Origin of the sequence: Nostoc sp. (genome assembly GCF_035638895.1) — a bacterium.
Classification (GTDB): Bacteria; Cyanobacteriota; Cyanobacteriia; order Cyanobacteriales; family Nostocaceae; genus Nostoc.
Genome location: NZ_DASQZC010000690.1, coordinates 1 through 48,503, shown reverse-complemented (window position 1 = coordinate 48,503; position 48,503 = coordinate 1). Strand labels below are relative to the sequence as shown.

34 protein-coding genes, 3 tRNA genes and 1 pseudogene are annotated in these 48,503 nt (G+C 42.0%); 18 read left to right on the top strand and 20 right to left on the bottom strand.

Annotation, left to right across the window (positions count from 1 at the left end; translation table 11 throughout):
* Window positions 1-37: 37 nt before the first annotated feature.
* Window positions 38-2,395, bottom strand: a complete 2,358-nt coding sequence (locus VE944_RS32935; RefSeq protein ID WP_324987641.1) for a CHASE2 domain-containing serine/threonine-protein kinase — start codon at window positions 2,393-2,395, stop codon at window positions 38-40.
* A gap of 737 nt (window positions 2,396-3,132) precedes the next feature.
* Between VE944_RS32935 and VE944_RS32930 the strand changes: the two genes are divergently transcribed.
* The gene (locus tag VE944_RS32930) at window positions 3,133-3,654 is read left to right on the top strand and encodes a LabA-like NYN domain-containing protein (RefSeq protein WP_041565194.1); all 522 of its coding nucleotides are present in this window, start codon (window positions 3,133-3,135) and stop codon (window positions 3,652-3,654) included.
* Window positions 3,655-3,749: 95 nt separating this feature from the next.
* Window positions 3,750-5,354, top strand: coding sequence for a 2-isopropylmalate synthase (locus tag VE944_RS32925; protein WP_324987635.1), 1,605 nt, complete (start codon window positions 3,750-3,752; stop codon window positions 5,352-5,354).
* A 190-nt stretch (window positions 5,355-5,544) separates the two neighbouring features.
* Here the strand turns inward: VE944_RS32925 and gorA are convergent, their stop codons facing one another.
* The 5 genes from gorA to VE944_RS32900 form a co-directional block, all read right to left on the bottom strand.
* Entirely contained in the window at window positions 5,545-6,891 is a 1,347-nt protein-coding gene (gene gorA, locus VE944_RS32920) for a glutathione-disulfide reductase (RefSeq protein WP_324987632.1), read from the bottom strand.
* A gap of 426 nt (window positions 6,892-7,317) precedes the next feature.
* Window positions 7,318-7,653: a hypothetical protein gene (locus tag VE944_RS32915; RefSeq protein ID WP_324987629.1), complete on the bottom strand. Its 336-nt coding sequence runs from the start codon at window positions 7,651-7,653 to the stop codon at window positions 7,318-7,320.
* 296 nt (window positions 7,654-7,949) lie between these two features.
* Entirely contained in the window at window positions 7,950-9,551 is a 1,602-nt protein-coding gene (locus VE944_RS32910) for a TROVE domain-containing protein (protein ID WP_324987627.1), read from the bottom strand.
* A 37-nt stretch (window positions 9,552-9,588) separates the two neighbouring features.
* Window positions 9,589-9,714, bottom strand: a tRNA-OTHER gene (locus tag VE944_RS32905).
* 68 nt (window positions 9,715-9,782) lie between these two features.
* Window positions 9,783-9,897: transfer RNA gene (locus VE944_RS32900), tRNA-Arg, on the bottom strand.
* Window positions 9,898-10,495: 598 nt separating this feature from the next.
* On the opposite strand from VE944_RS32900, the gene VE944_RS32895 reads away from it, so the two are divergent.
* Window positions 10,496-11,215: a hypothetical protein gene (locus VE944_RS32895; protein WP_324987625.1), complete on the top strand. Its 720-nt coding sequence runs from the start codon at window positions 10,496-10,498 to the stop codon at window positions 11,213-11,215.
* An 18-nt stretch (window positions 11,216-11,233) separates the two neighbouring features.
* Here the strand turns inward: VE944_RS32895 and VE944_RS32890 are convergent, their stop codons facing one another.
* Window positions 11,234-12,367 (bottom strand): quinone-dependent dihydroorotate dehydrogenase, encoded by a 1,134-nt coding sequence (locus VE944_RS32890; protein WP_324987622.1) that lies wholly within the window; start codon window positions 12,365-12,367, stop codon window positions 11,234-11,236.
* 109 nt (window positions 12,368-12,476) lie between these two features.
* On the opposite strand from VE944_RS32890, the gene VE944_RS32885 reads away from it, so the two are divergent.
* The 4 genes from VE944_RS32885 to VE944_RS32870 all read left to right on the top strand — a co-directional run bounded on the left by VE944_RS32885 (window position 12,477) and on the right by VE944_RS32870 (window position 17,712).
* Window positions 12,477-12,902: a GNAT family N-acetyltransferase gene (locus VE944_RS32885; RefSeq protein WP_324987620.1), complete on the top strand. Its 426-nt coding sequence runs from the start codon at window positions 12,477-12,479 to the stop codon at window positions 12,900-12,902.
* Window positions 12,903-13,102: 200 nt separating this feature from the next.
* Window positions 13,103-16,024, top strand: a complete 2,922-nt coding sequence (locus VE944_RS32880; protein WP_324987618.1) for a GAF domain-containing protein — start codon at window positions 13,103-13,105, stop codon at window positions 16,022-16,024.
* Between the two features lie 540 nt (window positions 16,025-16,564).
* Window positions 16,565-16,759 carry a DUF2256 domain-containing protein gene (locus VE944_RS32875; RefSeq protein WP_322647104.1) on the top strand — a complete coding sequence of 65 codons (195 nt, stop codon included), beginning with the start codon at window positions 16,565-16,567 and terminating at the stop codon, window positions 16,757-16,759.
* Entirely contained in the window at window positions 16,759-17,712 is a 954-nt protein-coding gene (locus VE944_RS32870) for an isoaspartyl peptidase/L-asparaginase (protein WP_324987612.1), read from the top strand. Before VE944_RS32875 ends, VE944_RS32870 begins: the two co-directional genes overlap by 1 nt.
* Here VE944_RS32870 and VE944_RS32865 read toward each other — a convergent pair.
* From VE944_RS32865 to VE944_RS32845, 5 genes and pseudogenes are all read right to left on the bottom strand, one after another.
* A complete protein-coding gene (locus tag VE944_RS32865; RefSeq protein ID WP_324987610.1) occupies window positions 17,703-18,125 on the bottom strand; it encodes a DUF29 family protein in 423 nt (140 codons plus the stop codon). The two genes, VE944_RS32870 and VE944_RS32865, sit on opposite strands and share 10 nt — an antisense overlap.
* A gap of 179 nt (window positions 18,126-18,304) precedes the next feature.
* Window positions 18,305-18,433, bottom strand: a complete 129-nt coding sequence (locus VE944_RS32860) for a type II toxin-antitoxin system HicB family antitoxin (protein ID WP_324987608.1) — start codon at window positions 18,431-18,433, stop codon at window positions 18,305-18,307.
* 47 nt (window positions 18,434-18,480) lie between these two features.
* Window positions 18,481-19,833: a bifunctional UDP-N-acetylglucosamine diphosphorylase/glucosamine-1-phosphate N-acetyltransferase GlmU gene (glmU, locus tag VE944_RS32855; RefSeq protein WP_324987605.1), complete on the bottom strand. Its 1,353-nt coding sequence runs from the start codon at window positions 19,831-19,833 to the stop codon at window positions 18,481-18,483.
* Between the two features lie 162 nt (window positions 19,834-19,995).
* Window positions 19,996-21,231: a two-component system response regulator gene (locus VE944_RS32850; protein ID WP_324987602.1), complete on the bottom strand. Its 1,236-nt coding sequence runs from the start codon at window positions 21,229-21,231 to the stop codon at window positions 19,996-19,998.
* 611 nt (window positions 21,232-21,842) lie between these two features.
* A pseudogene (locus VE944_RS32845) lies at window positions 21,843-22,237 on the bottom strand (hypothetical protein); the annotation flags it as partial.
* Between the two features lie 146 nt (window positions 22,238-22,383).
* On the opposite strand from VE944_RS32845, the gene VE944_RS32840 reads away from it, so the two are divergent.
* A complete protein-coding gene (locus tag VE944_RS32840; RefSeq protein WP_324987600.1) occupies window positions 22,384-23,202 on the top strand; it encodes a sulfurtransferase in 819 nt (272 codons plus the stop codon).
* Window positions 23,203-23,256: 54 nt separating this feature from the next.
* Here VE944_RS32840 and VE944_RS32835 read toward each other — a convergent pair whose 3' ends face one another.
* On the bottom strand, window positions 23,257-24,744 hold the full coding sequence (locus VE944_RS32835) for a porin family protein (RefSeq protein WP_324987597.1): 1,488 nt from the start codon (window positions 24,742-24,744) through the stop codon (window positions 23,257-23,259).
* A 546-nt stretch (window positions 24,745-25,290) separates the two neighbouring features.
* Here VE944_RS32835 and VE944_RS32830 point away from each other — a divergent pair.
* The 4 genes from VE944_RS32830 to VE944_RS32815 all read left to right on the top strand — a co-directional run bounded on the left by VE944_RS32830 (window position 25,291) and on the right by VE944_RS32815 (window position 29,926).
* Entirely contained in the window at window positions 25,291-26,214 is a 924-nt protein-coding gene (locus tag VE944_RS32830; RefSeq protein WP_324987594.1) for a FecR family protein, read from the top strand.
* A gap of 339 nt (window positions 26,215-26,553) precedes the next feature.
* Entirely contained in the window at window positions 26,554-27,930 is a 1,377-nt protein-coding gene (gene gor / locus VE944_RS32825; protein WP_324987591.1) for a glutathione-disulfide reductase, read from the top strand.
* A 108-nt stretch (window positions 27,931-28,038) separates the two neighbouring features.
* Window positions 28,039-28,674, top strand: a complete 636-nt coding sequence (locus tag VE944_RS32820) for a YqiA/YcfP family alpha/beta fold hydrolase (protein ID WP_324987588.1) — start codon at window positions 28,039-28,041, stop codon at window positions 28,672-28,674.
* 106 nt (window positions 28,675-28,780) lie between these two features.
* Window positions 28,781-29,926 carry a histidinol-phosphate transaminase gene (locus tag VE944_RS32815; protein WP_324987585.1) on the top strand — a complete coding sequence of 382 codons (1,146 nt, stop codon included), beginning with the start codon at window positions 28,781-28,783 and terminating at the stop codon, window positions 29,924-29,926.
* An 8-nt stretch (window positions 29,927-29,934) separates the two neighbouring features.
* On the opposite strand, the gene VE944_RS32810 is transcribed toward VE944_RS32815, so the two are convergent.
* Both VE944_RS32810 and VE944_RS32805 read right to left on the bottom strand, forming a co-directional pair.
* The gene (locus tag VE944_RS32810) at window positions 29,935-30,486 is read right to left on the bottom strand and encodes a hypothetical protein (RefSeq protein ID WP_324987582.1); all 552 of its coding nucleotides are present in this window, start codon (window positions 30,484-30,486) and stop codon (window positions 29,935-29,937) included.
* A gap of 839 nt (window positions 30,487-31,325) precedes the next feature.
* Window positions 31,326-31,958 (bottom strand): GNAT family N-acetyltransferase, encoded by a 633-nt coding sequence (locus VE944_RS32805; RefSeq protein WP_414690183.1) that lies wholly within the window; start codon window positions 31,956-31,958, stop codon window positions 31,326-31,328.
* A 1,237-nt stretch (window positions 31,959-33,195) separates the two neighbouring features.
* On the opposite strand from VE944_RS32805, the gene VE944_RS32800 reads away from it, so the two are divergent.
* From VE944_RS32800 to VE944_RS32790, 3 genes are all read left to right on the top strand, one after another.
* Window positions 33,196-36,723, top strand: coding sequence for a response regulator (locus tag VE944_RS32800; RefSeq protein WP_324987644.1), 3,528 nt, complete (start codon window positions 33,196-33,198; stop codon window positions 36,721-36,723).
* A gap of 367 nt (window positions 36,724-37,090) precedes the next feature.
* Window positions 37,091-38,272 carry a hypothetical protein gene (locus VE944_RS32795; RefSeq protein ID WP_324987580.1) on the top strand — a complete coding sequence of 394 codons (1,182 nt, stop codon included), beginning with the start codon at window positions 37,091-37,093 and terminating at the stop codon, window positions 38,270-38,272.
* 50 nt (window positions 38,273-38,322) lie between these two features.
* Window positions 38,323-38,393 (top strand) — tRNA-Gly (locus VE944_RS32790).
* Window positions 38,394-38,908: 515 nt separating this feature from the next.
* Here VE944_RS32790 and pstB read toward each other — a convergent pair.
* The 4 genes from pstB to pstS form a co-directional block, all read right to left on the bottom strand.
* A complete protein-coding gene (gene pstB / locus VE944_RS32785) occupies window positions 38,909-39,715 on the bottom strand; it encodes a phosphate ABC transporter ATP-binding protein PstB (protein WP_324987578.1) in 807 nt (268 codons plus the stop codon).
* A gap of 60 nt (window positions 39,716-39,775) precedes the next feature.
* Window positions 39,776-40,657, bottom strand: a complete 882-nt coding sequence (gene pstA / locus VE944_RS32780) for a phosphate ABC transporter permease PstA (RefSeq protein WP_324987577.1) — start codon at window positions 40,655-40,657, stop codon at window positions 39,776-39,778.
* Between the two features lie 19 nt (window positions 40,658-40,676).
* The gene (gene pstC / locus VE944_RS32775) at window positions 40,677-41,627 is read right to left on the bottom strand and encodes a phosphate ABC transporter permease subunit PstC (RefSeq protein WP_324987575.1); all 951 of its coding nucleotides are present in this window, start codon (window positions 41,625-41,627) and stop codon (window positions 40,677-40,679) included.
* 183 nt (window positions 41,628-41,810) lie between these two features.
* Complete coding sequence (gene pstS / locus VE944_RS32770; RefSeq protein WP_324987572.1) at window positions 41,811-42,983, bottom strand: phosphate ABC transporter substrate-binding protein PstS; 1,173 nt, start codon at window positions 42,981-42,983, stop codon at window positions 41,811-41,813.
* 788 nt (window positions 42,984-43,771) lie between these two features.
* Between pstS and VE944_RS32765 the strand changes: the two genes are divergently transcribed.
* Both VE944_RS32765 and lspA read left to right on the top strand, forming a co-directional pair.
* The gene (locus VE944_RS32765; protein WP_324987571.1) at window positions 43,772-44,359 is read left to right on the top strand and encodes a biotin transporter BioY; all 588 of its coding nucleotides are present in this window, start codon (window positions 43,772-43,774) and stop codon (window positions 44,357-44,359) included.
* A 93-nt stretch (window positions 44,360-44,452) separates the two neighbouring features.
* Entirely contained in the window at window positions 44,453-44,911 is a 459-nt protein-coding gene (lspA, locus tag VE944_RS32760) for a signal peptidase II (RefSeq protein ID WP_324987569.1), read from the top strand.
* A 224-nt stretch (window positions 44,912-45,135) separates the two neighbouring features.
* On the opposite strand, the gene VE944_RS32755 is transcribed toward lspA, so the two are convergent.
* Window positions 45,136-45,756: a hypothetical protein gene (locus tag VE944_RS32755; protein ID WP_324987567.1), complete on the bottom strand. Its 621-nt coding sequence runs from the start codon at window positions 45,754-45,756 to the stop codon at window positions 45,136-45,138.
* Window positions 45,757-46,190: 434 nt separating this feature from the next.
* Between VE944_RS32755 and VE944_RS32750 the strand changes: the two genes are divergently transcribed.
* Complete coding sequence (locus tag VE944_RS32750; RefSeq protein WP_324987565.1) at window positions 46,191-48,461, top strand: transglycosylase domain-containing protein; 2,271 nt, start codon at window positions 46,191-46,193, stop codon at window positions 48,459-48,461.
* Window positions 48,462-48,503: the final 42 nt, after the last annotated feature.

Here is a 48,503-nt window from a genome sequence, read left to right as displayed (position 1 = left end):
GGGTTCTTTGATTATGGGTAATTTGGCGAACATCATATCAAGTAGTTTCTGAGGATGCTTCTGAGCAAGATTTTGTAGGAGCGCCTAAGTCATCTAAAGTATTCATTAATGAGTCATTCTGTAGCATGGGGTATATGCTTTGGAAATTTAAAACATCGTCAAAAGCTTTAAGATCCTCAAGAGCCTCTGATGCAGACTGATATCGCTGTTTGAAGTCATCCAGCACCATTTTACTGAGAATCTTAGCGAAGGAGTGACTCACCTGGGTGCGTAGTTTACCGCCGTAGGTATCGCTCCATTTTATCTCTCCATCAGCATCTCTAGGTAGCTCACGGGGCGCTATACCAGTCAGGGCTTTAATTCCAACCATGCCGACTGCATAGATATCACTACTGTAGTGTGGACGCCCAAAACATTGCTCGCTTGGTGCATAACCCTGAGTACCAATGCCAATGGTGAAGGGGGTTTGCTCTTGATGATCAAGCTGTTTTGTACTAACTTCTTTGACAGCCCCAAAGTCAATCAAGATAAGTTTACCGTCTGAATGGCGGCGGATGATATTGCTGGGTTTAATATCCCGGTGAATCACATTGTTTTTATGGACAAATGTTAATGTTTGCAATAAGTCCCTAACAATTCTGATCACTGCAATTTCCTCAATTGCTCTGCCTGATGGCAATTCTTGATTTAAAGGATGACCAATGATCTGTTCTTGTACTAAATAAAATTCTTCATCTTCTTCAAAATACGCCAAAAGTTGCGGAATTTGAGGGTGCGTTCCTAATTTTTCGAGTGTTTGCGCCTCTGAGTTAAATAAACGTCTGGCAAGTTGCAAGGCTTCTGGTTTGCTGTTGGCTGGTTTTAGTTGTTTGACAACACATTGCGGATTTCCAGGACGTTGGGTATCTTCGGCAATGTAGGTTTCACTAAATCCACCGGAACCGAGAACTTTGACAATTCTGTAGCGTCTAGCCAGGACTTTTCCTGATAAGGCTAAATCTCGTTGCTGGATTAGGTCTTGTAAGTCATCTTGTTGGCTGATAATCTCTTGGACAACGGCGGAAGTTTTATACTTCTGAAAAATATCTACTAATTGGCGTTTTTTGATGCTTTCTCTGACTAATGAGGTTCCTAAGTAGGAAAATCCAATCATAGCGATCGCAATCATTGGTACAGTAGTGGGAATTAAATGACCATGAACAAATAACCCATAACTAATTCCTGCCCAAGTAGCAGACAGGGCAAGGCTATAGAAAAATCTATTTATACTAAGCTTGCGTCTGCTAATCATCAAGGCTGTACTGCCAACTATAATTAGCACAAACAAACCTCGTAACGGTAGACTGTTAATTGCTGGGGCGATCGCTTTACCTGACATCAAAGTTGCGATCGCATTGGCGTGAATTTCCACGCCCGACATGGGTTTAGCGCTGTTGCTAGCAGCGACTGGATAATAATCATTGTGTAACTTATCTGTTGCACCAATCAGCACTATCTTGTCTTTGAAAACCTTTCCTTGCTGCAAATAGGTGTTCCAGTTTTCCGGGTCGAGTACATGCCAAAAGGGTATTTGCTCAAATGTACCCGCAGGTCCCCAAAAATGAATGCGATCGCCCTTTGGTCGGGGATAATTTACTTGTGCGGCCCTGATTGCTGCTTCATCAAAAGAGGGTAGCTTCTCAATCAAATTATCTTGAGCTAACAACTTAGAAAACTCACTCGCCAATCGATGAACTTTACCATCTGTCTCCAAGGGGAAATTAACTGAGCCAATGGACACTGACCCTATACGAAACATTTGTTGTGGGTCAATCAGTTGCATAAAAGACCCTTGGTGCGTCTGGGAATTTTCGTAGACGGCTGCTAAGGTAACTTTGCTGCCATATTTTTGCAATACTGCCTGGAGTTGGCGATCGTCAGTAGCTCCATAACTACTTGGCGTGTCAAAAACGACATCTACCGCTACAGAACGGACACCTGCTTTGATTAACTTTGTGATTATCTGAGCATAAGCAGCCCGTTTATAAGGATAAGATTTCAGTGTTTCTAAGTAGGCATATCGTTTCGGATTTGTTTTATAGTACTGTGCGGGAACTGATATTGACTGATCGTCTATTGCTAAAATTACGATGTCTTCTGGAGGCAAAATTGGGCCACGCACTTGAAAAAAGGCAGAAAGCGCCTTATTTTCCATCAATTGAACCAATTCTCCACCAGAAGCACTCAGCACTGCTGCACCCATTGCCCAACCGCCAGCGAGGAGATGACCTAAGAAAACCATCCACCTAGACTGACGAGCTGATGCTGTTGACGTTACCTTTGTCGGTTTACTTGAGTGTCTATTGGCAGCAGAGACATAGTTTTTAGTTAAGGTAGATGTAGGTTCTTCTGCCATATCGTGTTACTGATTGATTTAAGTCCAACACTTTTATTTATTCAGACCACGTTTTAGTACAAGCATATTGAAATAATACTTAAATGACAATCTTATACATTTGTAAAGTATCTTCTATTCATCAACAAACTTTTATTGACAAAGGTAGCCCCCAAGAGATTCTCACTCAGGTACTGCTTAAATTATTATTCTGTTGAGTAAGTTACAAAAGAGTGATTGTCTCACAGATCATAGCCAGATATACTTCGTCTCTGTACTTGGTTGCGGCGAGATTTTCCCCTAACCTAACCAACAAGTACCCTCTTAACTGGGGTTTTACCAGAAGCTGTCCCAAGTCCGTCTTCTGTCTTTGGTGCAATATTGGTACTCCGCATAAAGTGTGTCCTTATACTGTAAGCAAAACCTATAGATAGGCATCAAGTTATATCCTACCCTAAGCCTATACCATACCTCTTTAGGAGTAAACTTTAGTGTTATACAGTTATGAATGCTGTTACTAGTTCAATTTTATTGGTAGATTTTGATCATAGGGTGGCTCTTGCAGTGCCGGAGGTGAATAAGGTTTAGCACCCAGTATCTCAACTCCAATGTTGCAGGCGTTTTTATGCCTTGAAAGAGGTAGGATAAAAGCTACAGATGAAGAGTTAGTTTATAGATATTAGCAAACAAGGCATTTGAAAATTGCTATAATCTATTGTTCCATCTAAATTCATATATATTATTAGGTGTAAATTTGTATGGGTTCTCCAATGAATCGTCTGTCTATTTTTGTAGACGGAAACAATATGTTCTATGCTCAACAAAAAAATGGTTGGTTTTTTGACCCTCGGCGAGTTTTAGAATACTTCAAACATGAACAATCAGAAACAACATTAATTAATGCATTCTGGTACACTGGCTTAAAAGACCCACAAGATCAGAGAGGTTTTAGAGATGCTCTAATTAGTCTAGGATATACAGTTAGAACTAAAATTCTTAAAGAATATTATGATGATACCTCTGGTCGTTACTCGCAAAAAGCGAATTTAGATATTGAAATTGTTGTAGATATGTTTAATACAGTAGACCAGTATGACCGAGTAGTATTATTCAGTGGCGATGGAGATTTTGAAAGAGCAATCGAACTATTACGTTCAAAAAATACACATATTACAGTAGTATCGACAGAAGGAATGATCGCAAGAGAACTACGAAATGCTACTGACAGATATATAGATTTAAATGATATCAGAGATCAAATAGAAAAAACAGAAGGTTAGTAGTCTTAGCAATTATTTACAAAAATAAGAGTAAAAGAAAAACTAAGTTTGAAGATATTTTGATCCATAAGTAAAAATTAAACAACAAAACGCAAATGACAAATAAAACAGACCGAATCATCATTTTTGATACTACACTGCGAGATGGAGAGCAGTGTCCAGGAGCAACTCTGAATATAGACGAGAAGCTAGTTATTGCCAAGCAACTGGCGCGTCTGGGTGTGGATATAATTGAAGCAGGCTTTGCCTTTGCTAGCCCTGGAGATTTTGAAGCAGTCAGCAAGATAGCCAAAATTGTCGGGACAGAAAATGGCCCGGTAATTTGCAGTTTGGCAAGAGCGATTAAAGCAGATATTGAAGCAGCTGCAGAAGCATTAAAACCAGCAGTTAACGCCAGAATTCACACATTTATTTCCACTTCTGATATCCATTTAGAGTATCAGTTGCGGAAGTCACGGGCAGAAGTGCTAGCGATCGCAGAAGAAATGGTAGCTTATGCCAAGTCCTTTGTAACAGATGTAGAATTTTCGCCGATGGATGCGGCTCGTTCCGATCCAGAATTTCTTTACCAAGTGTTAGAGAGAGCGATCGCAGCTGGTGCAACAACAGTTAACATTCCCGATACTGTAGGTTACACAACCCCTAGCGAGTTTGGAGCAATCATTAAGGGGATTATCGAAAATGTCCCTAACATCGACCAAGCGATTATTTCCGTTCACGGTCATAATGATTTAGGTTTGGCAGTTGCTAACTTCTTAGAAGCCGTGAAAAATGGCGCACGCCAACTAGAATGTACCATCAATGGCATTGGCGAACGTGCCGGAAATGCATCATTAGAAGAATTAGTGATGGCGTTGCATGTGCGGCGGCAATATTTTAATCCCTATTTGGGAAGACCAGAAGATTCTCAAGAATCCCTAACAAATATCGACACTCGGCAAATTTACAAAACCTCACGCTTAGTTTCCAATTTGACGGGAATGTTGGTACAACCAAATAAAGCGATCGTTGGGGCGAATGCCTTTGCCCATGAGTCTGGAATTCACCAAGATGGTGTGCTAAAAAATAAGCTCACCTACGAAATTATGGATGCTCAATTGATTGGCTTAACAGACAATCAAATAGTTTTGGGCAAACATTCAGGCAGAAATGCTTTCCGCACCCGGTTAAAAGAATTGGGCTTTGAACTGTCAGATACTGAGTTAAATAAAGCATTCGTCAGATTCAAAGAAGTAGCAGACAAAAAGAAAGATATTTCTGATTGGGATTTGGAAGCGATCGTTAATGATGAAATCCAACAAGCACCCGATTTGTTCCGGGTAGAGTTGGTGCAAGTTTCCTGTGGTAGCAACGCCCGCCCCACCGCTACCGTTACCCTGCGTACCCCAGAAGGTGAAGAATTAACCGATGCTGCGATCGGTACTGGGCCAGTAGATGCAGTTTACAAAGCCATCAACCGTGTAGTAAATGTCCCCAACGAGTTGATTGAGTTTTCTGTGCAGTCAGTAACAGGTGGTATTGATGCCCTTGGAGAAGTGACGATTCGTTTACGTTATGAATCTAAAGTTTTTTCTGGTCATGCAGCGAACACAGATATCATCGTGGCATCAGCGCAAGCTTATGTAAATGCCCTCAATAGGCTGTATTCTGCGTTGCAAAGGCAAGAAAAGCCAGAGGAAGTATCTGCTGCAAAAGTCTGAGATCGTATCTCTCAAACTGCCCATAATACAAGCACCGCACCTTGTTTTTAGGATCAGCTAAATAAACTCCTTCCCGACTTTGGCGAGGAGTAAAGAACCCCACCTCGCCTGCTCTTAGGGACGGGGTGGGGTTCTTCGAGTTTAATAAGCAATCAAGCTGACATGATTTCACTCAGTTCTGCATATAATTTTAATTTAACGACAAAAATTCTTCTCCTGTCGTGGGATGAATGCCTATAGTTTCATCCAAATCTTCCTTAGTGATGCCTTTGCGAATTGCCACACCCAGACTTTGAATGATATCTGCTGCATGTTCACCCACCATGTGAGCGCCTAAAACTTGCCCAGAATCACCATTTAACACTAACTTTATAATGGTTGGCTCATCCTGTTCGATTAGCCGATACAAAAGTGGTTGGAACTGGGTGCGGTAGCATTGTACAGATTCACCAAATTTTTCCCGTGCTTTTGCCTCTGTCATTCCCACACTAGCCGCTTCTGGACGGCAAAAAACAGCAGTGGGCACATAATCATAATTTAATTTTTGCGCCTTGTTGCCAAAAACTGTATCTGCAAAGGCAATACCTTCTGCCTTAGCCACTGGAGTCAATTGCACGCGGCTGGTGCAATCACCCACAGCAAAAATACTTTCTTGGCTACTGCGGCTGTATTCATCTACTTTAATTGCACCATGTTCGCCAAGTTCAACATGGGCATTTTCTAAATCAAGATTCTTGGTATTTGGAGCGTAACCTGTGGCAACTAAGATGGTATCTGCTGTAATTATCTTTTGATTTTCACCAGTAATAGTTAACAACAAACACTCATCTGAATATTTGATTTTAGCAACGGTGCTGTTGGTGAATATCTTAATTCCGCGTTTAGTCAAACCCTGTTGTACAGCAGAGCAAATGTCATCATCAAACCCCGATAAAATCGTCCCGTCTCTTTCAATCACCGTCACTTCGCAGCCGAAAGCGTGCATCATGCTAGAAAATTCTACGCCAATGTAGCTGCCGCCAATAATTGCTAAACGTTTCGGCAGATAGGGTAGCTGAAACATCTCGCGGGATGTGATAGCGTATTCGATACCTGGGATTTTGGGCTTGAGGGGTTGCCCTCCCACAGCAATTAAAATTTTGTCTGCCGTAACTTTGCGTCCATCAATATTGATAGTATGGGTATCGATGAAAGTGGCATGTTGAGAAATTAATTCAATTCCAGCTTTTTGCAATTGCTGAAAATAAGACTGGTTAATAGTGTCAATATGCTGATGTACTGACTTAATAAATAATGTCCAGTCAAAGTATGTTTGACAGTCACTCCACCCATAATTGTGCGCTATTTGATTTTGCAGGGCGAAGTCGGCTGCGTAGACAATCAGTTTTTTTGGAACACAGCCGCGATTTACACAAGTCCCACCGACGGATTCTTGTTCAGCAACAGCGACACGTACACCGTAACTAGCTGCTTTTTTAGCTGCTGCCAATCCCCCAGGCCCAGCACCAATGACAAACAAATCGTAATCAAATGTCATAAAAATCTGTTCCTTTTTGACTTTTTGGAGAGCAGAGCTATTTCATCTCTTAGGGACTTCCAAGAAATAAATTATCCAATCTTGTGGGGTGGGCATCTTGCCCGCCTTTGACTATGGGCGGGCAAGATGCCCACCCCACAATAAATAGTTGTATATTTTTTTATTTGGAAGTCCCTTATAGTGATTCACACAAAACTTAATCTACTGTCTTTGGGTGGACAATTGGGGATGAAACCAGGCTGATATCTAGCAGATTGCCACATTAATAGCAATTACATCCAAAAGGAACAGCGTAGGCGCAGCCCGTCGTAGGCATCGCTCGATTCGTACTAAGTTATATTACATTATGTTGTCAAAGAAGCATTTTGTCTATTCTACAAGGGGTAGATGTTTACGTAGGCGTAGCCCGTCGTAGACATCGCACTTTTAGGCAGCAACTGCACTGAAGAAAAAATTCAGCCGATTCAGCCATTGATGCCAGACATGAATTAGCCTTGCACGATCAAATTCAAAAATCTCTGCTTCTTCACCTGGCAAGGCTACGACAATGAGAGCATGGTTAATTTTGCAGTTAAAGAGGCGATCGCTATAATACCGATTTATTGCACCACCATAAGCGGCTAGTTGTAAAAGTTTGTCATAAAGCTTATCAAATCTCAGTTTTGGTTCTTCGGCTGTAGTCCATTCAATTAAATACGGAATACCTTGATAACGAGCAACTAAATCAACTTTCCCGGCGTAAAGTTCTTTATAGTTAGGCACGGCTTCTTCAACAAACCAACGAAGCGATTGAGCGTTCTTCTTGAAGATTTATCCAGCTGGTGAGGAATTCTGACCTTCACCATCAACAGCGATGGCATCTTTACCTTAACCAAACGACACTTTAATAAAAATCAAACAAAGGCGGGTGCGGGGATTGAACCCGCTAATCCCCACAATGGTGGAGACGTAACCGATAACCTTAAATTCTTCGGCCCCGAAAGGCAAGTTGCGAACAAGGATAACCCCCCATGAAGTATGAAGGACAAAGTTTGTCATCCTTTACCCTTCAGCAATATCTACAATTCACCTGTAGCCAGCATCTGGATGATCCGAGGTGTACCCGGATCGAACCCTGCCAAATCCCAAGACAGCGAATCTTCAGGATCTACCAAAGTAATTTGGTAAGGGGTCAAGGTGACATACACCGCCTTAACGTCAGGATTTACTTTTTTCCGGTACTTCTTCAACGCTTGACTAGGATGCTTATACCCAGCCCAGCTTTCAGAGTCAGTCCAAAAGCAGACAACATCTGCTTTGAAGTTATTTTTAATCATCCAGTCGTAAGCTACAGATGCATCCGTTCCACCAAAGTTTTGGTTGCTAGCTTTGCGAACCGCAGAACTAAAACTATCTTTGGCGGTGATACCTAATTCCCTGAATTCGGTAGCAAAACCACGAATCATGTAGTTTTTCTCTGCTTTTGCTGTCACCAGTGCCATTGTGGTGGCAATTTCACAACAAGTTAGCCCCATATCTGCAACCAAGCTACCCATAGAACCAGAAACATCTACGGCGTGCATGAACACTTTACCTGTGGGTTGCACAACATCAAAAGACAGTTCAACCGCCTTTTCTAAAATGTCCACAATCCGAGGAACTGGGTTCCAAGTTTTCTTACTGCGTCCTAATGTTCCACCAGACTCATAAGTTTTGAGTGCTTTCAAAACATCAATCGGATGGATGCGACCTTTACGCAGATGTTCTCTGCGATTAAGGACTGCTTCCACTTGCTGCAAATTAGCGTTTTCATCAGCTCGTAATACACCCAGTTCAGTTAAAGAACCCAAGTTACGTAACATTGCACCTATTGGCATTTCCTGAAATAGCAGCTGCCAAGCAAGTTTATCCATTTTGCCCACTGGTGCAGCCATTTCGTGGGTTAAGCGTCCTTGGGAAATAGCTTCATGGGTTTGGGTAGGATTCCGCTTGAGCCACTCATACCACCAAATCTGCGCCAATGCCTCTGAGGGAATGTCTGCTGGCAATTCTTCCCAGCCTCTAACTACCCATTCAAATAGTTGACGGTGATTTTCTGTAGGCGGTTTGACATGGAACAACCGCAATGCATCTCGGTGGGAAAAGCCTTGACGCTGTTGATATTTCAACAGTTGATAAGCTAAACCCCTGACATCTTCCCTTGAGAGCCAAGTTTTACCAGCTTCCCGTACCACCTTGCCAAATCCCCGCAGAGATTTGGTGTAGTTCAACCATTCGTAGAAGTGACTACCAGTGCGAACAACTTGCGGGAAGATTTCACCAAACGCCTGTTTTGCTTCTGGTGCTTCACCCATCGACAGCAACACCAAAGCTAATATAGGCGCACTGTTATTGATGGCGCGTCCATCGCTAGCATACAAAATTTCTTCCGCTACACGACCGGGATTTTCAGCAACAGCAAGTCTTACAACTGTCACAAAATCTTCAGTTAATTCCTGTTTACCAGCGTAGTAAGTGCTTTTTGCTGTGCCAACCAAAAGACAACGCTGCAACATCTTCCAAATGCCAGCATCAAACATCCAGCCGCCGGAACGTCCCTGAACCATTTCGGCTTCCCGACCGGGGATAGGTTGATTTTGTGGTGTTGTAGTCTTCTTGTTAGTAAAAAAATTGTAATTCATCGTTTCATCTCCCGGCCTTTGCAGGCAAAAATGAAAGGTGGCAGAGCAGGATTTGAACCTGCGACATCCGGCTTAACAGGCGATAAACCTAATTCGTCGGCCTTTTCAGGCAAGGTGTGAACAAGGATGTTTTTCGGCGCTCTACCAACTGAGCTATCTGCCACATAGAAATTTTGGATTTTAGATTTTAGATTTTGGATTTTAGATTCAATCTAAAATCTAAAATTATTTTGGTGTAGCGGAGCGGGATTTGAACCCGCGACCTCTCGAACCCAATTCGATAACCCTAATTCGTCGAAGGGGTGAATAAGGATGTTTAGCGCTCTACCTCTGAGCTACCCGCCACATGAAAAGTTAGGAGTTAAGAGTTAGGAGTTAGGAGTTAAATATTTAAAACTTCTAACAGCATTGATTTTGGTGTAGTGAGGCGGGATTTGAACCCGCGAATGCTCGTTTTTATACGATAACCCTCAATACGTCGGCCCTTCCGTGCAAGGTAGGCACTCTGCTATTTCAGCTATCCGCTACTGGTGAAAGCTAACTTCCTAATAAAAGTTGACTTGTATTATTAATGTAGTATATGTATTATCTGTTGTCAAGGGTCTGCAAGCTAATTTAGAATTACTGCTTTGGAATGAGAAGTCTGAGCAGCATAAGCAAGCCGTCGGCCAGAATTTCGAGGGGATATTATTTGAGATGTAGTGCGATCGCTCTCATCAAAACCCTTTTGTTTTCGCCAGTAAAAACTTTTGCGCGTAGTTTACCGCCGTAGGCATCGCAGACCAATCTTAGATAAGTTGCAGATTCAAAAGGTTATAACACTCACTAAGGAAAGGTTTTGCCGGCAAATTTGCCACAACTTTGCCAAAAGATACAAAAAAGTGTCCTAATTTTTGCCAATATAGATAGTATTATTTCCCAAAATTCACTTGGCAAAAATCGGCATGAGTGAGAAACCCATAGAAGATAACGGCAAGGCTTTTCTCGTTCTACTTTTGCCCATCTCGTTCTTGATTATTTTCCTAGTTACCACTTGGAGATTGTTACTGGCGCTAATTGTTCTGGTAATTGGCTTCAAGCTTTGGCAGGAATATCAATGGCAGCAGTGGACTCATCGAGTTAACCCAATTTTTCATCAGTTGGTTCGGGAAAATCAAGGCAGACTTACGCCAATGGACTTGGCAATGAGGGGCAATTTTCCTGGAACGACGGCAAAACGCTACTTGGATAGTAAAGCCTCGGAATTTGGCGCTAGTATAGTGAACTCCGAAGATGCGGGGCAGTCTTATTACTTTATAACTGCCAGCATTCTCGGTAATATTCTTGATAGTAGTGAGCCTGTTAAAGAACTTCCTACTCAAGCAGTTACTAAAACTGCGCGATCGCTCCTAGCACCACCAACCCCACAGGAGGAACCAGAAACCGAATCACCACCACAGCCAACCCATGAGTCAGCTAAACGATCGCTGGAAAAACAGTTAATTTTTGGCTCTCTGATTCAATCTGAACTTGCCAAACGGCTAAATGTCTATTCCAGCACGGTTTATAAACGGCGAAACGATCCAGAGTTTCATGAATGGAGTCGCAGCAAAGACCCGGATGGTATTGCCTGGTCATACTCGGAAAAAACTAAGGAGTTTTTCCCAGTGGAGGAAGAAGGGTAAATAATTCAAATTTCGTAATTAGAATTTTTGAATTTTTGTTTGTAAACCTACAGCTTCGTTGATGGAATTTAAGCCGCTTTGTTCTAGCTTGGAAAGCAAACCTGCTAGAATCTGGCGTACCATCAGTGGGCCTTCGTAAATCCAGCCTGTATAAACCTGGATCAAACTAGCACCAGCAGTAATTTTTTCCCAAGCATCTTCAGCAGAAAAGATGCCACCAACGCCAATAATCGGGATTTGTCCTTGGGTTTGCTGCCAAATAAAACGAATTACCTCAGTGGAGCGATCGCGCAATGGTTCACCGCTAATTCCGCCAGCTTCATCCTGGGGTGATTTGCCTGTTTGGTCAATCACCTGGGTTTTGAGTCCATCACGGCTGATGGTGGTGTTAGTGGCGATAATTCCCGCTAGTTGGTAGGTTTTAGCAAGAGTTATGATGTCAGCGATCGCAACCCAATCCAAATCTGGCGCTATCTTGACAAAAATTGGCTTTTGTGTAATGTTTTCTTGTTGTAATAAATTCAAGATGGCACTGAGCATAGAAGCATCTTGGAGCGATCGCAACCCTGGTGTATTGGGAGAAGAGACATTAACAACGAAATAATCTCCCAAATCCTTCAGTAAGCGAAAACTATCGAGATAATCCTGTGCGGCTGCTTCTAAAGGAGTTACCTTAGATTTACCCAAATTTATCCCTATGGGTATTGACTGGGTTAACTTCTGCTTTTCCTGTGCTAATCGTGCCGCCATTGCTGCTGCACCGCGATTATTAAAGCCCATCCGATTGAGAGCAGCTTTGTCCAACGGCAAGCGAAACAAACGAGGAGACGGATTTCCTGGCTGTGCGTGAAAAGTTACAGTTCCTAATTCCGCAAAGCCAAAACCTAGGTTAGACCAAATGTTAGCAGCTACTCCATCCTTGTCGAAACCAGCTGCTAACCCTACAGGATTTGGAAAGTTTAGCCCAAACAAATTTTGTTCTAAGCGTGAATCGTACAGACATAAAGACTTCTTTAAGCGTTGGTTTACCCAACTAGAAGGGGTTTGCGATAGTCGGCTAAAACTGCGAATAGTCTGCTGATGTAACCACTCCGGGTCTGTTTTTACCACATTGAACAAAAGCGGACTAATTGCAAATTTATAAATATCCATTAGCTTTTATAAAGAATAACTCAGAAATCAGAAGTCAGAATTCACTCTGAAATTATGTACGAGTAGGCTATGAGTATTGGTCAAAACCTTACCCAGAATCAAAATCAGGATGATTACAGTTCAGGTAGAACAGGAAGTAACTCAGCACGATCGGATGACTCTCATGCAAATGATTCGCCAGTTCAATCAAAATTTTTTTCCGTTGTCAGAGTGGCGACCTGTAGCAGTTTTTGCACGAGATGAATCAGGCTTGATTGTTGGTGGAGTTCTGGGCGAAATCGGTTGCGATTGGCTTTATATCAGAGTCTTAGTTGTTCAAGAAGGCTTACGCGGCAAAGGAATTGGAAGAAATATCCTTAAAATTGCTGAAAAAGAAGGTCAAAAGCAAAACTGTGTAGGGGTTCATCTTGAGACATTAGACTTTCAAGCTAAGGAATTTTATGAATCTCAAGGGTACACTGTATTTGGTTTTCAAGAAAATTACCCACTTGGGCATAAAAGATACTTCATGCAAAAGTTATTTTATTTGAGTTAAACATTCAGGAGGCAGTGATTTTAAGTTGTATAGTTCAAATCGCTAGAAAGACGCAAAGATGCGGAATGCAATTTGAATGACTATTAGCTTAATTTCCTATTAACCTGTCCAGGTTCAATATTAAACACTTGTGGCAATATTACTCAGGGTGCTTTTTTGGGCATCTTATATATTACAAGTTATGTTAACCAATAAATCAGATGGGGCAGCCACAAAAACCTATAGCCGCCGAACAGCAGATCCTCTTATTGGGGCGCGTCCTCCAGAGCCTCAGAGAAGAAGATGATGTTGACGTTCTGATTGAAACCACTATTTCTTATCTTAAAGAACAGTTTGACTACAAACTGATTTGGATTGCTCTTTACGATCGCCTGAATCACATATTATTCGGCAAAGGTGGCATCACACCAGATCGTGACACGAGCTTTTTACGCCAAAGGGTTGTTCTCAGTCCTGGGGATTTATTAGAGCAAGTGGTGATTGAACAGCATCCTTTGGGCATAGCTGATTTGCAAACTGAAATCCGCGCCCCCGAATGGCGAAAAATTGCCGAAAAAGCCCACATCCAAGGAACGATTATTTTACCAATTCGCCATAAAGACCGTTGCTTAGGCGTGCTGTTATTGGGTTCTGAACGCTGGGGCTACCTACTGACAGGGGAAGCAAAAGCACGTTTGATGATGGTTTTAGGCGAACTGGGGGCAGTGCTTTATCAAAATGAGATGCATTTGCAGCAAAAGCAAACCAAGCGAACCGACGAACCATTATTAGAATTACTAGAAAATTTACGCACCCTAAGTAACCTTAATCAAAGACTTGAAGCAACGGTGCAAGCAACTCATAAATTTGTCTCTCCCAACCGGACAAATGTTTACTGGTTTGAGCGGGAAGGGCGCTATTTTTGGTGTCGGATGAGCAATCAGCTTGTCACAATTGATCGCAATTCTAGTAGTCAGCAAGCGGCGGGAATGACAGTACAGGAGTTGAGCGACTTTTATTATGCTTTGACAGTTAACCAAATTGTCTCGATTGGTGATGCACGTAGTTCTTTAAAGAGTCATTTTACGGCAAAATTGCTGCAACGGCTGAAGGTGCGATCGCTCTTGGCAGCTCCGATAATATGGCAAAAGAACTTGCTCGGTTTTTTGGCGGTAGAAAGCAATAAACCTCGAATCTGGACGGAGGCAGACAAAAATTTTGTCCAAGGTGCTGCTGGCTTAATTTCTCTGGTTGCAACTACTGAAAGCATGGAAAGCACTATCAAACAGATTCAAGAGGATGCTCAACTAACTAGCCAAGTTGCTCAAGGTATCTATAGCGAACATGACCTCAACGAAACTTTACACAGCTGTGCTAAAAAAGTTTTAGCTCGATTAGCTGCCACCCGCTTTATGCTGTTGCAGTATGATCCTCAACAGAATAATTATCAGTTTATTTATCAAAGTCAGCCCCATAATCGCCGACCGTTAACATTTGCCCTGAACACTCTCAAAGAGTTAGATGAACAGCTTTTGCAACGTTCAACTCAAGCGGTGGAAATTGAGAATTTAGATGAAGATTTACGCTTTTTTAATTGGCGTCCTTTGTTATTAGAAAGTGGAGTGCGATCGCTACTTATTTGTAAATGTACTCACGAGCATATACCAGCAGCACTTTTAGTCATCACTCACGACAGCCATCGTTCTTGGACAACTCTAGAAAAAGAATTACTATGGGCCGTTAGTCAACAGATTGGTGTAATTGTTCGCCAGTGGCAATTACATAAGCGCACGACCCAGCAGCAAAAAACTTCCCAGGCATTTGAGCAATGCCTACGCATCCTGACACAATCCCAAAATAGCAAAATTGAGGTAGAAAAAAAACATTTAGAACGTACAGCACTCGAACAAATAGCATCGATTTTGGGTTGTCCCTTAGCGGTACTGCTATCCTGGTCGCCTGGTGAAAGTTGGGCAGAAATTATCCCTGGAGTGGTAAGCAATAGCCTATTTGGGCTTTTTTCCGATGCATCTATTTCTATCCAGGCTGAGGCACTAATTGAGTGGGCACTTGCCACAGAGAGTTACCTGACTTTGAACGTAGATAATTTACCTCCCAAAACTCGAAAATGGTTGAATACTCCCGACAAAGGTCAAATTTTGGTGATGGCATTACGTACCAATGCTGATTATGAAATTACGGGTGTAGTGTTGTTAGCAGATTATCAAGAGCGTCACTGGTCTGAACAAAACCTCAGTGCAACTGCAACTCTGATTTCTCAATTAGCCTGGTGGCGTCGTGAAAAGCAAATTACCCGACTTTTAGAATCCACAACAGAAGATTTACAACAACTCAACTGGTACAAACATCGCCGCTTAGAGGAAATCCAAAGAATAACTGCGCTATCCCTTAAACAAATACATGCTTTGGGTATTCCTGCTAATGAATTGACTCAGATGCGCTACGAACTATTGCTGCGGCAATTAGATCATACAGCCGCCTCTATGAGTGGAATGCTAAAACTTGAGCAATGGCAGCTACATATAAGTTGGGAAACCATGCCCATAGCCAGTTTACTAAAGCGATCGCTCGAACGCATTGAAAATTTAATTAAACAGCAAAAGCTGTGGATTGGTGTACATGGCTTGGGACAACAGATTGAAGAACAATCGCCAAATAATTCTTCACTCGCCAGAGGTATTCCTACCGCCAGCGTTCAATCTGTAATGGCGATCGCAGGTGATATTGTCAAAATTGAGTTAGTCATCCATGAATTATTAGTCAATGCCTGTAACTGTTCTCAAGCCGGCGGCAGAATTGATATTTGGTGTCGTCGTTTAGATGCGTCAAAATCCTTAGATTCAAAGCGTTCTTCTGACAGTGGAGGGACTGAACATCAGACATCTTTAGAACTGTCGATTACATATAACGGTGCGATCGAGCCACAGTTACTCACAGAGTTACATGATAATAGATCCAAAGATGTGCTTGCTCCTTCCAAACTTGACCAACCACCAGGTTTACACTTGCTAATCTGTCAAAACCTCATGCAGGTACTAGGAGGAGAGTTAAATTTCTATCAATTACCAGATAATCGGGTAGTTAGCCGCTTGTTATTGACTTTAGTTGGTAATGATTCGTAAATATTTCATCAGAATTTCCTGGTTGCACTAACAAAAATCTTATATATAACTTACAGAAAAAAGCAGTGAAAGCCTTGGTTTCCCATAGGGTCAATTAATGAATTGACCCTATATTTCGTACTTGATACGTAAGTCCTATTATAGATTTTTAGTAAACTTCCTGTACACTAAATAGACTAAGTAGTTTTTTTGATTGAAGTTTCCTAAAGGGATAAATAACTATCAGGCAGGACTATGCTCTTAGGAACAGAAAAGAACAATTACGACGAATATGCAGCTACCCATCTTTCATGGGTTAATAATCAAATCCAAACTTATTAGCTTAGTCTTGTTTGCCAATATGAGTTCAATTTTAGTGATTGCCTCTCTAGGGTGGCAGATAGGCAAGCGATCGCTAAGTCGTAATATAACTAAAAAATAATTCTTAAGATAGATTGACAATATATTTATTCACCGAAAATATCCTCCCCTCCTAGCAAACTGGTTATAATTATTTTCCATCTCTCTCAGAAATAAAATTCTCATAGACACAGTATTTATATGGGGCGTGTTCGTTCTAAATCTGACCTACCAACAAAAATCTGTCCGGTATGTCAACGTCCTTTCACATGGCGTAAAAAGTGGCAAGATTGTTGGGACGATGTGAAATACTGCTCAGAACGTTGTCGTCGTCGCCGTTCTGAAGCTCAAAATGAAAGTAACCGCAACACAGACGCAAATAGCGCAAGAGATTAATGGAGTCACAGGTGCAACCTAAATTAATTATTCATGGGGGGGCTGGTAGTTCTCTCCACGGTAAAGGCGGATTGGAGGCGGTGCGCCGATCGCTCCATACAGTAATAGAAGAAGTCTATTCTCTACTATTATGCGGAGCAACTGCCTCTGAGGCGGTGGTGCATGGTTGCCAAATGCTCGAAGATAATCCCCGCTTTAATGCTGGTACTGGTTCAGTACTACAATCTGATGGGCAAATCCGCATGAGTGCTTCTTTGATGGATGGCGCATCAAGGCGGTTTAGTGGTGTAATTAATATTTCGCGGGTGAAAAATCCCATTGAATTGGCACAATTTTTACAAAACTCGCCAGACCGAGTGCTATCAGATTTTGGCTCGGCTGAGTTAGCGCGGGAAATGCAAATTCCCAGCTATAATGCTTTAACTGATTTGCGGTTACAAGAGTGGATACAAGAGCGCCAGGATAATTTTAAAAGCGCAATGGCTGGCGTGGTAGCAGAACCCGAACTAGTAGAAACTAGCAATGCCGGACGCGGAACCATCGGTGTGGTAGCTTTAGATGCATCTGGTAGGCTAGCTGCTGGCACTTCTACTGGTGGTAAGGGCTTTGAGCGAATTGGTAGGGTAAGTGATTCTGCGATGCCAGCAGGTAATTATGCTACTAGTAATGCAGGTGTTAGCTGTACTGGCATTGGCGAAGATATCATCGATGAGTGTCTAGCTCCCCGAATTGTAGTACGTGTCACTGATGGAATGTCCCTGAAGGAGGCCATGCAGCGATCCTTTGCAGAATCTCACCAGAACAAACGGGACTTGGGAGCGATCGCTTTAGATTGTAGTGGAGCGATCGCTTGGGGTAAAACTAGCGAAATCTTACTCGCCGCCTACCATGACGGCGAAAAAATTGGTGACACTTTGGAATGGACTGGCAACGAACTAATCGGCTATTGTTGAATCAGTTTTAACGCCTCGGCTAAAGTTTCTTGCTGGTCAAGCATTGCGGCCAATTCTTGGGCTTCATAACGCCCTTCAAAAGCTTCTAGCGCCGCTCTTTTCAGTGCCACTTGATATCCTTGTTGCAGAGTATCCATTAATTCTGTCTGATTCAAGTAATAACCACCAGATTTGCGGCGCTTGTTTATTTTGTTGATTTCACGGACCGTATTTTCTATCGAAACATCCCCAGAGCGAGTAGAACGTTTTTCGGCCTTTTGTTTAATTAAATGAATGAGCAGAATTACACCATAACTATCAATTTTATTGATTTTGTCACTGAGGCTCATTTCTTCTAACTCATCAACCAACAGCAACGCTTCATGGATTTTGCCTTGTTCTAGAAATTGCCTAAGCTCTAGCAGTTCTTCCATACTAAATTGGGTTTGTCTTGCTCTGATGACTCAAATGGGACAAGCTAAAACCATACAAACCATTTGATTGTACTTGAGCGGTGAAATAATTAAGATACAAGCATTAGCAACCTAATTAACCATGACATTGCTTAACCTCCACCTTCTGCTAATTCACCTCAAAAAATAATTCCAATGCCTCAACCAAATATACTGCGTGCTTCTTCGATAGTGTCACCTTGGCTAGCAATATCTAATTCTGGACAAAGTGATACATAGCCCTTTTCCTCACGCTCAATAATCGCAGTAAGTTGTTTTGTTTTCCTCATCTTTTACCTTTACTTAAATCAGCTAATCTGATGATTTAATTATCGCTTTATTGGCTCTTTTTGCGCCAAGCTGGTTTCACCACCTGACGACTACGGGCAATTACCAAAGAATCATCAGGCACGTCTTCTGTAACAGTGGAACCAGCTGCGATATAGACATCATTTCCCAAGGTAATTGGAGCTACTAAAACGCTATTGGCTCCAGTTTTTGTGCGATCGCCTATTTTTGTACGGTGTTTCTTTACGCCATCATAGTTGGCAGTAATTGTGCCGGCACCAATATTCACCTGATTGCCGACAACGGTATCACCTATATAGGACAAATGTGCTGCATTTGTGCGATCGCCTAACTGCGTATTTTTCAATTCCACAAAATTACCCACACGACAACCAGCACCCACTTCTACCTGACCGCGCAAATGAGCATAAGGGCCAATTCGGCTTCCCGCCTGCACAGTGCTACCTGTCACCACTGAATACTGCACCGTGACATTTTCAGCCAACTGGCTATTTTCAATTAAACTTCCCGGCCCAATGTGACAACTTGATTGAATCACTGTATTTCCCCGCAGATGAGTTTGGGGTTCAATAATTACATCCGGCTGTAATTCTACAGTTTCATCAATGGTGATGCTTGTGGGGTCGATCAGGGTGACACCCGCCAGCATCCATTTTTCCTTGACTCGCCTTTGCAAAATCTCGTAGGCTGTCGCTAGTTGCAAGCGATCGTTAATGCCGAGAATTTCTTGGTAATCTTCCACATCCACTGCCATAACTTTTCCCACTTGAGTCACAGCATCAGTGAGATAGTATTCTTTTTGAGCATTGTTTGCTTGTAGGTGGGGAAGCACCTTTGCCAAATCTGTCCAACGGAAACAGTAAACTCCAGCGTTAATCCGGCGATTTTGTCTTTGAGCAGCAGTACAATCTTTGTGTTCAACCATTTGCTGCACAATATTTTCATCGTTACAAAAAACTCGCCCATAGCCCGTGGGGTCGGGTAGGTTTGAGGTGAGAATAGTGGCGGCGTTTTTATTTTGGGTATGAGTTTGTAACATCTGCTTGAGGGTTTCGCTGCGTATCAACGGTAAATCACCGTTAAGTATCAGCAAATCACCTGTGTAGTCTTCCAAGTGAGGAAGTAATTGCTGGATCGCATGACCTGTCCCTAGTTGCACAGTCTGTTCGACAAACTCCAAACTGGGAATTGAATGCATGGCGGCTTGCACTTCCTCAGATTGATATCCCACAATCACGATTCGCCGTGAGGGCGAAAGTGGTTCTACACTATCGAGAACTCTCTCGACTAGCGATCGCCCACCCAAAGAATGTAAAACCTTAGGTAAGCGTGATTTCATCCGTGTGCCGCGTCCGGCCGCTAGAATTGCTACAACTACCATAATTAGCTATCAGCTATCAGTGAAATTATGATTAATGCTGTTGGTGCTTTAAAATATTGGCTTAAATCATACCAGCTAATAATCATAGAAGACCGAAATATACAATGAGTCAGGATTATACCAATTTTCGCCGCTTGCGACAGCTACAAAATTTTTTACTCCCTACTCCTTTTCATAACAGGAGAGAATAAACTCGGTAAATTGCTGCATTAGTTTAGGATTACGCCAACCAGAATCAGTTTCTTTTTGCATTACTGAAAGTGCTTCTGTTGAAGTAAAAGCTTTTTTGTAAGGTCGTTCGCTAGTTAGGGCATCGTAAATATCGATTAACTGAAAAACTTGCGCCAGGTAGGGAATATCATCCTCTTTGAGTCCATCAGGGTAGCCTGAGCCATCCCAGCGTTCGTGATGATGACGAATAATGGGAATTACACCCCGCATACTGCGTAGTGGCTGGCAGATTTTTTCTCCAATCAAAACATGCTGCCGCATGACTTGCCAATCTTCGGGAGTGAGTTTGCCTTTTTTCAGCAGCACTGCATCGGGAATACCCACCTTACCAATATCGTGGAGATAACCACCCCACATCAAATCTCGAATTTGGTAGCGTGAGAGGTTGAGGTATTCACCAAAAACTTGCCCCAGTTTTACCAAGCGCTCACAATGGTTGCCTGTATTGGAATCGCGGCTTTCAATTGACATGGCAATAGAAAATAGTACTTGCTCGGCATGGTCTAAATCTTCGTTCAGACGCTTCTGCCGCACTAAGGACTTGACACGCGCTGCCAGTTCCACACGATCAAAGGGTTTGGTGAGAAAATCATCTGCGCCAACTTCAATTCCCCGAATACGCGATCGCCTGTCATTTAGGGCTGTAATAAAAATCACTGGGATTAGCCTAGTCTGCTCATCCTGCTTGAGGAATTGGCACACTTCAAATCCATCCATTCCTGGCATCATCACATCTAGCAAAATCAAATCTGGTTGTTTTTGAGTTACCAACCCTACAACAATGGAACCACTATCCGCCTCAATCACTTCGTATCCTTCCATCCCCAAGAGGGCAACAGCAGTCATGCGACTGGCGGCATGATCGTCAACTACTAAAACCTTCGGCGGATCTAAATCAAACCCATTCACTTTAGAACCTTTAGCTTGTAGTGTTCTAGAAACCAATGAATCATCACGACAATTAACATCAACTTTTATCAAAGAAGATACTGCTTGGTTATCTTTAAGCATAAGGTCTTCTTGAGATAAGCCTAAAGAATAAGCCTCCACATTATTTTGTAATCCTACGGCATGATTTGAACCGATACTCTTCACTGTGCTAATGGGGTTTGGCCCACTAACAAATTCTTCTGTAAAGCCTGTATGGTTGGATTTCCAGTGAATCACAAAGGCACTCCAGTTTCTTGCACAAGTTAACAGTGTCAGATTTGAAAAATAAATTTAATATTCAACTATATCTGAGCCAGAGTTTTAATAGGGATTATGCATTATGTCAAACTGCGTATCTAAGTTTTTCGCAGCATCTATGCTTTATGTTACAAACAAGGGGTATCTTGCTGTCAAATTTTTTGTTTTGCTTCTAATTACAGTATGATTAATTGACACAAATCTTAAATCAGGTTTTTTACGGATATTTTTTCATTGAACGGCGCTAAAAAGCCTTGTAATTCCTTGTTTTATATCAAGATACCCGGTTTTGAATGTTAAGTCTTTATGGTAATCATTAGGTGTATACCTTTTTACTTACTCAGTTATAGCAGTATTTTACTACTGTCAAATAGGACGTAGTATTAAATCGTACTAAAGATTAAGCCTATTAGCTTGTAAAGAGTTGTTGCCTAAGTATCTGGAAAATAAATCAAAATTTTTGGCAAAAAAGAGAAGTCTTGAATCCCCATCTGAATTATCCCCCTTTTTGGCTGATAGCTTGTCTCTATTTCAATTGCCGCAGCTACGCCCGTCTTAGACATCTCAACCGAACTACAAACTAGTTCCCATATTAATAGCTTTGCTTTTAGACGAGGTGTTTGCATTTGATGATCATTTGCTAGCTGAGACAAAATTTCAATATATTTACAGTTCCAATTGTCGAACAACTGATGAGCGATCGCAGCTTGTAGCACTACTGGATTCAGTTCTAAACCGATTACTTCAACACAACAGTTAGGATTCACTGCCCAAATTGTCTGCAAAGCAGCAGCTATGTTATATCCTAGACCATAACAAATATCCAATAGTCGCAAAACTGGTTTTTGGGCCACTGTAGTCAGTTGAGTAGGTTCCACAAACTTGAAAAAACTCTCCTGCTTCGCACCATAATGGCTGTGAAAGGATTCACCAAACTCTTGAGAGACAAAGTTAACTTAGGTGTAAAATTTTCTAAGTCTGACATTTTATAAAAAAACTAAATAATCACCAATCCCCTTCAGGAGTAATGAGTGCTGTTAGCGGTAGCTGGGCGTTGAGCCAGTGCTGAGTGGGAAATCTAACTTATTTACTCAGAACCCCCAAAAAAAGAACTATTTTACCCAATGCCCTATGCCCAAACCTCAATTTGTTGTTTCGCCAGCTTGGCTATTTGAACATTTAGAAGATCCGCAAGTGGTTATTGTGGATTGTCGCTTTTCTCTAGCCGATTCACAACTAGGGCAACAAGAGTACCAAACAAGTCATATAAAGGGAGCATATTATTTAGATTTGAATCAGGATCTTTCCAGTCCAGTGGGTAAACATGGCGGGAGACATCCTTTGCCTAACCCCAATGATATCGCTAACAAATTGGCAGCGATTGGGGTAAATTTCCAAAAAAGTTTAGTTGTAGCTTATGATGATTCGCGCTTTGCCTTTGCATCTCGTCTATGGTGGCTTTTGCGTTATCTAGGGCATGAACAAGTAGCAGTACTGGATGGAGGCTTTGCTGGATGGCAAAAAGCTGGCTATCCTGTTACAGATGTTGTTCCTCAACCCCGGATGGGTACGTTTGTAGCTCAAGTACAAACAGAAAAGTTGGTAGATATTACAGAGGTGAAAAGCCGGAAAGATAGCCATGAGGTAGTATTGGTAGATTCAAGAGAAAGCGATCGCTACCGAGGTGAACGAGAGCCAATTGATAAAATTGCCGGACATATTCCCGGTGCAGTCAACTATCCTTGGCAAGAAGTTACAGACTCTTCCGGCTACCTACTGCCTCAAACAGAACAACGCCGTCGCTGGGAACAGCTAGAAACAGCCGAAGAAATCTTGGTTTATTGCGGTTCTGGCGTTACTGCTTGCGTAAATTTACTTTCTTTAGAATTAGCTGGCATTAGCAAGGGTAAACTTTATGCTGGTAGCTGGAGCGATTGGATTAGTTATTAGTCATTGGTCATTAGTCTAAATAAAGGACAAATGACAAAGGACAAATGACAAATTTCAAAACTGACCTAATTGCAAACTGTAATTAATACTAAAGAACCAGCCATCAAAATCAATGTTTTCGGCGGTTGAACTACCTAAATTCACTCCAGCCTGCAGATTCATATTGCTGGTATCAGATATTCGGTAATTTAAGTGCCCGAATAGCCGATGAAATTGGTCTTCTCGATCGCGCTGTGTAAAGTCCGAAAAATTCACCTGGTAGTTAATACCAACTTGGAGAGGCTTTTGCAAGTAGTAGTTCAGAGACACCCAAAAGGAATTGATTATGCGATCGCGACTTTGGGGATCAGCAAAATTTACACTCAATTCGTAAAAGCTATTTAGTATTAATTTTGAAGTTAGGGGATCTCGCCGTCCTAAAAACACTTGCAAGGAATTCTCATTTAAAAAGCGATCGCCTGCTTTGAAACTATCCAGGCGATCGCTGTTGTTGGCATAAAATAACTGTTGATTGCTCCAACTAACTTCTCCATACATTCGCTGCGATAGCTGCTGGTAAATACCGAGATTAAATCTCACCTGGTTGTAATCGTATTGTGACTGATTGATATAACGAATGAGATTGCCATCAATTGAGCCGTTTAAAAAAGTCTTAGCTCCCAAAGGGAAATAGGCAGAGGCTAACGTCAGTCCAGAAAAAATTAAACTATCTTCTATTGGAATATCCTCTGAGGAAAAAATATTACTCGTTTGGAAGTAGGCGACACGCCCTTGTAGATAGCCTATAGGTTTAAACCTAACTACGGGTTGTTCTATTGGTGGAAAAGTAGGCTGTTCTAGGGGTCGTAACCGCACCCGCAACCCCAATTCGCGATCGCTATCAAATTCAGGTGGCTGTTTTGGCAATTGTAGCAGCTGCATTAGCCTTTCTAGCCTTTGGGACTGATTTATCTCAGGTGTATTCAAAAGCTCCTCTTTTGAGTCTGGAGGAGATGTAGGTAAATTACTTGGCTGCGATTCTAACTGTGGCGGGTCATTTTGCTTTTGAGTATCCCCAGGTTCTTCGGTTGTGTCTGGAGCTTGAGTAGTTTCGGTTGTTTGCTGCGCCAGCTTTAACGAAAAGGCAGGGGGAAATGCTCCCTTCCTCTTGTGGTGGAAATGAAGGGGGGAACATGAGTCTGAATCCCTCACTTCGATTAACTGGTTATTGTACCCAACGGGAATATGGCGCAACAGATGGGGGCGAATTTCCATATTTACTATCTCCCCAACTAAGAGTTCCCTACTCCCTTGCCTCTTTTTCAACGGCATCTGCGAATTTGAAGCATGCGACTCACTAGACTGCTTGCACAAACAGTTAATTACCTCTTGCTCCAAATTCTGACATGGCTGATAATTTACCTGTGTCCTTGCTAAATTTTTGGAATGCCAAATATCTGTATTTGCAGATTCTGCCGCATCTACTCTAATACAACACCAGCTTCCACCACTGGAAACCAAAAAAATACAAAAAAACAAATTCTTCCAGTTTTTGAGTCGCATCTGTTAGATTGCGTTGATCGCGTTTGGCAAATGTAGACCCACAAGCTGTATCAGAAGTTCCGACTCACAATATACAATTGAGTGCATCTATTTTCACTTTGTAGGTATATACTGAAACTACAAACTGAAATTGCTGCTTTTCGGATTTTTCCCAGATTGTTTTGCAAAAATGAGATAATCGGATACAGTTACAGTTTATGGGCAAATTTAGTGAAATACAGACAGTGAGTCATCTTACAACAGATCCCTAATAACTTTTTGTCCCTGTAGCTGATCTAATTAAAATGGATTATTCGTAAGGTACTCCAGATTTAATTGTTGATATCAAGTATTAATCTTGAAATATCCCGCAGGCTTTATTGTATCTAATGCAAGTTTCATAAAAAATTAAATCAACTAAACACATAATTTATTTGTAGTCTATTTTACATGTTAAATTTAGGCTAAATTGAAGATAATTTTACTAAATAAATCGTCTATAAAATTATTATCTGCTTAAACCTTTAATTATTTTGGTATTAGTTGAAAATCATAAGTTATCAAATTATGTTTTATAAATCGTTTCCATTGTTAGTGATAGGTTTATGGGGAGTTATAGTACTACCCTTGCCAAATAAAGTAAATGCCATAACCCCTTTGACGCGAGCAGAGATTCAAGACCTCCAGAACATCGTACAACTGATACCCAAAGATAAACTCAAGAAACGTCCTGCACGCAAGTTAGATGCAATGACTCCTGGGGATGGGCTGTCAACTGGTCGAGCTTCGCTAGCAGATTTGCGTTTCAATGATGGCTCTTTGGCACGAGTTGGAGAACAGGCGTTATTTCAATTTTTGCCGAAGACTCGTGACTTTAAACTTTTAAATGGGACTGTGTTGCTACTCATCCCACCAGGAAGGGGACAAACACGTATACAAACGCCAAGTGCAGCAGCAGCAATTCGTGGTTCAGCATTATTTGTACGTTATGACCAACGAACAGACACCACAATTGTGGGTGCACTCACAACTAGCGGCATTGAAGTTTCTAACAAGGAAGGTTCTGAAACTAAGGTGCTGGAAGCAGGACAGATGATAATTCTAATTAAAGGGGAATTTCAGAACTTATATGATTTTGATCTGAGAAATTTTTATGAAACGAGCCAACTGGTTCGGGAACTTGATTTGAACAGGCAAAGTCCTGTGCCTACACATGATCCAGCAATCACCAGTGTTCAAGCCGAAACTACTGCGGCTTTGAAAGCACAGCCATCGGTAAAAGGCGAGGGAGTAATTGAAATGCAGCTAACTCGTCCTAATAGCCCAACTGAGACAACACCCGTAACCTCAACTGAGACGACATCTGTAACCTCAACTGAAAAATCACCCAACACCTCAACTGAGACAACATCTGTAACCCCAACTACTCCAACACCCGTAACCCCAACTGAGCCAACACCCGTAACCCCAACTCAGCTTCCAAGCACATAAAAAGTGCTAACAGGGGTACAAAATGTTCTGCAAATGCCGAAGGCGGTTGGTTTTGTCATAATTCTAATTTTGCGTATGTGGGACTTAGCAGCTCCAACGCAGTAGCACAAACTTATGCCCAAAACCAGAGGCAGAACCATGACAAAGAATTTTAGTTACTGCCTCTACAGCAACCAAAGCAAAAAGTGATATTCCCTACGACGAGAGAACATCTCCTAACGCTAGATTAAATCAAGGACAGGACTTACACAGGGTTAACCGGATATCCTTATATAGTTCAATGACGTTTTCTGTGTAAGTTCCCAAGAACTGATTTATTGCTAAAGAGAACATAAATTTATGACTTTTGATTACGACCTGTTTGTAATTGGTGCGGGTTCTGGAGGTTTGGCGGCTTCCAAACGGGCGGCTAGCTATGGGGCAAAAGTGGCGATCGCAGAATATGATTTAGTTGGTGGCACTTGTGTGATTCGGGGTTGCATTCCCAAAAAACTCATGGTCTATGGATCTCACTTTCCTGCACTGTTCAGTGAAGCTTCAGGTTATGGCTGGAAAGTAGGTAATGCCGAGTTAGACTGGGAATATTTCATTACATCTATAGATAAGGAAGTTCGGCGACTGTCGCAACTACATATCAGCTTTTTAGAAAAAGCGGGAGTAGAACTAATTTCTGGTCGCGCCACATTGCTAGACCCCCATACAGTAGAAGTGGATGGACGCAAAGTTACAGCAAATAAAATTTTAATTGCTGTTGGTGGGCGTCCCATCAAGCCAGATTTACCAGGGATGGAATATGGCATTACTTCTAACGAAATCTTTCATCTAAAAGAACAACCAAAACACATCGTCATTCTTGGCGCTGGTTATATTGGCACAGAATTTGCCTGTATCATGCGTGGTTTGGGTTCTGAGGTTACACAAATTACCAGAGGTGAAAAGATTTTGAAGGGGTTTGATGAGGACATCCGTACAGAAATTGAAGAGGGGATGACAAACCACGGAATTCGGCTGATTAAAAATAATGTGGTAAAAACAATTGAACGCGTGTCGGAAGGTTTTAAACTGACTTTATCAGGGGAAGACCAACAACCATTAATCAGCGACGTGTTTTTAGTGGCGACTGGTCGAACTCCCAATGTAGATGGACTAGGTTTAGAAAACGCTGGGGTTGATATTGCTGCTACTTCTATGGAAGGGCCAGGGTATAGCACCACAAATGCGATCGCAGTCAATGAATATAGTCAAACTAATCAACCGAATATCTTTGCTGTTGGCGATGTCACAGACCGAATCAATTTAACTCCCGTCGCCATTGGCGAGGGACGCGCCTTTGCAGATAGTGAATTCGGCAATAACCGCCGCGAATTCAGTCACAAAACTGTTCCCACAGCCATATTTTCTACCCCAGAAGCCGCTACAGTCGGCTGGACAGAAGCCGAAGCACGGGAAAAACTCGGCGATGCCGTCAAAATTTTTCACACTCGCTTTCGCCCCATGTACTATACTTTGACTGGTAAGCAAGAAAAAACAATGATGAAGTTGGTGGTTGATAGCAACACTGACAAAGTGCTAGGTGCTCACATGGTGGGTGAACATGCTGGTGAGATCATTCAAGGTGTAGCGATCGCTGTGAAGATGGGCGCAACTAAAAAAGACTTTGACGCCACCGTTGGTATCCATCCCTCAGTAGCGGAAGAATTTGTCACAATGCGGTAATAAGATTTAGGAGTTAAGAGTTTGGAGTTAAGAGTTATGAGTTGAACAAAGAAATTCATAACTTAAAACTTAAAATTTTTAACTTCTCACTCCCAACTATCTACAACTTTGCAATATATATATCTTCACGGTTTCGCTTCCAGTCCTAATTCTGCCAAAGCGCGGGATATAAGCGATCGCTTTGCCCAAATTCATACAAAGCTAAAAATTCCCGATCTAAATGCTGGCGATTTTTCGCAGTTAACAATTACTCGTCAGATTACTCAAGTTGCCGCAGAATTCAGTAATAATTTTACGCCAGTAACGCTCATTGGCTCAAGTTTAGGCGGCTTAACCACTGCCCACTTGGGACAGGAATACTTACAAGTACAACGTATTGTGCTGCTAGCACCAGCTTTTGAGTTTTTATCCCATTGGTTACCCAAGCTAGGCGATGAAGAATTACAGTGTTGGCAGCAAGAAAAATATATTATGGTCTACCACTATGGGGAGGAGCAAAAGCTTCCCTTAAGTTACGATTTCATTACAGATGCTGCCCAATACCAAGAGAAGTTTTTGCAACGTCCTATCCCCACCCTGATATTGCATGGAAAAAACGATGAAGTCATCCCCATCGAAGCCAGTCGTAACTTTGGGCGATTGCGTCCTTGGGTGGAGTTAGTCGAACTCGACAGCGATCACGCCTTGGGTAATGTTATGGAAGAAATTTGGCAGGCAATTCGCCTCTTTTGCCAATTACCTTGAAGCTGTAAAATATTAAACTCTTACATAAATAATGTCCTTAGTCATTTGTCCTTTCTTTAGTTACTAATGACTAATGACAAATGACCAATGACTAATTACTAAAATTATGCTTCCCTTTATCCGGTCAGATTTAGCCAAATTTACCGCTTACAAAGCTCACCCCAGCAGCGATACAGCCGAATCTGTCCCCGTGCAATTTGATCGGCTAGATACAAATGAAAGCCCTTATGATTTACCACCTGAGTTAAAAGAAAAGCTAGCCTGGACATATCAGCAAGTAATTGAAACAAATCGTTATCCTGATGCCGGACATGAGACACTTAAAGATGCGATCGCCCAATACGTCAATGAATCAGCCGCCATCTCGTTATCTAATACTGCTGCCAATATTTCTGTTGGAAATGGTTCTGATGAAATAATCCGTTCTTTATTAATCGCCACCTGTTTAGGAGGAGAAGGCTCAATTCTAGTTGCCAATCCCACTTTCTCGATGTACGGAATTTTGGCACAAACTTTGGGTATTCCTGTAGTCGCGGTGGGTAGAAATGAAACAAATTTTGAAATTGACTTAAAAGCTGCACAGGCTGCGATTGAAGAAACTCAAAATCCCCCCATTCGCGTAGTTTTTGTAGTGCATCCCAATTCACCGACAGCCAATAGCTTAACTGCGGCAGAGTTGGCATGGTTAAGAAGTTTGAGTGAGGATATTTTAGTAGTAATTGATGAAGCTTACTTTGAATTCAGCCAAACTACCCTAGTAGGTGAATTAGTACAGCGCCCCAATTGGTTGATATTACGTACTTTTTCTAAAGCTTTCCGGTTGGCAGCTCTCCGTGTTGGCTATTGCGTCGCTCATCCCGAAGCGATCGCCATCTTAGAAAAAGTTCGCTTACCTTACAATCTCCCTAGCTTTTCCATAGCAGGAGCATTAGTTGCTTTACAAAATCGCACACTCTTACTGGAGTCAATTCCCCAAACCCTTAGTGAACGAGCTAAACTCATCGAAATTTTATCCCAGCAACCAGAACTACAAATTACCGCAAGCGCTGCTAACTTTATTTACTTACGTCTTAAACCAAATAGCTTTAATTCACCAAATGCTGCCTTAAAAACTTTCCACCAGAAACTTAGAACACTTGGCACCGTTGTGCGACACATTAGCGGAGGATTGCGAATTACTGTAGGAACAATCGAGGAAAACGCCCGTACCATTAATCGAGTCCAAGCTGTATTAGCAAATTTGGAATTTTAGGAATTCCCTCAGTAATTAAATCGGCTGTTCACCTCACTGCCCAAACGGCGTACCATTCCCACTGTTTGCGGCAGCACACCTACTAAAAGAGCAAAAGCAACATCCGGCAGAAGAGCCACTATATCTGGTGGAAAGTATTGTTCAAATTGATCGAGAATTTTCTGAACTCGCTGCCCAGGCACTGGGTTTTCTGTAATTTGTTTGATCAATCGAATCCACTGTCGTCTAATTAAATAAGCCTTCTGGCGTTCTTCATTAGATTCGGGAGTTAATAAAGACAGATTCCCTATGGGCAATGCCCTTTGGCAATCACAATCGTAATCCCCACCTACAGCAGCCCCAGGCCCAGCAAACTCTGCATGATAGCGTTTAAAGAGGATTAATCCATTTCGTCTACGACTATTGACGATGAAAACTTCCCCACTGTGTAAACGTGTAAGGATATCCGAGCCTGGCGGATCAGTTCCATCTGGCATTACAAGAGAGTCAAGGAAACTAGCTTCAGGGTAATAAGTTGATACCATAGAGGTCTGATAGCGTCGATGCTGTTCGCTATCCATGTTTTTTAAACTTTCAACGAATTTGGTAGTAGTATGCACTTCAAAACAAAATTAGCTGTTATGTCAAACTAGGTTTTTGAATTCTTTATATTATCAAGACTCTTTTGACCAATTTTACTAAGATAGTAATAAATAGGCATTGTTTAGTAATTGAGTGATCATATTTTATGAGATATAACTAGATTTGTCTTCCAATTATGAGAGGGTTTTCTTAAAGTTTTTATAAAGATGAATATCTTAATTAAAAAGTTATTATGATCTATTGCTAGTTTTCTCAGTGTAATTCTACAGCTATTTTCATTATAATTAATTTATTTATCTTATATAAAATATTCTAAAATACTTGTCGTTTAATAGCAAACAAAAAAGACAAAATTTCATAAGTTAATCATTTAAGATAAGTTTCCAAAGTTATATATTTATTACTATTACGAATAATAAGCTTAAAAAAAAAGTTTAAACAAAATATGCTTAAAAAAAATTATTTAAAGCTATGTAGCAGTCCTAAATGATTCGTAAACTTTTTTGCTTCTTTTCTTCTCTATGAGACGCTACGCATTGGCGGAAGCCTCTCGTAGAGATAGTGGTTCAATAATTTTTTCAAAAATCTAAGTATATGTAGGGTGCGCTAGAACGCAGTCCGTAACAAAGCCTTTGAACAGTACTATACTCTCGTCTAGCATACCCTGCATATATTTCAAAATAAAATATTAGTCCTATAACTAATACTAGCTTAGTTTTAATTAAGTTAGTTTGTGCTTTGATTATCTATATTGGTGAGAAATTTCCCAAAAGTAATTACAACATCAAAACCTAATTATTATCTGCCAAAAGAAAATTCAAATAGTGGAATCAGTACCCAGATGCTTGTGCAATAACATTTGGCTTGAGCGTCTTAGGAAAAATTTATTCCAATTCGATTCGACTTTATGCACCCGATATCCCAACTTAAAATAAAGTTGCCTTGCTTGATGGTTATTTTCCAAAACGTGGAGATATAAGTCTTGAAATCCCCAGTCACGAGAAACCTTTTCACAGCTAGTCAGTAACCCTGAAGCAACACCGTGTCTACGGTATTGTGGGTGAACTGCTAAATTAGATAAGTAAGGAAAACCCGTGCTCGCCTGGCTCCACGAATCACTGTAACGTACACCCAGTTCTACACTTCCTACTAAGTTATTAGCCGCACTAGTAGTAGCTTCAAAGGCGACTAAACAAATATGACGCGACGGAGGTGATGCCATGCGATGCCTTAAGTCTTCGTAAATACCGAGACGTAGCAATGGAAATGCCCATCCCCACATACCCTGTTGGGAGTGAAAGCTTTCAGCAATAATTTGAGAAATACTAATCAAATCAGCAGGTGTAGCTGTACGAATTTGAAATTGGCAGCAGGCTGGATTGATTGGCTGTTGCTGGCATGGATGAAAAAACCGATATTTCAAGGCTAGTTTAGTATTGATTTTATTCAACGAAAATTTTCTCAAATCTCCTCAAATACCATTTCAACTGAAGAAAAACTTTATATCTGCCCAGAAGATTGAATTAACCTAAGATTGCTAATTCGCTTTTGCTTGTGGAGCATACAAAGTTTTCCACTTTCGTTTGGGGCTTTATAGCCTGTATTATTGGAAAAGTCAAAGTCTTAGAAGTTACAGCTTCATTAAGCTACAATCTTAAGTTCAGTAGGTTCAAGTGCATCCCTTGCTTTAGGTAAGGAGGATATCAGTTTGTTTACCACAAAAACATCTGTAAGGTGGAACAGGTTTAGGTGAATGGGTAGATAAATAGCATAACCTGTCCGTAAACATTACCTACTAAATTGTTAAGTAAGTACACTACCGACAAATTCTGCTTGTAAATCACCTTTAGTTACAGTATTGAACTTACTTAGGTAATTACCGCTACACTAGCTGGACTTTACTACTAGTATAATTCGGCGGAAATAAACCTACCGTTTCATTACAGCCAAAAAGCTCAAAATTATAGACTTTTCACTTCTGAGAGCCAGTTGCTTCTCTTCTCTTCGAGAGGCTACGCCAAAGAGACGCTGCACGTAGCTTGCTTCCCGGTAGGGGTACAAGTAGGCACAGCCGCAAGAGCGCACTGGCTTCTTTTTACTTCTGCTTCGCGGTAATAGGTCATAGTAACAGTCTGTGCAGGTATAGGGGAAGAATCTCCAAGATCCAAGATCCCTAACTTCTTAACCCTACCTTGCCTTAATGATAGTTCTGATTGCTAAATTAGAAGGAGGTATTTGTCTAATAGTATACTTTGGCTTTAAATCTTCATGTTTTAATATTTTTGACTCTACCATGACTACCATAAATAAAATTTACCTGCAAGTGTTAGTAAAACTGCTGCAAAGGGAAAACTTAATAGGCAGCTTCATCTGGATTTGTCAGCTAGCTCTGAGCGCTGTATGTATTATCAGACATTGCTCACAGGAGGTGAAGGAAGATTTGGCAAGCAAGCAGCGACTCTGTAACCCTAAAACTGATTATGCAAACAATTACACTGCACCAACGCAAAGGGTAATAGGCATAAGCCATTGAGACGAATTACTGTGCGTAAACGCTCCTACACTCAGCAGTCATGCAGCCAAACAGCCTTATTGGTCAAAATGCTCTGCTCTTACCTGACTCAGAAAAATTCTTACCTGACCAGATTATTCTTTATTCGACTGCCGTTGCAGCAGGAAAGCGGTGCATGAAATCCCAAGCAAACAGTAAGCCTAAAATTTTGGTTGTCGATGATGAACCAGACAACCTTGACTTGCTTTACCGCACTTTCTATCGCGACTATAAGGTGCTAAGGGCAAACTCTGGCCCTGCGGCACTTGATCTGCTGGCTCAAGAGGGGGAGGTCGCGGTGATCATCTCCGATCAGCGGATGCCGATGATGAGCGGTACAGAATTTTTGAGCCTGACAGCAACTCAATATCCAGATATTATCCGAATTATTTTAACTGGCTACACCGATGTCGAAGACCTGGTGGAAGCTATCAACGCTGGTAAGGTATTTAAATATGTCACCAAACCGTGGGAAGCTGAGGAACTCAAAGCAGTGGTACGCCAAGCTTTGGATACTCACAATGTTCTCAAAGCCCGCACCCGCGAGCTTACCCGCACACTTCGGCAAGAATCACTGCTGAATACTGTCACAAATACGATTCGCAGTGCTTTAGACTATCGCCAAATTTTGCAGGCAATTGTAGATACAGTGGGTCACATGTTGGAGGTGGATGTTTGCCTATTGCGTCCCTTCCAAGATGAGCAGTTAGCGGATAAAGGATTTATTTATCAGAAGCCTCTTTCTGAAGAAGCAGGGGTGCAGGCAAATAATTCTTCTGCTTTGCCCGTGTCAACCTCTACCCCTCAGCCTCTTTTGGCTCAAACTGTGTGGGAAACTCGTGAAGTCCAGGTGATTCACGATATAACTGATGATGAGCGTATTCACGGTAATACTCCCGAACTGCGCCAACGTGGGGAAGCTTTTACTGCCGCTAACATTTGTTCTAGTTTAGTTGTGCCATTGATTTGCCAACAAGAACTGATGGCAGTGCTGGCACTGCATCAGTGTTCTCTGCCTCGCTTCTGGGAGGAGGATGAGGTGCAGCTAGTGCTGATGGTGGCGGATCAGGCAGCTTTAGCTTTGTCTCAAGCTTATGCTTATGAGCAAGTCCGTGCCCTTGCAAAGAGAGAAGCCCTAATTAATACAATTACTAGCGCGATTCGCTCTAGCTTAGACCCCCAAGATATTTTTGCGGCGATCACCCAGCAATTGGGACAAGCCTTACAAGTTGATGGCTGCATCTTGTCTTTGTGGACAGAGGAAGATGAGTTTGTCCAGTGTGTGGGTTTGTATGACAGTTTTCAACATTCGGAAAATTTGCATAAGGACAGCCCAACCCAGGCATTGGCAGCCCCAGACAATCATTCAAGTAGCAAGAATCACCTATCGCCTCCGAAATTACCTTATTCTCAAGCATCTATACAGGAGAATCCAATCCTCCAACAAATGCTACAGACACATGAACCTGTAGTAATTGGTAATGTGAGCCATTCTCCCTCAGATGTGCAGGGTTTTGATTTGCCGTTAAACATGCCAGCGCGATCGCTAATGTTTGTACCATTATTAGCTGATGGTAAATGTATCGGTAGTATTACGTTACATGAAGGTAAAAAAGTACGCCGATGGCTGTCATCTGATATTGATTTAGCTAAAGCAGTAGCGGCTCAAGCAGCGATCGCTGTGCAGCAGTCATACTTATTTCAAAAAACTCGCCAACAAGCTGAACGCTTACTGGAATTAGATAAACAAAAAACCGAATTTTTCCAAAATATTTCCCATGAGTTTCGTACACCCATCACCTTGATTCAAGGGCCTTTAGAGTCGGCGGTGGCGGCTGGTGAAGGATTATCTTACTCCCAAAGTGCGATCGCCCTGCGTAACTCCCGCCGTCTGCTGCGACTGGTAAATCAACTCCTAGATTTACAACGCCTGAATGCGGGGAGAATGCAGCCTAGCTTCCATCCCTGCGATTTAGCAGAATTTGTCACCCAAATTGTGGAATCTTTTCGTCCCTACTGTGAGAAAAAGAGATTGCATCTCGTCACCCAGTTAGATGAATGTTCTCCGGTGTACTTGGACATGGAAAAATTTGACAAGGTGGTTTATAACCTCCTGTCAAATGCCATGAAGTTTACTCCCGAAGGTGGGACGATTAGTGTCAGACTAAAATCTGAGCGCGATCGCTGCATATTACAAGTACAAGATACTGGAATAGGCATTGTTAAAGAACAAATTCCCCACCTCTTTGAGCGCTTTCGCCAAGCTGAAGGTTCCGCAAACCGCTCCTATGAAGGTAGTGGTTTGGGTTTAGCTTTAGTTAAAGAATTGGTCGAATTACATGGTGGTAAAGTCACTGTGGAATCAGTTTACGGCCAAGGCACTACCTTTAGTTTATGGCTTGTGAGTGGAAATGCTCATTTACCCACACAGCAAGTACTAGAAACGCCTACCGAACTGAATACAAGCCGCGCTAGCGTAGAATTGGCTGATTTAGAACTGGTATCAACAACAGACAATATTGAAGATATTACAATAAACTCCTCCCCTAGTATTGATACTCAAGACTCAACACTTAAGACTCAGCACTCAATTTTAGTTGTAGATGACAACCCGGATTTACGAACCTATGTATCTGAGATTTTCCGCCGCAACGGCTATCATGTACGCACAGCTCGTAACGGTTCTGAAGGGCACAGCCTAGCTCAGGAAATTATACCCAGCTTGATTGTGACTGACTTAATGATGCCCTTGGTGAGCGGACTTGAAATGATTCACCTGATCCGCAAAGAGGAGAAGTTGAAAGGAATACCAATCATTCTGCTGACAGCAAAAGCTGACGAGGAAACCCGCATCGAAGGTACAGAACATGGCGCGGATGCTTATTTAGCAAAACCATTTAACGATCGGGAACTTTTGGCGGAAGTTCGGAATCTTTTGGCATTGAAGGAAAATGAACGGCGAATCATAGAGTTAAATACTTATTTAACAGAATCGGTGCTAAAGCGCTTTTTACCGGCTGTATTGGTACAAAAAGCCGCAACCGGAGATTTGACGTTAGATTTGCGCCCAGAACCACGCTTAATTACAGTTTTGTTTAGTGATATCGTGGGTTTTACACAGCTATCAAATACTCTCAGATCCCGACGAGTCGCAGAGTTACTAAATGAATATTTAGAAGCCATGACCAAAGTTGTATTTGGCAATGGCGGCACCGTAGATAAATTTATGGGAGATGCTATCTTAGCTTTATATGGAGCGCCGGAAGAGCTAACCCCCAATGAACAAGTGCGTCGTGCCATCAATACAGCAAGAGCAATGCACCGCTCACTAGCTGAGTTGAACCAGCGCTGGCGAAACCAAGGTGTATTCGATGGTGACAGACTTACTAGCGTCCAGTTTCGGTGCGGTATCCACCAAGGTACTGCTGTTGTGGGGATGTTTGGTAGTGCTCAACGAGCTGATTATACTGCTATTGGGCCAAGTGTGAATATTGCTGCAAGGTTGCAAGCTGCTGCTATTCCCGGTACGATCCTAGTTTCTGCTGCCGTGGCAGATTATTTGCAGGAAGAAGAAATTACTAAAGGTAGTCCGCTAGAACTTAAAGGAGTAGATGAAACAGTTTTGACTTTTGCTGTTACACCAGAAGTAATGGTTAATCGCTAAAATTTAGACTGGTATTGTGAACTACACCGCCGTAAGACGGACGGGGCTTCCCAATTCACCGGGAACAGCCTCCAGAACTCCGTAGTTTTTTTGGTCTTACATTTCCTCCAAGGGCAGAAGTCCTGGTTCCCAAGACCCAAATCTTTCTCTTGCTACACTTACCTATACAGCTTGGTTTTCGCTTACGGCATTGGTGGTCAAGACCTAACAATTCTATCAGTTTATTTTGGGGATTCGTCATACATCTGAATATTTGTTTTTGAGTCGTGCAAAAAATCAATCCCAGATGCAATCCTCACCCACTTCCGCGACACGTTAAAGCATTAGCAATGAGTAATACTGCCTAATCATATCCAGTTTATATAATATGCCACTATCAGTTGCAGACAAAACTCCAATTCCAAGCAAAGTCTGGAGGCGACACACCGATCCACCAGCTTTGTGGATTTCTGTCATTATAGGTTCACTCTCTCTGCACTTGCTAGCGTTCTGGCTGATGCGCTCTTCTAATGCATTTAGTTTGTGGTTTCCCCAACAAAGTCAATCTGCTGTTCCCATTGAATTGATAGAAATTGCTCCCAAATCAAAATCAACAGCCCAAAAAGTTTCGCCAAAGCCAGCATCCGCAACTCAAAAGTCTGTACCAGCACGTTCATCACAAACAGATCGAACTACGCCTAGAAATCAAGATTTTGGCGCAATAAATTCTGCGGATAATCTCCAGCAGAATAGGCAAACTTACGCCTCTCAACCTAATAAGCAACCCTTTAGACAACAGAGAGTTGCTACGGCGACACCGACATCGAAATCTACACCGAAATCTACACCGATATTTACACCTACAGTTCCAGTCGGTAATCTACCTTGGAACCGTCGTCAAGAAATCAAACTGGGAAAGGGAACGCTACTACCAACGAGTGTTCCATCAAATTCACCAGGTTCGGAAGCTGATAACAGAGAAACGCCACGTACCTCCGCTCAGAAAACTCCAGCAACTCCGACTAAAGAAACTCCACGCACCCCCACTCAGGAAACTCCAGCAACTCCGATTAGGGAAACCCCACGCACTCCCCAGGAAACTCCAGCAACTTCGACTAGGGAAACTCCAAGCACCTCCACTCAGGAAACTCCAGCAACTCCTGCCGGGGGAGCATCAGTAGCAATAGTAGCTCCTTTGCTTAGAGATGAAGTCAGTAGCTTGATACAATCAGGAAGATTACGACAAGATGCTTTACCGGACGTTATCGCTTTATATAGGGGAAGCAACACCAAAGAATTAGACTCAAGTTTTCTCATCCAGAATTCTGGCCTTGAACCAGCAAAACTCTTGGCTAGCTTAATAATTGATAACAATGGCAATTTTCAACAGGCTGTAATTCTAGAAATAGAACCAGCAACACTGCAAAGTGAAAAAAGCACATATCAGCAAGTCCTCAGCGAAGTTTTCAAAACAGAAAACTTTATTGCTGCTCACAACAACGATGGCACAAAACCAGAATTGAGCAATCTATATGTCAGGATCAACATCCAACCTGCTAATTCCAACTAAATGCTTGAATTTTTCCAAAAGCTGTGTTAAATTTATATGGTTGGAATTTTGCGGGCGTAGTTTAGTGGTAAAACTATAGCCTTCCAAGCTATTAATGCGGGTTCGATTCCCGCCGCCCGCTTAGAAAAGTTTGAGATGCACTACACGGTAGAAATCCACCTTATGTTTTAAAAATAGGGGGCAAAATACTCTATTGCTCTATGTGTGAGGCTATTTTTGAGTGGGTGTCTGACCCGCCCAGTAAATCTAAGGCTTAATATTAAACAGCTTAATTATTGCTTTTCTTGACTAAGAAACAGCCATGATTGAGTAAGCGATGCCTACGCCTACGCTAACCTTGGGAAACAAATAAAAACTAGAGCAATATCGCCCAGGTTGAATTATCGGGTGTTGCATACAGCACTTCCGCCTGCTATGAGGTACGCACACAGTCTCAAAAGTTAGGATAGGAAAGGGATGTGGGTAAAATTGTGCCTCATAATAGCCGGAAGTGCTGTAAATTCGGGATAAATTGGCGGGTGAAAGCATTGGAAATTCGTTATAAATTATGCGAAATCATCCCCTAATTCAGCAACGCCAATTTTCGAGTATCCCTCATTTTTCTAACATCAACAATGTGCAATATTTTTTATTTACTTATCCAAATCTGCCGCTAACGTAATCTTTGGTATCTTGCTGCTGAGGATTGTTGAAAATTAGTTCTGTTGCGTCGTACTCTACCATGTAGCCGTTACGACCTCCGCCGTCTGTAGTTTTAACATTAAAAAAGGCTGTCTTATCAGAAACCCGCGCTGCTTGTTGCATATTATGGGTAACGATAACGATGGTATATTGCTCTTTAAGTTGGTGAATTAGTTCTTCAACCCGCAACGTGGAAATAGGATCAAGGGCAGAACAAGGTTCATCCATTAATATAATTTCAGGTTGGACTGCGATCGCACGAGCAATACATAACCTTTGTTGTTGTCCACCAGATAAAGACGAACCACTTTGTCGCAGTTTGTCTTTTACTTCGTCCCACAAAGCTGCTTGTCGCAAACTCCGTTCTACCAATTCATCCATATTGCCTTTGTAGCCGTTGATTTTGGCTCCAAAAGCAATATTGTCATAAATCGATTTTGGAAACGGGTTTGGTCTTTGAAACACCATCCCAATCCGACGACGCACCTCTACAGGATCAATGTCGGATGCATACAAGTTTTTATCGTAAAAAAGTATTTTACCATCTGCCCGAAATGACTCAATCAAGTCATTGAGGCGGTTATAGCATCGCAACAACGTACTTTTACCACAACCAGAAGGACCAATAAAGGCTGTAACCTGATTTTTTGGAATATCTAGCCAGATATCTTTCAAGGCTAAAAATTTGCCGTAGTAAACGTTGAGGTTTTCAGTGCGTAAAACGGTTTGAGTATCGTTGACTGTGCTAATGTTGTTAGCCATAAATTAAATTTAGTATTAGTTTTAGCGATACAAATCCGCTATATAGATTCTATTTGTTGACTAAACTTTCTTGCGAGTTGCCCAGCGAGCGATGATACTTGTGATTAAAACCATCAATACCAAAACTAAAGATGCTGCCCAAGCTAGTGATTGCCAATTTTTAAACGGAGAAATGGCATATTTGTAAACCAAAACTGCAAGGGAAGCTGTGGGTTCAAATAAGCTACCAGGCCAAAAATTGGAAAATAGCGCGGTAAATAGTAAAGGTGCAGTTTCTCCAGATGCTCTGGCGATCGCTAGGGTTGCCCCAGTTACAATAGCTGGTAGGGCTGCTGGCAACACTACTTGACTAACTGTTTGAAAGTTAGTTGCTCCTAACCCTACAGATGCTTGTCGCAAATCCTGCGATACTAACTGCAAGGCTTCATCAGTGGTTCGGACAATAATTGGCAACATCAAAATTGACAGTGCAAACCCGCCACCTAAAGCAGAGTATGATCCTAAGTTTAACTTTACCAGTGTCAAAACTACAATGCCATAGGCAAATACTCCAGCAATAATTGACGGGACTCCACTCAGGACATTAGCCGCAAAACGCACCCATCTCGCTACTTGGGCCGAGCTAAATTCTGTGATGTAAATCGCCGCCAAAACACCAAATGGAATACTAATCAGGGCAGCAATTCCTACCATTAATAGTGTGCCCAAAATTGCATTACCAAAGCCTCCTCCCTGTTGTAAAGCTTTGGGTGGCAGTTCAAAAAATAGGTTAGGACTCAAACTGCTAAAGCCTTGAATAATGACGTAAGAAAGGACTGCTAGCAAAGGCACAAGTGCCAATACCCCACAGATAAATGCAACTACAGTCATTACTGTATTAAACAGTGTCCTTTGAGACATGGGAGCGCGAGTTAGACTGCGCTCTGGAAAACTAGAAGTCATAATTCAATCCAACACTAGGCTACAGTCGCTTGACTCTCAGAACGATAAACTCGGCCATCATATTGACTACCAAGGTCAAAAAGAATAAAACTAAAGCAGCGTACATTAAAGCCGACACTTGCAAACCACTAGCTTCTGAAAATTGATTTGCTAGTAGAGAAGAAATCGTATTGCCTGGTGCTAACAGTGAGATACTAATGTTGTTGGAATTACCAATTAACATTGTTACAGCCATTGTTTCTCCCATTGCCCGACCTAGTGACAACATCACAGCGCTAACTATCCCTGAAAAGGCTGCTGGAATCAGAATTTGCAAGATGGTTTCCCATCGAGTTGCTCCTAGTCCTACGGCTGCTTGGCGCAAACTGGAGGGTATAGAAATTAAGGCATCGCGAGATAGAGCTGTGATGATGGGCAAAGTCATAATTGCTAATATGACTCCTGCCGGTAACATTCCTGGGCCTGTAGGGGGGGTGCTAAAAAATGGTATCCAGCCAAAGTAACTATTGAGCCATTTTCCCAAGTTAGTTAAGATAGGCACTAAAACAAAAATACCCCACACGCCGTAGACAACGCTGGGAATAGCTGCAAGCAGTTCTACCGCAAAAACCAATACCAACTTCACTTTTGCGGGTAAAAAATCTTCGCTTAGTACTATAGCAGTACCAACTCCAATCGGTACAGCTATCAGTAAACCAATAAAAGAACTCAAGAGAGTTCCATAAATTTGAGGTAGCACCCCGTAGGTATCATTAACTGGGTTCCAAGTGGTGTTAGCTAAAAAGCTAGCACCAAACTTTTGCATGGCAGGCCAAGAAGCAATTGCAACCTGTAAGCCGATCCATAATAAAGCGGCAGCAACCCCAAAGGCGAAAATTTTAGTAAGCCAAATAAAACCCTGATCTAGGGACTTTTCTACATCAGAGCGATTTTTTGTCGCTGATGAAAGGTTTTGAGAATTTGTAGTCATGACTACCGACTTTCACAATTAAATCAGAACAAAATATGGGAGGCAACCATATTAACAAAATTGTTGCCTCATAGCCTTTTTAAACTGAGACATTGGTAACCCAGAGTTCCAAATTACAAATGCCTACAGTCTAGTAACCAGCCTAAAAATTATTCTCTAGGAATGCTCATGTCTTGACTGTAGCTACTTGCTAGCACTAGTACCACTACCAACAGCAATTTTATACTCTGGACTGATTTGATCGGCAGCAGCAGCCACCTTTGTAATGACGTTTTGGGGTAAAGGAACATACCCCAGTGCCACAGAATTCTTCTGACCCTCAGTTAAAGCGTATTCGATCGCAGCTTCAACAGCCTTAGCTTTTGCCGCATCGGGATATTTCTTGTAAGCCAAAATCCAGGTGTAAGTGACGATGGGATAGGAATCCGCACCTTCGGGATCGGAAATAAAGAGACGGAGATCAGGGGGTAAAGTTACTGATGCCAGAGTTTTAGAGGCTGACTCCTCAGTAGGTACAATAAACTGACCGCCTTTGTTTTCCAAAGCAGCAAAATTGAGACTATTTTGTTTGGCATAGCCGTACTCGACATAACCAATAGAACCTTGCGTTTGTTGGATTTGGGCGGTAACACCCTCATTCCCTTTAGCACCAACTCCCTTAGGCCAATTTACAGTTTTGCCTTCACCAACTTTAGTCTTCCACTCCGGGCTAATAGCGCTGAGGTGTTTTGTAAACACACCTGTTGTTCCGCTACCATCAGAACGATAAACAACTGTCATTGCCTGTTTAGGAAGTTTTACACCTGGATTAGCCTTAGCAATTTGGGGATCATCCCAAGAGGTGATTTTGCCTAGTAGAATATCAGCGTAAACGGCTCGTGGTAGCTTTAGTTCTGCAACATCTGGCAAGTTGTAAGCTAGCACGATGCTACCAGCAGTTACAGGCAGTAAAATAACGCCCTTCTCGGCTGGCACCTTCTGGATTTCTTCATCCTTCATAGCAACATCGCTGGCACCAAAGTCTACAGTCCCTTTGATAAATTGCTCAACTCCAGCACCGCTACCAACTGAAGCATAGTCAACTTGCAGATTTGGATATTTTTTGTTTAGATCCGTAAACCATGTATCATACAGTGGTGCTGGGAAAGACGCACCAGCCCCGCTTAACTTGACATTTCCACCCAAATCTAATTTGGTTGTACTGGAGGCAGTGGTATCTGTAGCAGTGCCAGAATTGGTTGCTGTATTATCTGGGTTTTGCTGTCCGCCACATGCAGCTAGGCTGATTGTCAGTGCTAACACTGAAACTGAAGCTGTGAGGCGATGGATTTTTGTTACACTAAGAGGTGAGGGCATCGCTATCAATGTTTGGGTAACTTTTCAGGTGAGCGCTTCTCAGGATACCCTTAAAAGATGAATGTTAAGGTAAAGGATAGGTTAAGAAGGCAAAAAATGCTTGTTTTTTTTTGATGAAGAACAAACACTCGTTTCTACTTTTACTTAATAGAATTTATACTGCTGCTTTAGTTAAATATTAGAAATAGTACCACAGCAAATTGGTTACAGATATTTACAAAAATTTTTTACTACTGTAATTTTATGGTCAATTCATAAAAAAATGGCAACCTATGGTATAATTTGAGACTCCTAAATTTGGATATTAATATGAAATTTTGCTTATCACTTTAAACAGACTTCAATCCATAACTAAATAATCTAAGTTTAGCGAGTGAAATTATTGTTTAGAGAAACGCTAAAAAATAGTGAATTCAGGAAATATCTTTAATACTTTGTAGCAAAAGTTGGTATTGAATCTAAAAATTTATAATCACTATTAACATGTATTAGGTCAAAGGCTATAATCAAACTACGCTTCAGGCAATAAAATTATAGCTATATATACCTAAGCCATAATTTGCAGAACTGAAAAGTTACATACCAAAAAGGCAAAAAAATGTGCCAATTCTTAGATTTATCAGCAAGAATCTTATTTTAACACTAATGAATATACTAGTACAGTAGGCGCGGAAATAAAAATACCATTTCAAATGCACAAAAGTCTCGAATACAATGCTTTTAACTTCCGTCTTGCAGTAATACTTGCTGTTGGTTTTCCTTTTGCCTTTCCTTGGTTGACTGAATAAATGTTTGCTGCTTCCAATCAATTACTATGGTCAATGATTGGCTTACTCCTGACAATGGGTGGCACTTTCCTAGAAGTTTATGGTATCACCTTACCTTGGAATTGGAGTAAGCACGGAATTCAAACAATTTCATTAGGTGTCACTTTTCAAGTTGGCGCAGTATTGCTGGTAGGTTGTTTAGGGGGCAAAAATGCTGGTGCGCTCTCACAAATTGCCTATTTAGTCATGGGGTTGACCTTATTACCTGTATTTGCCGATGGGGGCGGTATTGGTTATGTTAAGCTATCTCAATTTGGCTATCTATTAGGTTTTATTCCTGGAGCTTGGATTTGTGGCTTGTTCGCTTTTAAAGCTAGACCTCGACTAGAAACTCTCGCCTTTAGTTGCATCTGTGGCTTGTTAACTCTCCACCTATGCGGTATTACTTATTTGATTATTAGCTATATTTTTCAGTGGAAAGGTACAGAAAATCTTCCCTTGATGCAAGCAATCCTTAGATATTCCTGGTTTGCACTACCAGGGCAACTAAGTGTGGTCTGTGCCGTTACTGTAATAGCATATATATTGCGTCACTTAATGTTTTATTAGTCATGAAGGGGCTAGAGGCTAGGGGCTAGAAATTTAAAATTCTTCTAATCCTTAGTCCTTAGTCCCTAGTCCCTAATCCTAGTCCCTAGTTTCATGCGTTTAAAAAATCGCCTTTTCTGGATAGCTGCCTTCATAGCTTTTTTCTTAGATCAAATAACAAAATACTGGGTGGTGCAAACCTTTAGCTTGGGGCAAACACTGCCACTCTTACCTGGAATATTTCACTTCACCTATGTCACTAATACTGGTGCCGCTTTTAGTCTGTTAAGTGGGAAAGTTGAGTGGTTGCGCTGGTTATCTTTAGGAGTGAGTTTAGTATTGATAGCGTTGGCCTTGTTTAGTCCAACGTTAAATTTGTGGGATCAGTTGGGCTATGGCTTGATTTTAGGTGGAGCTATGGGCAACGGTATCGATCGCTTTGTTTTAGGCTACGTCGTTGATTTTCTTGATTTTCGCCTGATTAACTTTGCTGTATTTAATGTGGCAGATTCATTTATTAGTATCGGTATTGTGTGCCTGTTAATTGCTTCCTTTCAAAAAACACCGACTTAAACTGACAGGTCGCATTAAATTATTATAGCCTGGGATGATTCATCCCAGGCTATTAATTACTAAAACCTTTGCTCAATTCTGTATGCGAAGACTTGCTCATTGGTTTGAGCGATTTTGAGTTGTTATTTTACACCAGTTTGCATAACTGGTGTAAGAGGTCAATATGCACTGGCGATCGCTGATGGCAAACTATTATTCAGATTATGCCTCAGCTTTTAATTTAATTACCGGCTAGGAGTTGGAGAACTAGAGCCTGGAGTATTATTGGGAGAACCAGTACTTGGTTCGGGATTGGTGTCAGTAGTACCAGACTCAGGTGTAGTTGGGTTTCCTGGTACGGTAATGCTGCCAGCAGGAGCGCCAGACTCAGGTGTAGTTGCGCCTCCTGGTGCTGGAGTTAAGTTGCTAGGAGCGCCAGAATCAGGTGCGGTAAGAGTTCCTGGTGCTGGATTTAAGTTGCTAGGAGCGCTAGGATCAGATGGGGTAACGGCTCCTGGTGCTGGAGTGCTTTCGGGAGTGGCAGATCCGGCTCCAGGTTCAGTTGTGCTACCTGGTGCAGTTGTGCTATCTGGAGTGCTGGTGCCACTAGGCGTGGTTTCTGCTGGTGCTGTAGTGCCACTAGGAGCGCTAGGGGTCACTGCTGTGCCGCCGGGACAGCGTGAGTTGAGCGGAAAATACTCGCATAGAATTTTCATCCCTTCTGGCGACATCTTAATTTCCGTTGGTGCACTAGTTGAGTCGCTACTGGATTGGGCTATGGAGGATTTACTAGATTCGGCCACAGCAATGTTAGCGGTAAATGCTAAAGATAAAGCTGCACCAATCAGAGTCAGAGATTTTCCCATTATTCTGTAATTAACCTCAACGGAACACTCGGCCCATTAAAACAGAGAATAGAATTTAGAAAATCTTCCTAAATGAATATATTTAGGTTTGTTTCAGAATATGTGGATATGTAAAATTGGTAAAAATTAAATCTATTATTTATTCATGGCTAGTGTCTAAAATTACATAAATTAAAACTACAATCGTAGTTATATAACGATTTACATTGATATAGTAAGCCTTTAAGAATAGATAAAAATTTATATTTATATAATAAAGTAACAAAAAACACAAAGATTTTTGGTGTTAGACTAATGCAAAGTATAAATTAAGTCAGAAAATTACGTATAGATAATTTATGCTTTGGCTTATGAGTAAAATGATGAAAGACTAACATCTAATATTGATTGTAATTCGCCCGATTCTTCACTAAAAAGTGTGATGTAAATAGCCGATGAGTTCTCCCCAACCCCCTCAAAAGCCACAAACTTTACTTGGTCAACTGACTCAAGCGGTACATACTATCCAAGCTAGGGTCGATTTTTCTAAATTGGCGCTCAAGCCTAATGCCAAAGTACCGGAACTCTGGGTGCAGGATGCGGGGGCGGATAAAGCAGAGGTATATCCACTGTTGGGCGATCGCTATATTCTAGGTCGTAGCTCCAAATCCAGCGATATCGTTATCCGTAACCCTGTTGTCAGCCAAATTCACCTGTCGCTATCGCGGAATTCTAGCCAACGCACGCCAGTTTTTGTCATCAAAGACGAAAACTCTACCAATGGCATTTATCGTGGCAAGCGTCGTGTCAATTCTCTAGAACTGCGTCACGGCGATATTCTTACTCTAGGGCCTCCAGAACTTGCCGCTTCTGTGCGGTTGCAGTACGTCGATCCACCAGCCTGGTATGTGAAAGCTGCAAGTTGGACAGCTTATGGGGTTGGTGGTACTAGTGCCCTGTTAGCATTAGTAATTGGCGTGGAATGGCTGAAATTTCAAGTTAAACCCCTACCTACAGCTACACGCGCCCCAGTAGTTGTTTACGCCCGTGATGGAGCCACTCCCCTGAGAGAGCCTCGGACTACCTCCCACGTAGACATGAAGCGTTTAGAGGAATTTGGCTCTTATTTGCCTGCTGCGGTGGTGGCTTCAGAGGATAGTCGTTATTACTGGCACTTTGGGGTTGACCCTGTGGGGATTTTACGAGCCGTGTTGATCAATAGCCGCAGTGGAGATGTGCAGCAAGGAGCCAGCACTGTTACCCAGCAAGTTGCCCGCAGTTTGTTCCGCGAGTATGTAGGCAGACAGGATACCCTTGGACGCAAATTGCGAGAAGCAGTTGTTGCCTTAAAGCTCGAAACCTTTTACAGCAAAGATGATATTTTGCTGATGTACTTAAATCGGGTTTTTTTGGGGGGAGATACCTCTGGCTTTGAGGATGCATCCCGGTATTATTTTGAGAAGCCCGCTAAAGAATTAACTTTGGCAGAAGCAGCAACGTTAGTAGGAATTTTACCTGCTCCCAACGCTTTCGATTTTTGTGGGGATAGTCCAAATAAGCTAGAAGCAGCCGAATACCGGAATCGCGTAATTAAGCGCTTGCTGGAGATGGGCAAAATTAAACCTGAAGATGCAAACCGAGCTAGACGCTCCACTGTCCAAATTAGTCCTAAAGTCTGTGAACAGCAAGCTAAGACGATCGCACCTTATTTTTACAGTTATGTCTTCTCTGAACTTGAATCAATCTTAGGGGAGGGAGCCGCAAGAGAAGGAAATTATATCATTGAAACCAAGCTTGATCCAGTGATACAGAGTCAAGCAGAAGCGGCGTTAAATAATTCAGTGAACAACGCCGGTAGAAATTTTAATTTTTCTCAAGGGGCGGTAGTAACTCTTGACTCTAGTACAGGCAGTATCCTGGCAATGGTGGGCGGGACTGATTACAGAAAAAGTCAGTTCAATCGTGCTGTTCAAGCCAAAAGACAACCAGGTTCCACCTTCAAAATCTTTGCTTACACGGCTGCTATTCAACAGGGATTTTCAGAATCAAAAAGTTATTCTTGCGCTCCTTTAACTTGGCAAGGCTTTACTTATAAGCCGTGTCGTGCTGGTGCTGGCGCTACTTTAGATATTGCCACGGGGCTTGCTCTTTCAGAAAATCCTATCGCCCTGCGAGTTGCCAGAGAAATCGGGCTGAATAAAGTCGTGGCTATGGCACAGAATTTGGGAATAAAGTCAACACTTGATCCAGTTCCTGGCTTGGTACTAGGTCAAAGTGTAGTCAATGTTTTGGAAATGACTGGTGCTTTTGGCGCTATTGGTAATGGTGGTGTACGGAATCCTCCCCATGCGATTAACCGAATTTTAGACAGTGGTGATTGCCGCGATCGCAATGATATCAAAACCTGTCGTGTAATCTACTCCTTCGACCAAGATCCAGATGCCAACAAACGAGTTCTGTCTAATGGTGTAGCCGATGAGATGACTAGTTTAATGCGTGGCGTAGTCACCAGAGGTACTGGTCGTAGTGCTGCCATTGGACTGGGCGAAGCTGGGAAAACAGGCACGACTGATAAAAACGTTGACTTATGGTTCATCGGTTTTATCCCTAGTCGCCGGCTTGTAACTGGTGTCTGGCTGGGAAACGACAATAATTCCCCTACATCTGGTAGCAGCGCTCAAGCCGCTCAGTTGTGGGGAAATTATATGCGGCGGATTACAAGGTAAAGAATGGGGAGTAGGGAGTAGGGAATTTTACCACTCCCGACT

Excerpts from the sequence above, each read along its gene's own strand:
- VE944_RS32935 (WP_324987641.1), bottom strand. The coding sequence starts at position 2,395 with ATGGCAGAAGAACCTACATCTACCTTAACTAAAAACTATGTCTCTGCT.
- VE944_RS32930 (WP_041565194.1), top strand. The coding sequence starts at position 3,133 with ATGGGTTCTCCAATGAATCGTCTGTCTATTTTTGTAGACGGAAACAAT.
- VE944_RS32925 (WP_324987635.1), top strand. The coding sequence starts at position 3,750 with ATGACAAATAAAACAGACCGAATCATCATTTTTGATACTACACTGCGA.
- gorA (WP_324987632.1), bottom strand. The coding sequence starts at position 6,891 with ATGACATTTGATTACGATTTGTTTGTCATTGGTGCTGGGCCTGGGGGA.
- VE944_RS32910 (WP_324987627.1), bottom strand. The coding sequence starts at position 9,551 with ATGAATTACAATTTTTTTACTAACAAGAAGACTACAACACCACAAAAT.
- VE944_RS32895 (WP_324987625.1), top strand. The coding sequence starts at position 10,496 with ATGAGTGAGAAACCCATAGAAGATAACGGCAAGGCTTTTCTCGTTCTA.
- VE944_RS32890 (WP_324987622.1), bottom strand. The coding sequence starts at position 12,367 with ATGGATATTTATAAATTTGCAATTAGTCCGCTTTTGTTCAATGTGGTA.
- VE944_RS32885 (WP_324987620.1), top strand. The coding sequence starts at position 12,477 with ATGATTACAGTTCAGGTAGAACAGGAAGTAACTCAGCACGATCGGATG.
- VE944_RS32880 (WP_324987618.1), top strand. The coding sequence starts at position 13,103 with ATGGGGCAGCCACAAAAACCTATAGCCGCCGAACAGCAGATCCTCTTA.
- VE944_RS32875 (WP_322647104.1), top strand. The coding sequence starts at position 16,565 with ATGGGGCGTGTTCGTTCTAAATCTGACCTACCAACAAAAATCTGTCCG.
- VE944_RS32870 (WP_324987612.1), top strand. The coding sequence starts at position 16,759 with ATGGAGTCACAGGTGCAACCTAAATTAATTATTCATGGGGGGGCTGGT.
- VE944_RS32865 (WP_324987610.1), bottom strand. The coding sequence starts at position 18,125 with ATGGAAGAACTGCTAGAGCTTAGGCAATTTCTAGAACAAGGCAAAATC.
- VE944_RS32860 (WP_324987608.1), bottom strand. The coding sequence starts at position 18,433 with ATGAGGAAAACAAAACAACTTACTGCGATTATTGAGCGTGAGGAAAAG.
- glmU (WP_324987605.1), bottom strand. The coding sequence starts at position 19,833 with ATGGTAGTTGTAGCAATTCTAGCGGCCGGACGCGGCACACGGATGAAA.
- VE944_RS32840 (WP_324987600.1), top strand. The coding sequence starts at position 22,384 with ATGCCCAAACCTCAATTTGTTGTTTCGCCAGCTTGGCTATTTGAACAT.
- VE944_RS32835 (WP_324987597.1), bottom strand. The coding sequence starts at position 24,744 with ATGCGACTCAAAAACTGGAAGAATTTGTTTTTTTGTATTTTTTTGGTT.
- VE944_RS32830 (WP_324987594.1), top strand. The coding sequence starts at position 25,291 with ATGTTTTATAAATCGTTTCCATTGTTAGTGATAGGTTTATGGGGAGTT.
- gor (WP_324987591.1), top strand. The coding sequence starts at position 26,554 with ATGACTTTTGATTACGACCTGTTTGTAATTGGTGCGGGTTCTGGAGGT.
- VE944_RS32815 (WP_324987585.1), top strand. The coding sequence starts at position 28,781 with ATGCTTCCCTTTATCCGGTCAGATTTAGCCAAATTTACCGCTTACAAA.
- VE944_RS32810 (WP_324987582.1), bottom strand. The coding sequence starts at position 30,486 with ATGGATAGCGAACAGCATCGACGCTATCAGACCTCTATGGTATCAACT.
- VE944_RS32800 (WP_324987644.1), top strand. The coding sequence starts at position 33,196 with ATGAAATCCCAAGCAAACAGTAAGCCTAAAATTTTGGTTGTCGATGAT.
- VE944_RS32795 (WP_324987580.1), top strand. The coding sequence starts at position 37,091 with ATGCCACTATCAGTTGCAGACAAAACTCCAATTCCAAGCAAAGTCTGG.
- pstB (WP_324987578.1), bottom strand. The coding sequence starts at position 39,715 with ATGGCTAACAACATTAGCACAGTCAACGATACTCAAACCGTTTTACGC.
- pstA (WP_324987577.1), bottom strand. The coding sequence starts at position 40,657 with ATGACTTCTAGTTTTCCAGAGCGCAGTCTAACTCGCGCTCCCATGTCT.
- pstC (WP_324987575.1), bottom strand. The coding sequence starts at position 41,627 with ATGACTACAAATTCTCAAAACCTTTCATCAGCGACAAAAAATCGCTCT.
- pstS (WP_324987572.1), bottom strand. The coding sequence starts at position 42,983 with ATGCCCTCACCTCTTAGTGTAACAAAAATCCATCGCCTCACAGCTTCA.
- VE944_RS32765 (WP_324987571.1), top strand. The coding sequence starts at position 43,772 with ATGTTTGCTGCTTCCAATCAATTACTATGGTCAATGATTGGCTTACTC.
- lspA (WP_324987569.1), top strand. The coding sequence starts at position 44,453 with ATGCGTTTAAAAAATCGCCTTTTCTGGATAGCTGCCTTCATAGCTTTT.
- VE944_RS32755 (WP_324987567.1), bottom strand. The coding sequence starts at position 45,756 with ATGGGAAAATCTCTGACTCTGATTGGTGCAGCTTTATCTTTAGCATTT.
- VE944_RS32750 (WP_324987565.1), top strand. The coding sequence starts at position 46,191 with ATGAGTTCTCCCCAACCCCCTCAAAAGCCACAAACTTTACTTGGTCAA.